This window comes from Robertmurraya korlensis NBRC 107688, from assembly GCF_001591645.1.
Taxonomy (GTDB): Bacteria; Bacillota; Bacilli; order Bacillales; family Cytobacillaceae; genus Robertmurraya_A.
The window spans coordinates 230,687-288,357 of record NZ_BCVH01000002.1 but is presented as its reverse complement, the minus strand read 5'-3'; the positions used below and the strand labels follow the sequence as shown (position 1 = coordinate 288,357).

Annotated in this window: 54 protein-coding genes and 3 other annotated features (1 of these 57 cut by a window edge); of the genes, 49 read left to right on the top strand and 5 right to left on the bottom strand. The window is 38.3% G+C overall.

Going from position 1 to position 57,671, the window contains the following annotated elements; genetic code table 11:
• Window positions 1–192: the 5' portion of a sporulation membrane protein YtrH gene (gene ytrH / locus BKO01S_RS06250; RefSeq protein ID WP_066050414.1), read on the bottom strand. It extends 141 nt beyond the left edge of the window; only the first 192 of its 333 coding nucleotides appear in the window; it begins with the start codon at window positions 190–192; the stop codon falls past the left edge of the window.
• Window positions 193–339: 147 nt separating this feature from the next.
• On the opposite strand from ytrH, the gene dnaE reads away from it, so the two are divergent.
• From dnaE to BKO01S_RS06210, 8 genes are all read left to right on the top strand, one after another.
• Window positions 340–3,699: a DNA polymerase III subunit alpha gene (gene dnaE, locus BKO01S_RS06245; protein ID WP_066050411.1), complete on the top strand. Its 3,360-nt coding sequence runs from the start codon at window positions 340–342 to the stop codon at window positions 3,697–3,699.
• Between the two features lie 107 nt (window positions 3,700–3,806).
• Window positions 3,807–5,045 (top strand): NADP-dependent malic enzyme, encoded by a 1,239-nt coding sequence (ystJ, locus tag BKO01S_RS06240; RefSeq protein WP_066050408.1) that lies wholly within the window; start codon window positions 3,807–3,809, stop codon window positions 5,043–5,045.
• Window positions 5,046–5,118: 73 nt separating this feature from the next.
• The gene (locus BKO01S_RS06235) at window positions 5,119–5,682 is read left to right on the top strand and encodes a FadR/GntR family transcriptional regulator (RefSeq protein ID WP_066050599.1); all 564 of its coding nucleotides are present in this window, start codon (window positions 5,119–5,121) and stop codon (window positions 5,680–5,682) included.
• A gap of 144 nt (window positions 5,683–5,826) precedes the next feature.
• Window positions 5,827–6,708: an acetyl-CoA carboxylase, carboxyltransferase subunit beta gene (gene accD, locus BKO01S_RS06230; protein ID WP_084361978.1), complete on the top strand. Its 882-nt coding sequence runs from the start codon at window positions 5,827–5,829 to the stop codon at window positions 6,706–6,708.
• Window positions 6,693–7,673 (top strand): acetyl-CoA carboxylase carboxyl transferase subunit alpha, encoded by a 981-nt coding sequence (gene accA, locus BKO01S_RS06225; RefSeq protein WP_066050405.1) that lies wholly within the window; start codon window positions 6,693–6,695, stop codon window positions 7,671–7,673. Before accD ends, accA begins: the two co-directional genes overlap by 16 nt.
• A gap of 293 nt (window positions 7,674–7,966) precedes the next feature.
• Entirely contained in the window at window positions 7,967–8,926 is a 960-nt protein-coding gene (gene pfkA / locus BKO01S_RS06220; protein WP_066050402.1) for a 6-phosphofructokinase, read from the top strand.
• 31 nt (window positions 8,927–8,957) lie between these two features.
• A complete protein-coding gene (gene pyk / locus BKO01S_RS06215) occupies window positions 8,958–10,715 on the top strand; it encodes a pyruvate kinase (protein ID WP_066050400.1) in 1,758 nt (585 codons plus the stop codon).
• Between the two features lie 92 nt (window positions 10,716–10,807).
• Window positions 10,808–11,194: an FxsA family protein gene (locus tag BKO01S_RS06210; RefSeq protein ID WP_066050397.1), complete on the top strand. Its 387-nt coding sequence runs from the start codon at window positions 10,808–10,810 to the stop codon at window positions 11,192–11,194.
• A 28-nt stretch (window positions 11,195–11,222) separates the two neighbouring features.
• On the opposite strand, the gene ytvI is transcribed toward BKO01S_RS06210, so the two are convergent.
• Window positions 11,223–12,302 carry a sporulation integral membrane protein YtvI gene (ytvI, locus tag BKO01S_RS06205; RefSeq protein ID WP_439951030.1) on the bottom strand — a complete coding sequence of 360 codons (1,080 nt, stop codon included), beginning with the start codon at window positions 12,300–12,302 and terminating at the stop codon, window positions 11,223–11,225.
• A gap of 245 nt (window positions 12,303–12,547) precedes the next feature.
• Between ytvI and BKO01S_RS06200 the strand changes: the two genes are divergently transcribed.
• The 26 genes from BKO01S_RS06200 to BKO01S_RS06075 all read left to right on the top strand — a co-directional run bounded on the left by BKO01S_RS06200 (window position 12,548) and on the right by BKO01S_RS06075 (window position 38,239).
• The gene (locus BKO01S_RS06200) at window positions 12,548–13,006 is read left to right on the top strand and encodes a DUF441 domain-containing protein (RefSeq protein WP_066050390.1); all 459 of its coding nucleotides are present in this window, start codon (window positions 12,548–12,550) and stop codon (window positions 13,004–13,006) included.
• Between the two features lie 242 nt (window positions 13,007–13,248).
• On the top strand, window positions 13,249–14,367 hold the full coding sequence (gene citZ, locus BKO01S_RS06195; RefSeq protein WP_066050384.1) for a citrate synthase: 1,119 nt from the start codon (window positions 13,249–13,251) through the stop codon (window positions 14,365–14,367).
• 186 nt (window positions 14,368–14,553) lie between these two features.
• Window positions 14,554–15,822 carry an NADP-dependent isocitrate dehydrogenase gene (gene icd / locus BKO01S_RS06190; RefSeq protein ID WP_066050381.1) on the top strand — a complete coding sequence of 423 codons (1,269 nt, stop codon included), beginning with the start codon at window positions 14,554–14,556 and terminating at the stop codon, window positions 15,820–15,822.
• Between the two features lie 110 nt (window positions 15,823–15,932).
• The gene (mdh, locus tag BKO01S_RS06185) at window positions 15,933–16,871 is read left to right on the top strand and encodes a malate dehydrogenase (RefSeq protein ID WP_066050378.1); all 939 of its coding nucleotides are present in this window, start codon (window positions 15,933–15,935) and stop codon (window positions 16,869–16,871) included.
• A gap of 117 nt (window positions 16,872–16,988) precedes the next feature.
• Window positions 16,989–17,465: a MaoC/PaaZ C-terminal domain-containing protein gene (locus BKO01S_RS06180; RefSeq protein WP_066050374.1), complete on the top strand. Its 477-nt coding sequence runs from the start codon at window positions 16,989–16,991 to the stop codon at window positions 17,463–17,465.
• Window positions 17,466–17,589: 124 nt separating this feature from the next.
• A complete protein-coding gene (locus tag BKO01S_RS06175; protein ID WP_066050371.1) occupies window positions 17,590–18,306 on the top strand; it encodes a response regulator transcription factor in 717 nt (238 codons plus the stop codon).
• A complete protein-coding gene (gene pnpS / locus BKO01S_RS06170) occupies window positions 18,303–20,072 on the top strand; it encodes a two-component system histidine kinase PnpS (RefSeq protein ID WP_066050368.1) in 1,770 nt (589 codons plus the stop codon). The genes BKO01S_RS06175 and pnpS overlap by 4 nt, the downstream gene beginning before the upstream one ends.
• A 222-nt stretch (window positions 20,073–20,294) precedes the next feature.
• Complete coding sequence (gene hflK / locus BKO01S_RS06165; protein WP_066050366.1) at window positions 20,295–21,260, top strand: FtsH protease activity modulator HflK; 966 nt, start codon at window positions 20,295–20,297, stop codon at window positions 21,258–21,260.
• Window positions 21,253–22,188 carry a protease modulator HflC gene (hflC, locus tag BKO01S_RS06160; protein ID WP_066050362.1) on the top strand — a complete coding sequence of 312 codons (936 nt, stop codon included), beginning with the start codon at window positions 21,253–21,255 and terminating at the stop codon, window positions 22,186–22,188. Before hflK ends, hflC begins: the two co-directional genes overlap by 8 nt.
• Before the next feature lie 113 nt (window positions 22,189–22,301).
• Window positions 22,302–24,935, top strand: coding sequence for a DNA polymerase I (polA, locus tag BKO01S_RS06155; RefSeq protein WP_066050360.1), 2,634 nt, complete (start codon window positions 22,302–22,304; stop codon window positions 24,933–24,935).
• Window positions 24,936–24,956: 21 nt separating this feature from the next.
• Window positions 24,957–25,784 (top strand): DNA-formamidopyrimidine glycosylase, encoded by an 828-nt coding sequence (gene mutM / locus BKO01S_RS06150; RefSeq protein WP_066050357.1) that lies wholly within the window; start codon window positions 24,957–24,959, stop codon window positions 25,782–25,784.
• Between the two features lie 65 nt (window positions 25,785–25,849).
• The gene (gene ytaF / locus BKO01S_RS06145) at window positions 25,850–26,488 is read left to right on the top strand and encodes a sporulation membrane protein YtaF (protein ID WP_066050355.1); all 639 of its coding nucleotides are present in this window, start codon (window positions 25,850–25,852) and stop codon (window positions 26,486–26,488) included.
• A 53-nt stretch (window positions 26,489–26,541) separates the two neighbouring features.
• Window positions 26,542–27,147 carry a dephospho-CoA kinase gene (gene coaE / locus BKO01S_RS06140; protein ID WP_066050594.1) on the top strand — a complete coding sequence of 202 codons (606 nt, stop codon included), beginning with the start codon at window positions 26,542–26,544 and terminating at the stop codon, window positions 27,145–27,147.
• A gap of 116 nt (window positions 27,148–27,263) precedes the next feature.
• A complete protein-coding gene (locus tag BKO01S_RS06135) occupies window positions 27,264–28,307 on the top strand; it encodes a glyceraldehyde-3-phosphate dehydrogenase (RefSeq protein WP_066050352.1) in 1,044 nt (347 codons plus the stop codon).
• Window positions 28,308–28,592: 285 nt separating this feature from the next.
• Window positions 28,593–28,973: an adenosylmethionine decarboxylase gene (gene speD / locus BKO01S_RS06130; RefSeq protein WP_066050350.1), complete on the top strand. Its 381-nt coding sequence runs from the start codon at window positions 28,593–28,595 to the stop codon at window positions 28,971–28,973.
• 147 nt (window positions 28,974–29,120) lie between these two features.
• Window positions 29,121–29,525: a hypothetical protein gene (locus tag BKO01S_RS06125; RefSeq protein ID WP_066050346.1), complete on the top strand. Its 405-nt coding sequence runs from the start codon at window positions 29,121–29,123 to the stop codon at window positions 29,523–29,525.
• Between the two features lie 79 nt (window positions 29,526–29,604).
• Window positions 29,605–30,060 carry a transcriptional regulator NrdR gene (nrdR, locus tag BKO01S_RS06120; RefSeq protein WP_066050343.1) on the top strand — a complete coding sequence of 152 codons (456 nt, stop codon included), beginning with the start codon at window positions 29,605–29,607 and terminating at the stop codon, window positions 30,058–30,060.
• A 37-nt stretch (window positions 30,061–30,097) separates the two neighbouring features.
• Window positions 30,098–31,501: a replication initiation and membrane attachment family protein gene (locus BKO01S_RS06115; RefSeq protein WP_066050340.1), complete on the top strand. Its 1,404-nt coding sequence runs from the start codon at window positions 30,098–30,100 to the stop codon at window positions 31,499–31,501.
• A gap of 11 nt (window positions 31,502–31,512) precedes the next feature.
• The gene (dnaI, locus tag BKO01S_RS06110; protein ID WP_066050336.1) at window positions 31,513–32,451 is read left to right on the top strand and encodes a primosomal protein DnaI; all 939 of its coding nucleotides are present in this window, start codon (window positions 31,513–31,515) and stop codon (window positions 32,449–32,451) included.
• 147 nt (window positions 32,452–32,598) lie between these two features.
• Window positions 32,599–33,462, top strand: coding sequence for a sporulation protein YtxC (gene ytxC / locus BKO01S_RS06105; RefSeq protein ID WP_066050333.1), 864 nt, complete (start codon window positions 32,599–32,601; stop codon window positions 33,460–33,462).
• Window positions 33,463–33,528: 66 nt separating this feature from the next.
• Window positions 33,529–33,768: a binding site (T-box leader), on the top strand.
• A 49-nt stretch (window positions 33,769–33,817) separates the two neighbouring features.
• Window positions 33,818–35,749, top strand: a complete 1,932-nt coding sequence (thrS, locus tag BKO01S_RS06100) for a threonine--tRNA ligase (RefSeq protein ID WP_066050330.1) — start codon at window positions 33,818–33,820, stop codon at window positions 35,747–35,749.
• Window positions 35,750–35,922: 173 nt separating this feature from the next.
• Window positions 35,923–36,051 (top strand) — a sequence feature (ribosomal protein L20 leader region).
• 80 nt (window positions 36,052–36,131) lie between these two features.
• Window positions 36,132–36,635 (top strand): translation initiation factor IF-3, encoded by a 504-nt coding sequence (gene infC, locus BKO01S_RS06095; RefSeq protein WP_066050327.1) that lies wholly within the window; start codon window positions 36,132–36,134, stop codon window positions 36,633–36,635.
• A 16-nt stretch (window positions 36,636–36,651) separates the two neighbouring features.
• Window positions 36,652–36,852, top strand: coding sequence for a 50S ribosomal protein L35 (rpmI, locus tag BKO01S_RS06090; protein WP_066050326.1), 201 nt, complete (start codon window positions 36,652–36,654; stop codon window positions 36,850–36,852).
• A gap of 23 nt (window positions 36,853–36,875) precedes the next feature.
• A complete protein-coding gene (rplT, locus tag BKO01S_RS06085) occupies window positions 36,876–37,235 on the top strand; it encodes a 50S ribosomal protein L20 (protein ID WP_066050323.1) in 360 nt (119 codons plus the stop codon).
• 71 nt (window positions 37,236–37,306) lie between these two features.
• Window positions 37,307–37,573 carry a DUF1294 domain-containing protein gene (locus BKO01S_RS06080; RefSeq protein ID WP_066050322.1) on the top strand — a complete coding sequence of 89 codons (267 nt, stop codon included), beginning with the start codon at window positions 37,307–37,309 and terminating at the stop codon, window positions 37,571–37,573.
• 78 nt (window positions 37,574–37,651) lie between these two features.
• The gene (locus BKO01S_RS06075; RefSeq protein WP_066050318.1) at window positions 37,652–38,239 is read left to right on the top strand and encodes a TVP38/TMEM64 family protein; all 588 of its coding nucleotides are present in this window, start codon (window positions 37,652–37,654) and stop codon (window positions 38,237–38,239) included.
• A 34-nt stretch (window positions 38,240–38,273) separates the two neighbouring features.
• On the opposite strand, the gene BKO01S_RS06070 is transcribed toward BKO01S_RS06075, so the two are convergent.
• Window positions 38,274–38,654, bottom strand: coding sequence for a sigma-w pathway protein ysdB (locus BKO01S_RS06070; RefSeq protein ID WP_066050314.1), 381 nt, complete (start codon window positions 38,652–38,654; stop codon window positions 38,274–38,276).
• A 137-nt stretch (window positions 38,655–38,791) separates the two neighbouring features.
• Here BKO01S_RS06070 and BKO01S_RS06065 point away from each other — a divergent pair, with 137 nt between their 5' ends.
• Complete coding sequence (locus tag BKO01S_RS06065; protein ID WP_066050311.1) at window positions 38,792–39,283, top strand: dUTP diphosphatase; 492 nt, start codon at window positions 38,792–38,794, stop codon at window positions 39,281–39,283.
• Window positions 39,284–39,354: 71 nt separating this feature from the next.
• Window positions 39,355–40,440: a M42 family metallopeptidase gene (locus tag BKO01S_RS06060; protein ID WP_066050308.1), complete on the top strand. Its 1,086-nt coding sequence runs from the start codon at window positions 39,355–39,357 to the stop codon at window positions 40,438–40,440.
• Between the two features lie 123 nt (window positions 40,441–40,563).
• Here BKO01S_RS06060 and sspI read toward each other — a convergent pair whose 3' ends face one another.
• On the bottom strand, window positions 40,564–40,770 hold the full coding sequence (sspI, locus tag BKO01S_RS06055; protein ID WP_066050306.1) for a small acid-soluble spore protein SspI: 207 nt from the start codon (window positions 40,768–40,770) through the stop codon (window positions 40,564–40,566).
• A 116-nt stretch (window positions 40,771–40,886) separates the two neighbouring features.
• Between sspI and BKO01S_RS06050 the strand changes: the two genes are divergently transcribed.
• From BKO01S_RS06050 to pheT, 3 genes are all read left to right on the top strand, one after another.
• The gene (locus tag BKO01S_RS06050; RefSeq protein ID WP_066050303.1) at window positions 40,887–41,636 is read left to right on the top strand and encodes a TrmH family RNA methyltransferase; all 750 of its coding nucleotides are present in this window, start codon (window positions 40,887–40,889) and stop codon (window positions 41,634–41,636) included.
• Window positions 41,637–41,713: 77 nt separating this feature from the next.
• Window positions 41,714–41,962: a binding site (T-box leader), on the top strand.
• 48 nt (window positions 41,963–42,010) lie between these two features.
• Window positions 42,011–43,048: a phenylalanine--tRNA ligase subunit alpha gene (gene pheS / locus BKO01S_RS06045; protein WP_066050300.1), complete on the top strand. Its 1,038-nt coding sequence runs from the start codon at window positions 42,011–42,013 to the stop codon at window positions 43,046–43,048.
• Window positions 43,049–43,062: 14 nt separating this feature from the next.
• Window positions 43,063–45,477 (top strand): phenylalanine--tRNA ligase subunit beta, encoded by a 2,415-nt coding sequence (gene pheT / locus BKO01S_RS06040; protein ID WP_066050297.1) that lies wholly within the window; start codon window positions 43,063–43,065, stop codon window positions 45,475–45,477.
• 42 nt (window positions 45,478–45,519) lie between these two features.
• Here the strand turns inward: pheT and rnhC are convergent, their stop codons facing one another.
• Window positions 45,520–46,446 carry a ribonuclease HIII gene (rnhC, locus tag BKO01S_RS06035; protein ID WP_066050294.1) on the bottom strand — a complete coding sequence of 309 codons (927 nt, stop codon included), beginning with the start codon at window positions 46,444–46,446 and terminating at the stop codon, window positions 45,520–45,522.
• 107 nt (window positions 46,447–46,553) lie between these two features.
• Between rnhC and zapA the strand changes: the two genes are divergently transcribed.
• The 10 genes from zapA (at window position 46,554) to BKO01S_RS05985 (ending at window position 57,515) form a co-directional block, all read left to right on the top strand.
• Window positions 46,554–46,823: a cell division protein ZapA gene (gene zapA / locus BKO01S_RS06030; protein ID WP_439951029.1), complete on the top strand. Its 270-nt coding sequence runs from the start codon at window positions 46,554–46,556 to the stop codon at window positions 46,821–46,823.
• 13 nt (window positions 46,824–46,836) lie between these two features.
• Window positions 46,837–47,358, top strand: coding sequence for a CvpA family protein (locus BKO01S_RS06025; protein ID WP_066050590.1), 522 nt, complete (start codon window positions 46,837–46,839; stop codon window positions 47,356–47,358).
• Window positions 47,359–47,551: 193 nt separating this feature from the next.
• Complete coding sequence (gene polX / locus BKO01S_RS06020; protein WP_066050285.1) at window positions 47,552–49,282, top strand: DNA polymerase/3'-5' exonuclease PolX; 1,731 nt, start codon at window positions 47,552–47,554, stop codon at window positions 49,280–49,282.
• Window positions 49,283–49,306: 24 nt separating this feature from the next.
• On the top strand, window positions 49,307–51,661 hold the full coding sequence (locus BKO01S_RS06015) for an endonuclease MutS2 (RefSeq protein ID WP_066050282.1): 2,355 nt from the start codon (window positions 49,307–49,309) through the stop codon (window positions 51,659–51,661).
• 17 nt (window positions 51,662–51,678) lie between these two features.
• The gene (locus BKO01S_RS06010; protein ID WP_066050279.1) at window positions 51,679–52,086 is read left to right on the top strand and encodes a DUF350 domain-containing protein; all 408 of its coding nucleotides are present in this window, start codon (window positions 51,679–51,681) and stop codon (window positions 52,084–52,086) included.
• Window positions 52,087–52,335: 249 nt separating this feature from the next.
• Window positions 52,336–54,039: a long-chain-fatty-acid--CoA ligase gene (locus tag BKO01S_RS06005; RefSeq protein WP_066050278.1), complete on the top strand. Its 1,704-nt coding sequence runs from the start codon at window positions 52,336–52,338 to the stop codon at window positions 54,037–54,039.
• A 190-nt stretch (window positions 54,040–54,229) separates the two neighbouring features.
• Window positions 54,230–54,814 (top strand): fatty acid metabolism transcriptional regulator FadR, encoded by a 585-nt coding sequence (gene fadR / locus BKO01S_RS06000; RefSeq protein ID WP_066050275.1) that lies wholly within the window; start codon window positions 54,230–54,232, stop codon window positions 54,812–54,814.
• Between the two features lie 29 nt (window positions 54,815–54,843).
• Entirely contained in the window at window positions 54,844–55,617 is a 774-nt protein-coding gene (locus BKO01S_RS05995) for an enoyl-CoA hydratase (RefSeq protein WP_066050272.1), read from the top strand.
• A gap of 103 nt (window positions 55,618–55,720) precedes the next feature.
• Window positions 55,721–56,494 carry an electron transfer flavoprotein subunit beta/FixA family protein gene (locus tag BKO01S_RS05990; RefSeq protein ID WP_066050268.1) on the top strand — a complete coding sequence of 258 codons (774 nt, stop codon included), beginning with the start codon at window positions 55,721–55,723 and terminating at the stop codon, window positions 56,492–56,494.
• 43 nt (window positions 56,495–56,537) lie between these two features.
• On the top strand, window positions 56,538–57,515 hold the full coding sequence (locus BKO01S_RS05985; protein WP_066050265.1) for an electron transfer flavoprotein subunit alpha/FixB family protein: 978 nt from the start codon (window positions 56,538–56,540) through the stop codon (window positions 57,513–57,515).
• Window positions 57,516–57,671: the final 156 nt, after the last annotated feature.

Sequence of the window (57,671 nt, the reverse complement as noted above, 5' to 3'; positions counted from 1 at the left end):
ATCAAAAGTTCCACCTATTGCAGCAATAATTGCCCAAATTCGTATGGAAGTCGATATTCGGTAAATTTCTGTTAGCATTGGTTTTCCGGTCAAAAATGCAGAGAGCCCACCAATGAGCGCCCCGCCTAATAAAACACCAAGTGCAATAAAATAGGCATCTATTAAAATGGATATATACGGTTGCTCGCTCATATTAATCCTCCTCACCTCAATAGAGTATTGATACATCATATGGACAAACTCAAAAATTTATGAGCTAACATGAAGCGAACATATTTTCTTTTTTTCGTTTATGCCCATATAATATAAGAAGAATGAAGCAGTTAGGGTGTGATGTATATGTCTTTTGTTCACCTTCAAGTGCAAAGTGCGTTTAGTTTATTATCAAGCACAGCTTCCGTTGAACAATTGGTAAAGGAAGCAAAAGAAAAGGGTTTTACGATGTTGGCATTAACTGATTACAATGTCATGCATGGTGCGGTGACCTTCTATAAACAATGCTTAAAGCATGAGATAAAACCAATCATTGGACTTACAGTAGATGTTCAAAGTGAGATTACTTCTAATAAGGCGTACCCATTAGTTCTTTTAGCAAAAAATCAAGCTGGTTTCCAAAACTTGATGAAAATTTCCAGTGTGGTTCAAACAAAGTCAAAGGATGGTATTCCATTAAAATGGCTTAGACATTACGCGACAGGTTTATTTGGTATTTCTCCTGGGCGTGAGGGAGAAATTGAATCGTATTTAATTGATAATGAGGAAGAAAAAGCAGCACAAGGTGTGAAGCTATTTAAACATATTTTTGGAGAAGATAGCTTTTATCTGTCCTTACAAAATCATGCCATCCCTGTTGAAGTAAGCCTTTTAAACAAAGTGGTTTCTTTAGCTAACTCTTATTCGGTTCAAACCGTCGTCACAAATGATGTTCGTTATCTACAACAATCTGATTCATTTGCCCATGAGTGTTTGTTAGCTATAAAAAATGGGGAAAAGTTACAGGATGATGAGAGAGAACGTTTGGAAACAGACCAATATTATTTAAAGACGAGTTCAGAGATCATCGAACTTTTTTCAGACTTTCCAGAAGCGTTAGAAAATGCTTGGCGAATTGCTGAAGAATGTAATGTAATGGTTGAACTGCATAAGCAAAAGCTACCAAAGTATCCAACACTAGAGGGAGAAACGGCAGAAGGATTATTAGAAAAGCTTTGTAGCAAAGGTCTTACAGAAAGGTACGGTCATGTAACCGAAGAACACAAAAATCGATTACGTTACGAATTAAGTGTAATTAAGAAAATGAAATTTGCTGATTACTTTTTAATTGTTTGGGATTTTATGAGGTTTTCACGTGATCAGCATATATTAACAGGTCCTGGTAGAGGATCTGCAGCAGGATCATTGGTGTCATATGTATTGTATATTACCGATGTAGACCCATTACAATATGATTTGTTATTTGAACGGTTTTTAAATCCAGAACGAATAACGATGCCAGATATCGATATCGATTTCCCGGATCATCGCCGCGATGAGGTGATAGAGTATGTTGCTAACAAGTATGGCGAGGCCCATGTGGCTCAAATTGTTACTTTTGGTACATTGGCTGCTAAAGCTGCCCTTCGTGACGTTGGAAGAGCCTTTGGATTAAATACAAAGGAGCTAGAGGGCTTGTCAAGAACGGTGCCGTCGCAGTTGGGAATTTCTTTAAAGGACGCTTATGCTCAATCGGAAAGGCTTCGTGCTTTTGTCAATGAGTCTGCTTCAAACCAACGGCTGTTTGAAACAGCCGTAAAGTTAGAGGGGCTTCCTAGGCACACCTCTACCCATGCAGCTGGGGTGGTCATCTCCGAGGAACCACTAGTAAATACAGTTCCAATTAGTGAAGGAAGTCAATCTGTTTATGTTACTCAGTTTGCCATGGATGATTTAGAAGAAGTCGGACTATTAAAAATGGATTTCCTTGGTTTAAGGAATTTAACACTTATTGAATCTATTATTGATTTGATAAAGAAGAGAGCAAGAATTGATTTAAATATAAAGGCAATTCCTTTAGATGATAAAGAGACGTTTTCCATGTTAAGCCTTGGGGAAACGACAGGTGTGTTTCAGTTAGAATCAGAAGGAATGAGAAATGTTTTAAAACGGTTAAAGCCGAGTAGTTTTGAAGATATTGTTGCCGTAAACGCTTTATACCGTCCAGGACCTATGGAACATATTCCGATGTTTATCAATAGAAAGCATGGGAAAGAAACGATTTTGTATTTACATGAAGATTTGAAGCCGATTCTAGAGAAAACGTATGGAATCATTGTGTATCAAGAACAAATTATGCAAATTGCCTCAACGATGGCTGGATTTAGCTTAGGGGAAGCTGATTTATTAAGGAGAGCGGTTGGTAAAAAGAAAAAAGAAATTTTAGATAAAGAAAGGCAGCATTTCGTTGAAGGCGCAATGAATAAAGGCTATGAGAAAACGATTGCCAATGAGGTATACGATCTTATCGTAAAATTTGCAAACTATGGATTTAATAGGAGCCATGCAGTTGCCTACAGTGTTATTTCCTATCAACTTGCCTATTTGAAAGCGAAGTATCCTGTTTATTTTATGGCTGCCTTATTATCCTCAAGTATAGGGAATGAAGGAAAAATCGCTCAATATATAAAAGAATGTAGAGAAATGGGTATTCAGATTCTACCACCGTCAATTAACAAAAGTGGCTATACCTTCTTAGTGGAAAATCAGTCCATTCGATACAGCTTAACTGCGATAAAAGGAATTGGGATGACTGCCTTAAAGGGATTGTTCTCCTCAAGAAAAACTAAGAAATTTACGGATCTTTTTGATTTTTGTATACGAGTATCACCAAAATCGATTAACCGGAAAACATTAGAGTCGCTCATTCATTCTGGCAGCTTCGATGAATTTGGTGAAGACCGAGCAGTGCTACTGGCGAGTCTTGATGTTGCTTTAGATCATGCGCAACTGGTAAATCCGGAGAATGCCCTTCAAGGTGATTTATTTTCAGATGATGAATTCTTTCTAAAACCTAAGTATGTAGAAGTTGATCCGATACGAGCAGAGGATAAGCTTATGCAGGAAAAAGAGGTATTGGGTTTATATCTTTCGGATCATCCAGTTTCCTTATATGAGAGAGAAGCCAAATTTGAACAAGCCATTGCCATTTCATCCATTTCTAACGTAGGAAAAAATGTAAGAGTTCTGGTTTATGTTACTGAGTTGAAGAAAATCCGTACAAAAAAGGGAGAAACGATGGCGTTTTTGACTGTATCAGATCAAAGTGGTGATTTGGAGGCTGTTGTGTTTCCTAATGTCCTTAAAAGATATTCAATTCTCTTTCAACAAGGAAATATATTAATTTTTGACGGGAAGATAGAAGAACGAAATGGAGTAAAGCAGCTAATTATATCCGCAGCCAAGGAAGTAGTTAAACACGATGAAATGGTTGAAGGTAAAAACGTACTGTATTTAAAAATACAAAAACATCAAGAGCAAGGTGAATTCTTGCACGCATTAAAGAAACTATTGAATATGCATAGTGGTGAAACACCTGTTATTCTTTACTACGAAGAAGCTAGAAGGAGTATAAGACTTGGCAAAGAGGATTATATTCAACCTACACCAGTACTATTAAAGGAAATCAAGTCGTTGCTAGGTTCAGATAATGTCATTTTGAAGTAATTCAGCCTTTACATCCTTTTGTATTATGTTATATTGTTGTAAGTATACGTGGTCTGACCACTTATGGGGATGGAAAATAAAGTATTATCTAAGGGGTGGAATGCATTTTGACTTTACGTGAAGAAGCATTACATATGCACAGACTGAACAAAGGAAAGCTCGAGTCAAAATCAAAAGTTCAAGTAAGGAATGCAAATGATTTAAGCCTTGCCTATTCGCCAGGAGTGGCCGAGCCTTGTAAAGAAATTTATGATAAGCCCGAAACGGTCTATGATTATACGATGAAGGGTAATATGGTTGCTGTTGTGTCTGATGGGACAGCTGTCCTTGGACTAGGAAATATTGGTCCAGAAGCTGCACTTCCAGTAATGGAAGGGAAGGCAGTTTTGTTTAAAAGCTTCGCAGGAGTTGATGCATTTCCAATCTGCCTGGGTACAACTGACGTCGAAAAAATTATTGAGACCGTAAAGCTGTTAGAGCCAACATTCGGTGGAATAAACCTTGAAGACATTGCTGCTCCGAACTGCTTTGTTATTGAGGAGAGGCTAAAAAAAGAAACCAATATACCTGTGTTTCATGATGATCAGCATGGTACAGCGATCGTTACTGTTGCTGGTTTAGTAAATGCGCTTAAGCTAGTTGGCAAGTCGATGAATGAGATCAAGGTAGTTGCTAACGGAGCGGGTGCCGCAGGGATAGCCATTATGAAACTTTTATATACCTATGGGGTACGTGATATTATCATGTGTGACACTAAAGGGGCTATATATGAAGGCCGACCGTTTGGAATGAACGATATAAAAAATGAAATAGCTAAATATACGAACCGCAATCAAGAAACAGGTAGTCTTGCAGATGCACTAAAAGGTGCGGATGTGTTTATAGGGGTTTCCGTTGCAGGAGCCTTAACTGGAGAAATGATTCAAACAATGAATGATGATCCAATTATTTTTGCAATGGCTAATCCAACACCGGAAATCATGCCAGAGGAAGCGAAAAAAGCTGGAGCTAAGGTCATTGGGACAGGTCGTTCTGACTTCCCGAACCAAGTAAATAATGTACTAGCATTCCCAGGGATTTTTAGAGGTGCTTTAGATGTGAGAGCCACTCATATTAATGAAAAAATGAAGGTAGCAGCGGTTGAAGCGATTGCTAGTCTTGTTTCTGGAGATGAGCTGAGCGCCGATTATGTGATTCCTGCACCATTTGATCCACGAGTAGCTCCTGAGGTAGCAGCAGCAGTGGCAAAGGCAGCGATGGAAACAGGTGTAGCCAGATTGAAGGTTGATCCTTCGGAGATTAAGGCTAGAACAATAGAGCTTTCCGTAATTGGAAAGAGCGAGTGATTAACAAGTGGGAATAGAACCAGTGGAACGAGGCTCAAAGGTTTATTTAGAAATTGTTAAACAGCTTCGCATCATGATTGAGCAGGATGGCCTAAAACCCGGTGATAAAATTCCATCAGAGCGAGAACTTTGTGAGCGTCTTAATGTAGGACGCTCCTCTGTTCGTGAGGCTTTAAGAGCTCTAGAGCTCTTAGGACTTATTGAGACCCGGCGAGGAGAAGGCACATTTATACGGGATTTTCGTAGCAACCAGCTTGTACAGCTTCTTGGTACCTTTGTACTTCAAGATACAAAAGCAAAACAAGATGTGATTGAAACGAAATATTTAATTGAATTAGATTGTTTAAGACTCATTCTCCGAAGAAATAATGAAGAGCAACTAGAAAATTTAAAAGAATGGATTGAATGTGCCGAGTTTACAGATGATCAGTTTTTTATAAAAATTGTTGAATTAGCGGATAATCATCTTTTCTATCGTATTTGGTCCATATTAAATGATTATTATGATGCATTAAAACTTCCGAGAATTGAAAGGAAGAATCCGTATTATTCAGCAATTGTTCATGCCTTACTAGGTGGGAAAGAGGCGGAGGTTCTCCGTTCTTATTATTCCTTACGAAAACTGTCGAATGATTAACGACAAATATCTGCAGAATTTGTTGTGGCATTATACTAACATGATAAAAAGAACTAGACGAGCCTTCATGTAATAAGGCATTATTTTTCATAATAGTGGTCTGACCACAGAGATTATACTAGAAACATATGGGGAGGTTTCAGCTTGCCAATTAAAGACCTATTTACAAAATCAAAGAAGAAAAAATATGCTACTATTCCAACCGAAGCAGCCAAGCAAGATGTCCCAGAAGGGATAATGACCAAGTGTCCAAACTGTAAGAAAATCATGTATTCCAAAGAGCTAATGAAGAATCTGAAGGTTTGTATACATTGTGGACACCATCACCCGATGAATTCAAAGGAGAGGCTTAGTAGCTTCGTCGACGAAGGGAGCTTCGTTGAACTTGATCGTTATATGATCTCTGAGAACCCGCTTGGATTCCCCGATTATATAGAAAAGCTTGAAAAAGATCGAGAGAAAACCAATTTAAACGAAGCCGTGGTGACCGGTGTTTGTAAAATAGAAGGGTATGACGCAGTAGTCGCAATTATGGATTCTACCTTTAGAATGGGAAGCATGGGCTCTGTAGTTGGCGAAAAAATTACGAGAGCAATCGAAAAAGCAGGTGAGCAATCCATCCCGTTTATCATTTTTACTGCTTCTGGTGGAGCAAGGATGCAAGAGGGAGTATTAAGCTTAATGCAAATGGCGAAGACTAGTGTGGCTCTTAAAAAGTTTAGCGACGAAGGTAATTTGTTCATATCAATCATGACACACCCAACCACTGGTGGAGTTTCTGCTAGTTTTGCTTCTCTAGGTGACTATAATTTTGCTGAACCAGGTGCATTAATTGGATTTGCCGGTAGAAGAATTATTGAACAAACCATTAGAGAAGACCTTCCTGAGGATTTTCAAACAGCAGAGTTCCTTTTAAAGCATGGTCAACTGGATGCTGTTATACCTAGAAATGACTTAAGGGACAAAATTTCAACATTGCTTGACATTCATAAGCCAGGAGGTGAAATAGAATGGTTGGAGAGCTAGAATTCGAAAAACCTGTTGTTGAGCTGAAAAAGAAAATTGCAGAGCTAAAGGAATTTACTGCGAATGCAGAAGTAGATTTATCAGCTGAAATTGAAAAGCTTGAGGCAAGGCTTCAAAAGTTAGAAAAAGATATTTATGACAATATGAAGCCATGGGACAGAGTGCAAATAGCGAGACACCCTGCTCGTCCAACTACTCTTGACTATCTATCCATTATCTTTTCTGATTTTATTGAATGTCATGGGGATCGTTTTTTTGGCGATGACGAAGCAATTGTAGCTGGAGTAGCGAAATTCCAAGGTTTACCTGTTACTATTATTGGTCATCAGCGAGGAAAAGATACGAAGGAAAATATTCGTAGAAATTTTGGGATGCCACACCCTGAAGGGTACCGTAAAGCATTGAGACTGATGAAACAAGCGGAAAAATTTAACCGTCCTATCATTTGTTTTATTGATACAAAGGGTGCTTATCCTGGGAAAGCTGCCGAAGAAAGAGGGCAGAGTGAAGCTATTGCGAAAAACCTTTTTGAAATGGCAAGCTTAACGGTACCTATTGTTTGTATCGTCATTGGTGAAGGTGGAAGTGGTGGAGCACTAGCTCTTGGAGTTGGCGATCATATTCATATGCTTGAAAACTCAACGTATTCGGTTATTTCTCCTGAAGGGGCTGCAGCTATTTTATGGAAAGATGCATCTCTTGCAAAACAAGCAGCAGAAACCATGAAAATTACCGCTCCAGATTTAAAAGAACTTGGAATTATTGATGAAATAATTTCTGAGGTACGAGGTGGAGCCCATAAAGACGTAAAAGCTCAAGCCGAAAGTATTAAGGAAACCATCCAACAATCATTAAAGCAGTTACTTCAACTAACAGATAATGAACTGCTGGAATTAAGGTATGAAAAATACAAAAGTATGGGTAAATATACATTTTTGCATGAATATATAGGTGTAAATGGATGAGTGTGTTTCGGCACACTCTTTTTCTTTTTTTTAGAGAAATCCCAATTAAATTACAATGAAAATAGAATTATGAACATTTTTAGAAAAAAACGATGGTATTAAGCGCTTTCAATAAAAAAACTATTTCGTCTATTAATTTTATGTTTATGATAGAGTTGAGAACATTGTTTCTTCATGGTATTTTAGAAATATTCCCGGGTATTCTGTAAATAATAGTAGTGCATCACGTGTCGTATTATTCATCTTCTCACTATACATAATACTTCAACAATCCAATACAGAGGTGATTTGCATTGAAAAGAATCGGTGTGTTAACAAGTGGTGGAGATTCACCAGGTATGAACGCTGCTGTGCGTGCAGTCGTTCGTAAAGCAATTTTTCATGATATGGAAGTCTATGGAGTGTATAATGGTTACTCAGGCTTAATTAGCGGAAATATCAAAAAATTAGAACTAGGTTCCGTGGGTGATATTATTCACCGTGGGGGAACCATGCTTTATTCTGCTCGTTGTGAGGAGTTTAAAACAAAAGAAGGTCAGCAAAAAGGAATTGAGCAGTTAAAGAAATTTGGGATTGAAGGCTTAGTTGTTGTTGGTGGCGATGGATCTTATAGAGGTGCAAAGGCATTAACAGAGCAAGGCTTTCCTTGTATAGGAGTTCCAGGTACAATTGATAATGATATCCCAGGTACTGATTATACAATCGGATTCGATACTGCTTTAAATACAGTTATCGATGCAGTAGACAAAATCCGCGATACAGCAACTTCTCATGACAGAGCTTTTATCATTGAAGTAATGGGAAGAGATGCAGGAGATATTGCTCTTTGGGCAGGACTTGCAGGAGGAGCTGAAACAATCATTATCCCTGAAGTTGGATATGACATGGATGAGATTGCTGCTCGCTTGAAAAGTGGCCATGAACGTGGTAAGAAACACAGTATCATCATTGTTGCCGAAGGTGTTTGTAGTGGTGTTGAATTCAGTAAGAAAATCAAGGATGCAACCGACCTTGACACGCGTGTTTCTGTATTAGGTCACATTCAACGTGGTGGATCACCTACTGCAGCAGATAGAGTGCTTGCTAGTCGTCTAGGTGCATTTGCAGTTGAATTATTGTTACAAGGTAAAGGCGGAAGAGCGGTAGGAATTGAAAAAAATGAGCTCATTGACCATGATATCATCGAGATCTTAACTAGAAAACATACAGTGAATCAAAGTATGTACAACTTGTCAAAAGAGCTATCCATTTAACGTTTTTATAATAATAGGAGGTCCACAATTAATGCGTAAAACGAAAATTGTTTGTACTATTGGTCCAGCAAGTGAAAGTGTAGAAAAATTAACACAGTTAATCGAAGCTGGAATGAATGTTGCTCGTTTAAATTTCTCTCATGGTGATCATGAAGAGCACGGTGCTCGTATTAGAAATATTCGTGAAGCTGCAAAACAAACTGGAAAAACAGTTGCTATATTATTGGATACAAAAGGTCCAGAAATCCGTACAAATAATATGGTAGATGGTGCAATTGAGTTAGTGGCAGGAAACGATGTAATTGTTTCAATGACAGAAGTTGAAGGCACGGTTGATAAATTCTCGATTACATATCCTGGATTAATTGATGATGTACACGAAGGTTCAAAGATTTTATTAGATGATGGCTTAATCGGTTTAGAAGTAACAAAGATCGACCGTGCAGCTAGTGAAATTCATACTAAAATCTTAAATACTGGAACGCTTAAAAATAAAAAAGGTGTAAACGTTCCTGGTGTTTCTGTAAATCTTCCAGGAATTACGGAGAAGGATGCTAACGATATTAAGTTCGGGATTGAGCAAGATATCGACTTTATTGCAGCTTCATTCGTACGCCGTGCATCTGATGTTCTTGAAATTCGTCGTTTGTTAGAAGAGCATAATGCGACTCATATCCACATTATTCCTAAGATTGAAAATCAAGAGGGTGTTGATAAAATCGACGAAATTCTTGAAATTTCTGATGGATTAATGGTTGCACGTGGTGACCTAGGAGTAGAAATTCCAGCAGAAGAGGTTCCTCTAGTTCAAAAGAGCTTAATTAAAAAGTGTAACGCACAAGGGAAGCCGGTAATTACGGCAACTCAAATGCTAGATTCTATGCAACGTAACCCACGTCCAACAAGAGCGGAAGCAAGTGACGTGGCAAATGCGATTTTTGATGGAACAGACGCAATTATGCTTTCTGGAGAAACTGCAGCTGGTGTGTATCCAGTAGAAGCGGTTCAAACTATGCATAACATCGCATCTCGTGCGGAATCAGCATTGGATCATAAAGAAATTTTATCTAACCGTAGTAAGGACAATGAACATAATATTACGGATGCAATTGGACAATCTGTTGCACATACGGCATTAAATCTTGATGCGAACGCAATTATTGCTCCAACCGAAAGTGGTCATACAGCTAGAATGATCTCTAAATACCGTCCGAAAGCTCCTATAGTGGCAGTTACATCTGATGATGGTGTTTCACGTCGTTTATCACTTGCTTGGGGTGTATATCCTCAAATCGGTACTAAATCTACTACTACTGACGAAATGCTTGATACAGCAGTAGAGGAGAGCTTAAACAGTGGAATCGTTTCACGTGGTGACTTAGTGGTTATTACTGCAGGAGCAGTAAATGTTAAAGGTACAACAAACCTAATGAAAATCCATGTTGTTGGCGATGTTTTATTAAAAGCTCAAGGAATTGGTAGAAAAACAGCTTTTGGTAAGGTAGTTATTGCTAACTCAGCAAAAGAAGCGTTAGAAAAAGTAACAGAAGGTTCTATCCTTGTTACCATTGGCTCTGATGCAGATATGGTTCCAGCTATTGAGAAGTGTAGTGCGTTAGTTACTGAAGAAGGTGGTTTAACTAGCCATGCTGCAGTAGTAGGGCTTAGCCTTGGTATTCCAGTTATCGTAGGAGCAGAAGGAGCAACTACTAGCTTAAAGGATGGTCAAGAGGTTACAATTGATGCTTCACATGGTGTCATTTATAACGGCCACGCAAGCGTTCTATAAAATGAAAGAAGAAGTAGCCTAAATGGCTGCTTCTTTTTTGCTGTTTTTTATAAATAACCCTATAATATAAGGACAACTAGGAGGCGATTTTTTTGCGTTATATCGTTTTATTATTAATTATCGTACCTGCAGCAGAAATCGGTCTTTTGTTATTATCAGGTAAGACTATTGGTATCTGGACGACCATAGCCCTTATCATTCTTACAGGCTTGCTAGGTGCCTACTTAGCAAAGCAACAAGGGTTAGACACGATAAGAAAGGCTCAACATCTCCTTCAGTCAGGACAAATGCCAGGTGATGTTCTGTTGGATGGCATTTGTATCATTATCGGGGGGACACTTCTTCTAACACCCGGATTTATAACGGATGCAACCGGTTTCCTATTACTAGCACCTCCAACAAGAAAATTCTTTAAAACCATACTCAGCAAGGCATTTAACAATTGGATGAACAAAGGAAGAATTAAGATTATAAAATGATAAAAGTCCATTCCCAACGAATGGACTTTTATGCTTCTTTACCCATTATGTATGACCAAACATCTTTAAATACATGAGCTCTATGTAGGGTTGTGATAATAACCAGAGTAACTGGTCCAGCGATTAATCCTAAAAAGCCAATTAACTTGAATCCAACAAATAGAGCAATTAAAGTTGCAAGAGGATCTAGTCCTATGTTTGAAGATAATACTTTTGGCTCCATTACTTGTCGTTGAACAAGAACAACAAGATACAAAACACCTAAGCCAATAGCTAAACTCATCTCCCCTGCGATCGCCTCGTAAATGATCCACGGAACAAATACAGCACCTGTTCCTAAATAAGGAATAATATCAACCAATCCCGTTACAAGAGCAATGGTGATTGCATAGTCTACACGTAGTACCAGAAGCCCAATAAGGATAATTACAGTCGTTATAGAGATTAATGTGAGTTGAGCTTTAATAAATCCGAAAAGTGCTTTTTTTAGGTCCTCAAGTACCCTCTTTGTACTACTCTTGGCTCGACTTGGAATGATCTTATTACTAAACCGTGACAGACGATACCAATCTTTACTGATGAAAAAAGTTGCCAACAAGGAAAAAATGACTACAGTTGCAGCATTCGGAAACCAAGATAGTATATTAGGAATATTTCCAAAGAAACTTTGTATAAAATTGCCTATTGTTGAACCAATGGTTCTCCCGACATTTTGTATATTTGTTAGTATCGTATCCTGCTGACCGGTATCTAATGAATTAAATAGACTTGTTAATTGATTATAAAGAGGAATAATTTGTGCAGCAAAAAAGTCCTCGATAAAGTTAATCAGAGTATCTAAATGTCTTGGAACCACATCAGCTAAATAGTCTGCGCCAGATACAATTTCCGCGATTAAAAGAGTAATAAATCCTGCAAATAAAGCGAAAATAATGATAATCCCAATCAATACAGCGAGCGTTCTAGGTAACCGACCTTTACTTTCTAAAAAATTTACAAATGGATTCAGCATAAAAGCAATTAAAAGGCCGATGATAAAAGGATATGTAACCTTTGAAATTTGAATTAGGATAAAAACGGACAAGACGACACTAACAATTACGATCATGAAGCGCATAGTTCTAAATAAGTAGGTGAGATTCAGATTAATCGTCCTCCTAATAATGATTGAATGGGAAACTTGTTTTATCTTTATTTTACCTACGTATCAAGAATATGGAAAGTTTTGTTTAAGAGGAATAATATTTTCCTGATTTTCGACAAATTTAGCGGATAGTCAAAAACAAAAATCAGATTGTTTTTGGCTGAGTTTTCCTATGTTAGAATAATGTCTATACGAAGGGGGCCTTGAAATTGCAAACACAAGCTAGCTTATTCTTGCTCATACTATTAATAATTGGTTTTATCGCAAAAAACCAATCACTAATTCTTGCAGTTGGGGTACTTTTAATACTTAAAATAATAGGTGTCGATTCAAAGATATTTTCCTATATCCAATCAAAAGGGATTAATTGGGGAGTAACGGTTATTACTTTCGCGGTGTTAGCTCCTATTGCAAGTGGGGAAATTGGTTTCAAAGAGCTAACATCTGCATTCAAATCGCCATACGCATGGATTGCTTTAGTATCTGGAATGGCAGTGGCACTAATAGCAAAAGGAGGAATCACACTTCTAGCGAAGGACCCCCACATTACTACCGCTCTTGTTTTAGGAACAATCTTGGCTGTTTCTCTTTTTAAGGGTGTTGCTGTAGGACCTTTAATCGGTGCGGGCATTGCCTATTTGGCAATGAAGTTTTTTGAACTCTTCTAAAAGGTGATAAGTTTTATGAATTACTAGGCTTAAGTTTTTCTAATAAAATATTAATTTTTTCACATTTTAAGCTGTTTTCGTTCACAAATGTCAGATAATTGTTTATAATAGGACTTGTAAGCGCATCCTTTTTATGGATGTGAAAAATTTATAGTCTTATAGTTATCTATAATGTTAATATTTTTAATAACTCAGAGAATTTAGAAGGGTTAGCGAATCACTTTGTAAAGGAGAGGGACAATATGACAGCAACACGCGGTCTTGAAGGGGTAGTAGCTACGACTTCCTCTGTAAGTTCAATCATTGATGATACACTAACATACGTAGGGTACGATATTGATGATTTAGCAGAGAATGCCAGCTTTGAAGAAGTAATCTATCTTCTTTGGCATAGAAGACTTCCTACGCAGCAAGAACTTGCAGAGTTAAAAAGCCAGTTGGCGGTAAATGCAGAGCTACCAAAACAAGTTCTTGATCATTTTAAGTTATTCCCAATTAATGAAGTACATCCAATGGCTGCGCTTCGAACAGCTGTATCGTTATTAGGTTTATACGATGAAGAAAGCGATGTAATGGAAGAAGAAGCGAACTACAGAAAGGCAATCCGTCTTCAAGCGAAAATGCCTGCAATTGTGACAGCTTTTGCACGTATCAGAAAAGGGTTGGAGCCAATTCCACCAAGAACTGATTTAAGCTTCGCAGCCAATTTCCTTTATATGTTATCAGGAAAAGAGCCTGAACCGATTGCAATTGAAGCATTCAATAAAGCACTTGTCCTTCATGCGGACCATGAATTAAATGCATCTACATTCACAGCACGTGTATGTGTAGCAACTTTATCGGATGTATACTCTGGAGTAACATCGGCTATAGGAGCATTAAAAGGTCCTTTGCACGGTGGAGCGAATGAAGCTGTAATGAAGATGCTAACTGAGATTGGAACATTAGAAAATGTGGATACTTATGTTCGTGGCAAATTAGCGAACAAGGAAAAAATTATGGGCTTTGGGCACCGTGTTTACCGAAAAGGAGACCCACGTGCAAAGCACCTAAAGCTTATGGCAGAGAAACTCACCAACTTAACAGGCGAACCACATTGGTTTGAAATGTCCACAAGTATTGAGAACATTGTTACGGGTGAAAAGAATCTTCCACCAAATGTAGACTTCTATTCTGCTTCTGTATATCATAGCTTAGGAATTGACCACGATTTATTTACCCCAATCTTTGCAGTAAGCCGCGTATCTGGATGGTTAGCTCATATTCTAGAACAATATGAAAATAATCGATTAATTCGTCCAAGAGCAGACTACACTGGTCCTGGAATGCAAAAATATGTGGCGATTGAGCAAAGAGGATAAAATTAAATAGGATACAGCATTTTACTTTTAGTTAAAATATTGCTGTAATAGAGAGAGGGAGGTTAGAGGCATTTGGCTCTAACCTTTGATTCTAATGTTGCCCACTATGGAAAAATATCTATATACATAATGATGGACCTTTAGTGAGCATATCTTTGTTAGACAAAATGGAGGGAGAACTATAATATGCAAGGTGAAAAAATTACAGTAACTAATGGAGTTTTAAATGTACCAAATCATCCAGTAGTACCATTTATTGAAGGAGACGGCACTGGGCCTGATATTTGGGCTGCTGCTTCTAAGGTGCTAGATGCTGCTGTTGAAAAAGCTTATAACGGTGAAAAGAAGATTGTATGGAAAGAAGTACTTGCAGGAGAAAAGGCATTCAATCAAACAGGAGAATGGCTTCCAAACGAAACGTTGGAATTGATCAACGAATATTTGATTGCTATTAAAGGACCTTTAACAACTCCAATTGGTGGCGGAATTCGTTCATTGAATGTTGCTCTTCGCCAAGAACTTGATTTATATGTATGCTTACGTCCAGTTCGCTGGTTTGAAGGAGTTCCTTCGCCAGTTAAACGTCCACAAGATACGGATATGGTAATCTTCCGTGAAAATACAGAAGACATTTACGCTGGCATTGAGTATGCCAAAGGTTCGGATGAAGTGAAAAAGCTTATCTCTTTCCTTCAAAATGAAATGGGCGTAAATAAGATCCGCTTCCCAGAAACATCAGGACTTGGTATCAAGCCAGTTTCTGAAGAAGGAACTGCTCGTCTAGTTCGTGCTGCAATTGAGTATGCTATTAAAGAGGGACGTAAATCTCTAACTCTTGTTCATAAAGGGAATATCATGAAATTTACTGAAGGTGCGTTTAAGAACTGGGGTTATGAGCTTGTTGAGAGAGAATACGGTGATAAAGTGTTTACATGGGCACAGTATGATCGTATTAAAGATGAAAAGGGCACTGAAGCGGCTAACCAAGCTCAAGCTGATGCGGAAGCTCAAGGGAAAATCATTGTGAAGGATGCCATTGCAGATATCTTCCTTCAACAGATTCTAACTCGTCCACGTGAGTTTGATGTAGTTGCAACGATGAATCTTAACGGAGACTATATTTCGGATGCGCTTGCTGCACAAGTGGGTGGGATTGGAATTGCTCCTGGAGCAAACATCAACTACGTAACAGGCCATGCTATCTTTGAGGCTACACATGGTACAGCACCAAAGTACGCAGGATTAGATAAAGTAAATCCTTCATCCGTCATTCTTTCTGGTGTGTTAATGCTTGAACATCTTGGCTGGAATGAAGCAGCGAAACTGATCATTGATTCTATGGAGAAGTCAATTGCGTCTAAAGTGGTTACTTACGACTTTGCTCGTTTAATGGACGGAGCAACAGAAGTAAAGTGCTCTGAATTTGGAGATGTACTTATTAAGAACATGGATTAATTTTTTATAAAGGCTGTTCTATTTTAGAACAGCCTTTAATTAAGATACTTAGTTGTTATTTTAAGATGACGAAAAGGGCAATAACTTTTAAAATGTAGGGGGAAAAGGTTATGTCAATGAAACGTAAGAAGATTTCTGTAATTGGTGGGGGCTTTACTGGAGCTACAACAGCTTTTTTACTTGCTCAGAAGGAACTTGGAGATGTTGTTTTGCTAGATATTCCGCAAATGGAGAATCCAACAAAGGGAAAGGCTTTGGATATGCTTGAAGCAAGTCCTGTTCTAGGGTTTGATGCAAATATTACTGGTACTGCGAATTATGCAGATACGAAGGATTCTGATATTGTTGTAATTACAGCTGGCATTGCCAGAAAGCCAGGAATGAGTCGGGATGATCTTGTTCAAACAAACCAAAAGGTTATGAAATCAGTTGCGTCTGAAATAGCTAAGTATTCACCGAATTGTACGATTATCGTTCTAACAAACCCAGTAGATGCGATGACTTACACAGTTTTTAAAGAAACTGGCTTCCCCAAAAATCGCGTCATTGGCCAATCAGGTGTATTAGATACGGCACGATTCCGTACATTTGTAGCGCAAGAGTTAAACTTGTCAGTTAAAGATATCACTGGCTTTGTACTAGGTGGACATGGTGATGATATGGTTCCGCTTGTTCGTTACTCTTACGCTGGTGGAATTCCACTGGAGACTTTAATTCCAAAGGACCGATTAGAGGCAATTGTTGAGCGTACAAGAAAAGGTGGAGGAGAGATTGTGAACCTGCTGGGAAATGGAAGTGCTTACTATGCACCTGCAGCATCTCTAGTAGAAATGTGTGAGGCAATCTTAAAAGATCAGCGTCGCGTCCTTCCATCCATTGCCTATCTTGAGGGAGAGTACGGATACAAAGGGATCTACTTGGGAGTACCAACCATCCTAGGAGCTAATGGAATAGAACAAGTAATTGAGCTAGAGCTAACAGATGAGGAAAAGAATGATTTAGATAAATCAGCAGCTGCTGTAAGAAATGTAATGGATGTTTTAGTTTAATAAAAAATGAAATTCGGGGTTCTTTTCCCCGAATTTTTTGTACCTCTATACTTTTGTTATAATAGATGCATTAGATTCGATCTGAGAACGATTTCGTTTATTGGAGGTATCGTCACCATGTTGTTAGGTAAAAAGAGAAAATTGGGTCGGAGAATTAATGAAATTTCTAAAGGAGAAAAACTTTCCCTGACAGAAAAGATTGAGGATAAGGACTTACTACTGTATCTTGGACTAACGAATGATGCGAATCCGTTGTATATTCAGCATGACTATGCTTCGCAAACTCCCTTTAAGAAGCCACTGGTGCCAAGTATTATGTTAACTGGAATTGTTACTTCTGCAGTATCTAAATATTTGCCTGGACCAGGGAGTCATATCCTAAAGCAGGAGATTGAATATAGCAAACCAATATATCACTATGAAATGATTGAATTCATGTTTGAAGTGTCCGAAGTAAGCATGAGCAATCATACAATTGAAATTACAGTTGAAGGCAAAAATGAAGAGGGAGAACAAGTTTTAAAGGGGCTGCTTTTAGTTTGTCCTCCTCATCAATTAGAGGCATTAGATGGTAATGCTTTGGAAAACTTTTAACTAATAATGGACGTGCTTTTAAGGAGTGCGTCTCTTTTTTATGAATTTTTTGTTATCTTTATTAAATGAATATGTATTATAATGGATGTGGATGATGGGGTAATAAGTGAATGTGGAGGCTTTTATGGAAAAAAGAGTGCTTGTAGTCGATGATGAGCAGTCAATTGTAACGCTCCTGCAGTACAATTTACAACAGGCTGGATATGAGGTTTTAACTGCCTCGGATGGGGAAGAAGGACGAAATATAGCTATGGAACAGGAGCTAGATTTGATCATTTTGGATTTGATGCTTCCGAAGCTTGATGGGATTGAGGTTTGTAAGCAGCTTCGTCAACAAAAAGTCTTAACTCCTATTCTTATGTTGACTGCAAAAGACGATGAGTTTGATAAAGTCCTTGGGCTTGAACTGGGTGCGGATGATTATATGACAAAGCCGTTTAGTCCAAGAGAAGTCGTAGCTAGAGTCAAAGCAATTCTTAGAAGAACCCAAGTGCAACCAGAAGCAGTAGCAGTCCAAGAAGAGGATAAAGATTTGCTTCAGGTGGCTGAACTGAAAATTTACCCTGAGCAGTATGAGGCGTATTCCGGAGAGGTACTACTTGAACTTACTCCAAAGGAATTCGAATTATTACTCTATTTAGCGAAACATAAAGGAAGAGTTCTTACAAGAGATCAGCTACTTAGTGCGGTATGGAACTATGATTTTGCAGGAGACACGCGAATCGTTGATGTTCACATTAGTCATTTAAGAGAGAAGATTGAACATAATACGAAAAAACCGGTCTATATAAAAACGATTCGAGGCTTGGGCTATAAGATGGAGGAGCCTAAGGGAGAATGATCAAATTTCGAACGAGACTTTTGTTTGCCCTAATTATGCTTATTTTCATTGTTCTTATTGGATTAGGCCTTTTGTTAGGACAATTATTTAAAGGATATTATATTGATTCCTTTGATGGAAGAATGAAGCAGGAAACAAAACTAGTCTCTACTTATATTGAAGATACTAACGGCATAGGTCATATCTCTACAGATAAGATTAGCAATTTTACTGATATGCTAAGCTCGCGAATTACAATACTAGATAAAACGGGGAATGTCGTTTATGATAGTGGCGCACTTGAGAATACGAGTAATAAAAGGCATGAAAGTGTACTCAAGTCTATCTTCGATAATTATTTAGAAAAAGACGATGAAACTATTGAAGTAGGTGGAGGGTATAATCTCCACTACTATTGGGATCGTATAGAGGTTAATGGTGAAGTTGAAGGCATCATTGTATTAAGTACGAAATTAACCGAGATTAAAAAGGCCTATGAACAGATATGGTGGATATTAACGGTTTCACTTGGGATCGCTCTATTTGTCATTATTTTATTGGGTTATAAAATCACGACCATGTATACAAAGCCGATAGAATCTGCTACAAATGTGGCTATCGAGCTTGCTAAAGGGAATTATCGTGCAAGAACGTATGAGGATCATGCTGATGAAACAGGGATGCTAAGTAGCTCAATTAATGTTTTGGCCAGAAACTTACAGGAGCTTATGAAGTCAAAGGAAATTCAACAGGATCGCTTAGGAACGTTGATTGAGAATATGGGAAGTGGACTTATTTTAATTGACAGCCGAGGCTATATTAATTTGGTCAATCGTACGTATAAAGAAATTTTTAAAGTTGAATCAAATGAGTATTTAGATAAGCTATACTACGAAGTGATTGATCAAAAAGATATCTGTGATCTGATAGAAGAAATTTTTATGACTGAGCAGAAAATTAGAAAACAACTGATTGTACCTGTCGGAATTGAAAGAAGACACTTTGAAGTCTATGGGGTCCCAATCATTGGGCTGAATGATGTTTGGAAAGGGATATTATTAGTATTCCATGATATTACCGAGATTAAGAAGCTGGAACAAATGCGTAAGGATTTCGTTGCAAATGTATCGCATGAGCTAAAGACACCTATTACTTCAATTAAGGGGTTTTCAGAGACTCTGCTGGATGGTGCGATGGAGGACAAGCAAACGTTAGAGGCATTTCTAAATATAATCCTGAAGGAAAGCGATCGTCTTCAAACATTAATACAAGATTTATTAGATCTGTCTAAAATGGAAAAGCAAGGTTTTCAGCTCTCTATTCAAAAAATAAATATTGTTGATGTGCTAAATGAGGTACTCCCAATATTAGCAGGTAAGGCTAGTGAAAAGAATATTGACCTTCAGTTTGAAGCCGAAGATGATGGAATCTATATCGAAGGTGACGTATACAGATTAAAACAGGTGTTCATTAATTTAATAACAAATGCGATTTCTTACACTCCAGAGGGTGGTTTGGTAAGGGTGGAAGTTCGTGAGAGGACCAGCAAGATAAGAATCAACGTGGTAGACACGGGTATTGGAATCGAGCGAAAGGAAATTCCGCGAATATTTGAACGCTTTTATCGGGTGGATCGTGCGAGAAGTAGAAACTCTGGTGGAACGGGTCTTGGTTTAGCTATTGTAAAGCATTTGATTGAGGCACATAAAGGGAACATCCGAGTAGAAAGTAAAGTTGGAAGAGGTACAACGTTTATCATTGAATTATTAAAAGAAATTCCTAAGTAACTAATGGGTACCTGGATACAAGTTTTACAGTACATTTACATTTGCTACATTTTTCCTTAATAAATGTTCTGTAATATCATAAGGGAAAACCCCTTCATCCAAGGACCTAAAGAAAAGGTGAAAGCTAACCCCGCTTTCACCTTTTCTTTTTTATTGAAACTTTTTTCATGTACATTCGTATATCAATTGACGGTTCTTATTAAAAAGAAAGAGGTGAAGGTGTTGCTTAGTTTAAAAAGAATTTATTCACTAGTAGGTCTAATACTTTTAATTATAGTATTAAGTTTTGTTGTATTTACGACTTGGTATACAGTAGATGAATCAGAGCAGGCTGTCATATTAACATTTGGGAAGGTAGAAGAGGGAATAACAGAACCTGGTTTGCATTTTAAAATGCCGTGGCCGATTCAAAGTGTAGAAAAGCTTTCAAAGGAAACGTTTAGCTTACAGTTTGGATATAAAGAAAAAGATGGAGAAATTGTTGAGTTCGACAATGAAACAAAAATGATTACCGGAGATGAAAACATCGTTCTAGCAGACCTTGTTGTTCAATGGAAGATTACGACTCCATCAAAATACTTATATAATGCGGATAGTCCAGAAGAAATTCTTCGTGATGCAACTTCAGCATCTCTTCGTAGTATTATAGGAAGCTCCAAAATTGATGATGCCCTTACTTCTGGTAAGGCAGAAATAGAAGCAAGTGTCAGAGACCTGCTGTCATCGTTAATGGATAAATATGATATTGGAATTACTATCATGGCAGTAAAGCTACAGGATGTGGAGCTACCAAATGAGGAAGTACGAAAGGCATTTACCAATGTAACGGATGCTCGTGAAACGATGAATACAAAAATTAACGAGGCAAAGAAGTACCAAAATCAGAAAATCAATGAAGCAGAAGGGGAAAAGGCGGCCCTTATTTCTAGAGCCCAGGGGGACCAATCAGCAAGAATTGAGATTGCTAGAGGGGATGTAGCAGTATTCAACAAGTTGTATGATGAATACAAAAATAATCCTGAAGTAACAAGACAAAGACTAGTGTTAGAGACCCTAGAGGAAGTGTTACCTGGATCAGAAATTTATATCATGAATGATAATGGAGACACATTAAAGTATTTCCCTATTAGACCTCTTGAGAAAGAAGAAACGAAGACCGTGAAAGAGGGGAGTGGAACGAATGAATGATGGAAATGTAATAGATATGAAGGAACGTTCTGGAGATGGTTTTAAATGGCGAAATTATACAAAGTTCGGATTGATTGTTCTGTTAATCATCCTTTTAATTGGGATAGCTCTAACCAATTTATTTATCGTCAAGGAAGGCGAGTTCCGTGTTGTTCGGCAATTTGGAGAAGTTGTTCGAATTGAGAGTTCACCAGGGCTAAGCTATAAAGTTCCGTTCGTTCAAAGTGTGTCAACTCTACCAAAATATCAAATGACCTATGATGTAAATGAAGCTGAAATCAATACAAAGGATAAGAAGCGTATGTTAATTGATAACTATGCTGTTTGGAAGATTGAAGATCCTAAAAAAATGATTTCAAATGCGAGAACAGTTGAAAATGCTGAAGGTAGAATGGAGGAGTTTATTTACTCGGTCGTTCGATCAGAGCTAGGAAAGTTAAACTACGATGAAATTATTAATGATGAGGCATCTACTAGAGGCTCTTTAAATGATAAGATCACAGAAAAGGTTAACGAACTTCTTTCAAAAGATAATTATGGAATTGTTGTAACAGATGTTCGAATGAAAAGAACAGATTTACCAAAGGAAAACGAACAGTCGGTGTTCACTCGGATGATCTCAGAACGTGAATCAAAGGCACAGGAGTATTTATCCAAGGGCGATGCGGAGAAAAATATTATCGTAGCAGATACTGATCGCCAGGTAAAAGAAACACTAGCGAAGGCGCAAGCGGATGCTGAAACGATTCGTGCAGAGGGAGAAGCTCAAGCCGCAAAGGTGTATAATGAAGCTTTCTCTAAAGACCCAAGCTTCTATCAATTATTTAGAACATTAGAATCGTATAAAAAGACCATTAACGGTGAGACAGTTATCGTTCTACCATCTGATTCACCATATGCCCGTTTGCTTATGGGATATACGGAGTAAATATGAGGCCGGTGTTTTCCTTTACTATCATCATCATGGTAGAATAAAGAAGGAAAACACGGCTTTTTTACATATTACATAAGACAAGCTTTAGTTAGAAAGGGAGGTTTCCTTTGAAAAAGAAACTCGTATTAATTGATGGAAATAGTATTGCCTACCGGGCGTTTTTTGCTTTGCCATTGCTAAACAATGATAAAGGTGTTCATACGAATGCCGTTTATGGATTTACCATGATGCTCTTGCGGATACTAGAGGATGAGAAGCCGACACATATTATGGTTGCGTTTGATGCGGGGAAAACAACCTTCCGTCATAAGACATTTAGTGAGTATAAGGGAGGACGTCAAAAGACGCCATCTGAGTTATCCGAACAATTTCCATTTATTCGAGAAGTTTTGGACGCCTACCGAATCAAAAGGTATGAGCTGGAAAACTATGAAGCGGATGATATTATAGGTACCTTGTCGAAGAAAGCGGAAGAAGATGGGTATGAAGTAAAGGTCATTTCTGGAGATAAGGATTTAACTCAATTAAGCTCTGAAAAAACAACGGTTGCCATCACGAAAAAAGGGATTACTGAAATTGAGGAATATACCCCAGAGCATATCAAAGAAAAATATGGTTTAAGACCAGAGCAAATCATCGATATGAAAGGGTTGATGGGAGACACTTCTGATAATATTCCTGGCGTTCCAGGAGTTGGAGAGAAAACAGCCATCAAGCTACTTGCAGAGTTTGAAACGCTTGAAAAACTGCTTGAGTCGATTGATCAAGTGAGTGGGAAAAAACTGAAAGAGAAGCTTGAGGAATTCAAGGACCAAGCAATCATGAGTAAAGAGCTTGCGACAATTACAAGAGAAGCCCCAGTAACGGTACAGCTTGATGAATTCGAATATGACGAGTTTGACCGTGAGAAGGTTGTCCAGTTATTTAAAGAGTTAGGTTTTAACTCACTGCTAGATAAATTAGGCGATAACGAAGGGGATTCTGTAGAAGAACCTTTGGAAAGTGTAGAATACACGACTGTTAATGAAGTAACGGAAGAACTTTTTACAACGGAGAATGCTTTATATGTTGAAGTGTTAGATGACAATTATCATTACGCTGACATTGTAGGTATTTCTTTAGTGAATGAAAACGGGAACTTCTATATTCCAACCGATGTAGCAAAGGAATCATCTGTATTTAAAGCTTGGGCTGAAAATGAAGCATATAAGAAAATTGTTTACGACGCAAAGAGAACAGAGGTATCACTGCGCCATCTTAACATCCATCTAAAGGGGATTGAATTTGACTTACTATTAGCATCTTATATAATGAACCCCGCTGAGTCAGTGGACGATATCTCAACGACTGCAAAGCGCTATGGTTTTACAAGTATTAGTTCGGATGAGGCCTTTTACGGTAAAGGGGCTAAGAGAAAGGTTCCTGAACCGGAACAGCTTGGAGAACATCTTGTTCGAAAAGGGCTTGTGTTACAGGATTTACGAGACAAGCTTGAACAGGAATTAAAAGCAAATGAACAATTTGAGCTTTATTATGATTTAGAGCTTCCTTTATCATTAATATTAGCTGATATGGAATCGTGTGGCGTTAAGATTGACCTTGACCGGCTTCATGCCATGGGGGAGTCCATTACCAATAAATTAAGGACGATTGAAACTCGTATTTATGAGCTAGCAGGAGAGAGCTTTAATATAAATTCACCAAAGCAGTTAGGTGTGATTCTTTTTGAAAAACTACAGCTGCCAGTTGCAAAAAAAACAAAAACAGGTTATTCAACTTCTGCAGATATTTTGGAGAAGCTTGAAGATGAGCATGAAATTATTAGAGAAATTCTAAATTACCGTCAACTTGGAAAGCTTCAGTCCACATATATTGAAGGATTACTTAAAGTGATTAATCCTGCGACGAATAAAGTGCATACAAGGTTTAATCAGGCTTTAACACAAACAGGAAGACTAAGCTCAACAGATCCTAACTTGCAAAACATTCCTATTCGATTAGAAGAGGGAAGGAAAATTCGTCAAGCTTTTATTCCATCTGAGAAAGGTTGGATCATCTTTGCAGCCGATTATTCACAAATTGAATTACGTGTATTGGCACATATAGCAAATGATGAAAAGTTAATTGATGCATTTAAAGAAGGACTTGATATTCATACAAAAACAGCGATGGATGTTTTTCATGTATCTAAGGAAGAAGTTACTTCAAATATGAGACGCCATGCAAAAGCAGTGAATTTTGGAATTGTATATGGTATTAGTGATTATGGTTTGTCTCAAAGTTTAAATATTTCTAGAAAAGAAGCAGGCAGCTTTATTGAGAGGTACTTAGAAAGCTATCCTGGTGTTAAGGAGTATATGGATGACATTGTAAAAGATGCAAAACAAAAGGGATACGTTTCAACCCTTCTTCATCGCAGAAGATATATTCCAGAAATAACAAGCAGGAACTTCAACCTTCGTAGCTTTGCGGAACGAACGGCGATGAATACGCCTATACAAGGAAGTGCAGCAGATATTATTAAAAAAGCGATGATTGATATGGCAGAAAGACTTGAAAAGGAAAAGCTAAAAACAAGATTGCTGCTATCTGTACACGATGAACTAATATTTGAAGCACCTGAAGAAGAAATCGAGCGACTGAAGGAAATTGTACCTGACGTAATGGAACATACAGTGGAGCTGAAGGTACCACTTAAGGTCGACTATTCCTACGGTCCGACTTGGTTTGATGCAAAATAAGGGCAGTAGGGAGGTATAATATTGCCAGAACTTCCAGAAGTCGAGACAGTTCGACGAACACTAGAAATGCTCATTTTAGATAAAGAAATAAAAGAAGTAACCGTTCTTTGGCCAAAAATGATTAAACATCCTGATGTAGATCAGTTTGGTGACGCCTTAATTGGCGAAAGATTTATTCAGTTGGGTCGAAGAGGGAAATTTCTTATCTTATATACCGAAAAATATGCTTTAATATCTCATTTGCGAATGGAAGGTAGGTATGCTCATTTTGAGGTGGAGGAACCAGTAGCTCTTCATACTCATGTGATTTTTACATTTACCGACGGGACAGAGCTACGCTACAAAGATGTACGTAAATTTGGGACGATGCATTTATTTGAAAAAGGGAAAGAGTTTAACCAGCCTCCATTATCAACTCTCGGACCTGAACCATTTGATTCGGATTTTACGGCATTGTATTTACAAAATAGGTTATCAAAAACCCAAAGGTCTATAAAAACAGCCTTGCTTGATCAAACGGTTGTCGTTGGCCTTGGCAATATTTATGTAGATGAAGCCCTCTTCCGATCAAGAATACATCCTGAGAGAATTGCAAGTTCACTGAAGAAAAAAGAGTGGAGCATCCTTTATGAACAAATAAAGGAAACGTTAAGAGAAGCAGTCGATAAGGGTGGAAGTACGGTCCGATCTTATGTGAATTCCCAAGGACAAATGGGGATGTTTCAACTAGAACTATTTGTTTACGGCAGGAAAGGTGAAGACTGCAAGGTGTGTGGAACTCCTTTAGAAAAGATTGTTGTAGGTGGAAGAGGAACAGTATTTTGTCCAACATGTCAAAAGAAGAAGTAGATTGAACCTTGGATAGGCTCCTATCATATACTATCCTAGCTTTTTGTTAGGAAGGAGTCTTTCCAATGGTACTATCTGTTCCATTATTACTACTCGCATTAGCAGTTAGCATTGACAGTTTTAGTGTAGGTTTCACATACGGTCTTAGGAAAATGCGAATTCCTTTTAAGTCAATCGCGGTCATTTCTTTGTGTTCTGCAGGAACACTCACTGTAGGGATGATTATCGGTCATTTCATTGAGTCAATCTTATCACCTGATATTGCTGAGAGTATTGGGGGAGTCATACTCATTTTATTAGGGGCTTGGGTGCTGGCTCAGTTTTTTCGATCAGAGAAATCCTCTTCCAATATGCTTCCCTACCCAAAAACAATCATTGATTTTGAGATAAAGTCTCTTGGGATTGTCATTCAAATATTACGAAAGCCGATGTCAGCAGACTTTGATCAATCGGGTACGATTAATGGTATTGAAGCATATATGCTTGGATTAGCGTTATCTTTAGACGCTTTTGGAGCTGGGATTGGAGCTGCGATGTTAGACTTTTCTCCAACTTTATTGGGGACCGCAGTCGCAGTTATGTGTTTTCTCTTTATTTATGTCGGGTTGCAGCTTGGGAAACATTTTTCAGAAAATAGCTGGCTTCAGCGGTTTGCTTTTTTACCAGGGGTATTGTTAATTATTATTGGAATATGGAAAATATGAAAAAACCAAAGCCTCCTCTAATGGAGGCTTTTACACTAAACGGAGGGGTGAATATGACCTTAGTTATTGGATTAACGGGTGGAATTGCTAGTGGGAAAAGTACAGTGGCAGATATGTTTAAGGAAATGGGAATAGAGGTCATTGACGCAGACATAGAGGCAAGGAAGGCGGTAGAGGTAGGTGAAGTAGCATACAATCAAATTGTTACATACTTTGGTGAAGGTATACTGAATGATGATCGAACCATTAACCGCTCTAAGTTAGGTGAAATTATTTTTCATGACAGTAAGAAAAGACAAATATTAAATGAGATTGTTCATCCAGACGTACGGAGAAGGATGAATGATAAGAAAGAATCAGCTATTTTACGGAGAGAAAGGATAGTTGTGTTGGACATTCCGCTTCTTTTTGAAAGCGGATTAAAGCAAATGGTTGATGTAGTCCTTCTTGTATATGTAGAGAATGATGTTCAACTCCAGCGCTTGATAAATAGAAATCAGTTAACGAAGAAGGAAGCTCTTGCCCGAATACAATCCCAAATGCCAATTTCTGAAAAACGGAAGCTTGCGGATATAGTGATTAATAATAATGGAACGATTGAGGAAACGAAAAAGCAACTTAATGAGCTTATTACTGAATGGAAAACCATCACAAAATAACGTGATGGTTTTTTTGATGAAATTAGGTTTTTTTATCACCACAATTCATGGTTAATATGTTATACTATTGTTAAATTACCGAAATAAAGTATAACACTTTTGAAGGGAGCCGTAACATGAAGGCGAGAGTAGCGATTAATGGGTTTGGAAGAATAGGAAGAATGGTTTTTAGAAAGGCAATTTGTGATGATTCACTTGAAATAGTAGCCATTAATGCTAGTTATCCTGCGGAAACATTAGCCCATTTAATAAAGTATGACACAAATCATGGGAAGTTTGATGGTGACGTTGTGCCTGACCATGATTCCTTATTGGTGAATGGAAAAAGGGTGAAACTAATTAATCATCGTAACCCCGAAGAGCTTCCATGGAATTCACTTAAGATTGATATTGTTATTGAGGCAACTGGTAAATTCAACGCAAGAGAGAAGGCAAGTCTTCACTTAAAAGCGGGTGCAAAGAAGGTTATCCTAACAGCGCCAGGTAAAGGGGAAGATATAACAATCGTAATGGGTGTAAATGAGGACCAATTAAATATATATGAGCATGATATTATTTCAAATGCTTCTTGTACAACCAATTGTTTAGCTCCTGTTGTAAGGGTCCTTGAAGATAAGTTTGGTATTATCAATGGTTTAATGACTACCGTACACGCGTACACAAACGATCAAAAAAACATTGATAATCCGCATAAGGACCTTAGAAGGGCTAGAGCTTGTGGGCAATCAATTATTCCGACAAGCACCGGTGCAGCTAAGGCTCTTTCACTAGTCATTCCCAAAATGAAAGGGAAGCTACATGGAATGTCATTAAGAGTTCCAACAACCAATGTTTCATTAGTCGACTTGGTTGTAGATTTAAAACGTGAAGTAACCATAGATGAAGTAAATGATGTTTTTGACGCAGCCTCTAAAGAAGAATTAAAGGGGATACTCGCCATTACAGAAGAGCCACTAGTATCGGTTGACTTTAATACGAATGAGCACTCTGCTATTATTGATGGGTTGTCAACAATGGTTATAGGTGCAAACAAGGTAAAGGTTCTTGCATGGTACGATAATGAGTGGGGTTATTCTTGTCGTGTCGTTGATCTAACGAAACATGTGGCTGAGCAGCTTTCTTTAGTATCAGAAAATATTAAACAAGTAAGCTCCATGTAAGTAATCAGTCTTCTGAGAAATCCTCAGAAGACTGATTTTTTGTTTGAAATTTATGAAGAGATTTTACTTTTCTCTAATTTGTTTCATCTTTTTTTAAATACATTATTGCAAAAAAAAAACAAACAAAGTATACTAGTCATCGTGAACTTCTTGAAATTTGGAATCTATATCTACTTAAAGGGTTAGGACCTCTTTGGACTAACTTTCCCCCGTGGTAGTTATAATCCAAAAAATTAGGGAAATTCAGTTACTGTAGTAAAAATGGTTAAAGGGGGAAATTTGAATATGGAAACTATGGGTCGTCACGTTATTTCTGAGTTATGGGGTTGTGATTTTGAAAAATTAAATGATTTGGAGCAAATTGAGCAAATTTTTGCTGATGCAGCATTAAAGTCTGGTGCTGAAATTCGCGAGGTTGCTTTTCATAAATTTGCACCACAAGGTGTGAGTGGAGTTGTTATTATCTCTGAATCACATTTAACTATTCACAGCTTTCCTGAACATGGCTATGCTAGTATTGATGTGTATACTTGTGGAGACATGGATCCTAATATCGCTGCAGACTATATCGCTGAAGCATTAGGTGCTCAAACTCGTGAGAACATCGAAATTCCTCGTGGAATGGGTCCTGTTCAAGTTAAACAAGCAAAAGCGAAAGTACTATAATCGTAGCTTACTAAACTTAATGAAATTCGAGAGGTGTATATCATACACCTCTTTTTAATTTCTCTTTTAAAAATGAAACATTAACATAGGTAGTCCTTTTAGGTGTAAAATAAATGTACATACATCTTTCTGTTTGGAGGAATAAATATGTCATTTGTAAAAAATATCATTAGACAATTTAATAGGCAATGTGAAACAAAAGAAAATCATGTGGATGAAGAGCTTAAAACAAGATATTACCGTGTGAATCTTCAATCTTTGTTTCAATCCGTCAAGGAAATCATTGAAAATGATCAGCATGCAAAATTGGTAAGTGAATCAATTGATCACGGAGAGATTGCAGTTGAAATAAATCGTGGAAAAAAAATGTTCGCTATTATTACAATTATAACTGTTAAGCCTTATGAAACTGCTGTAGATATAAATGTTTCAACCGAACAAACAGTGCTGATGGGAGCCTTCCCAAGTTTAAAAGCTGAAATTATTCGTATCTACCAAGAGCTTGATAAGAAGCATACGTATATAGGTGTTGGAAAACACGCTGGAGAATAGAATTACTTGTACTACAAATAAAGTTTTAATAAGATAGTGTTAGATTCAGAAGAATCCATACTGTTTCGGAGTTGATGTTATGAAATGTCCTGCATGTCAAAATAATCATACTCGTGTTCTCGATTCAAGACCTGTCGATGAAAATAGATCCATTCGCAGAAGAAGAGAGTGTGAGAAATGTTCCTTTCGTTTTACAACCTTTGAAAAGGTAGAGGAAATTCCTTTGATTGTCGTAAAAAAGGAAGGGACAAGAGAAGAGTTTAGTCGTGATAAGATTCTACGTGGTCTTATTAAAGCTTGTGAAAAAAGACCTGTTGCTTTGTCTGAATTAGAAAAAATAACTTCTGATATTGAAAAAGAGCTTCGCAGTCATGGAGTTTCAGAAATAAAAAGTGAAGCAGTTGGAGAAATGGTCATGGATCGTTTAGCAAAATTAGACGAGGTTGCGTACGTACGATTTGCCTCCGTATATAGACAATTTAAAGATATTAATGTATTTATCGAAGAACTGAAGGAACTAATAAAAAAGGAATAGCAGGAAAGCTTGTTTTTAAAGAGAGGAAATGAAGCCTATGGCTCAGCATTGGCAGGAAATGCTACCAGTGGATCGCTATGAGGTGACCTCAAATGGTTTGTTATATGAGTATGATCGGAAGGTGTTGACTCTTTTATATCAGCCATTGATTGGACCAATAGCGTATAGTCTCTATATGACCCTTTGGGCACAAATAGATGAGAATCGCTTAATGGCGGATGGTAGTTCACATCATGCGCTTATGAATGTAATGGATAGTAATTTAAAACAAATTTACGACGCCCGTCTAAAATTAGAAGGAATTGGCCTTCTCTCGACGTATGTGCGGACGGAGGAAGGGCTTCGATCATTTGTCTATGAAATAAAGCCGCCTATTACACCTAGTCAATTTTTTCTAGATGGAATGCTAAATGTATATTTGTATCGAAAAGTAGGAAAAAATCAATTCTTGAAATTAAAGAGATTTTTTAGTGATGAACATTTCTTGGATAAAGAAAAAGGGTATGAGAATGTAACCAGATCTTTTCAAGAAGTATTTGATTCTGCTGTTCCAGGTAGCCCTTCATCGCATATGGTAGAAGACCTTAGACTTGAAGAACAACGTGTTTACCTTGATCGAGCAACTTCGGAGACCATAAAGGTTGATGAAGAACATTTTGATTTTGACTTGCTTCTTGCAGGTCTATCAGAAGTGCTAGTTCCTAAGCGTGCTATCAACAAAAAGGTGCGAGAAGCAATAGCAAAACTTTCCTTCCTCTATGGGATTGATCCAATCCAAATGAAAAATATTGTGATTAGTGCGGTGGATGAATCAAATGAAATCCAAATTGATGATCTTAGAAAATCCGCTAGAGATTGGTATCAGCTCAACTATTCTGACCAACTCCCATTATTAATAGATAAAATACAACCACTTCCACATGTGACAAAGGTGGAGGAACCCAAAACTCAAGAAGAAAAATTAGTTCACTACCTTGAAAAAACATCCCCTCGACAATTATTAATTGATATATCTGGTGGGGGAGAACCTGCGAAAAGTGATTTGCAAATTGTTGAAGATGTTATGTTTCAACAAAAGCTTCTCCCAGGCGTTGTGAACGTCCTCATTCAGTACGTATTGTTAAAAACAGATATGAAGTTAACGAAGGCTTATGTTGATAAAATTGCTTCTCATTGGGCCCGCAAAAAGGTTCAAACGGTATCCGAAGCAATGGATCTTGCCAAAAAAGAACATCGACAATACTTAGACTGGGCAGAAGGGAAGCAAACGAATACCCAAACAGGAAAGCCTAATGCCAGAAAAAAGGCAATCCGAACAGAAAGCCTACCGGAATGGTTTGATAAAAATGAGGAGCATACGAATCAGAAGTCCTCAGACAATAAAGAGATGGAAGAGAAAAAACGTGCTTTACAGGAGAAATTAAAAAGGTTTAAAAGCTAGGAGGTGAGTGTTTGGAACCCATCAACGAAACATTAAAAAAACTTGCAGCTAGCCCAAGCTTTCAGGAGCGGTACGAACGACAAAAAAGACAAGTGATGCAACATCCGGATATCCGAGAATTTATTGCGAAGCACAGTGACATCCTTACGAGCCAAATGATTGAGCGAAATTTGGCCAAGCTCTATGAGTACTCAACACAATGTACGGAATGTACGGAGTGTCCAAGTCTTGAGAGTTGTAAAAATATTATGCAAGGCTATCAGCCGGAATTAGTTCTTGTACGTGGAAGCATAGAGATTCATTATGACCGTTGTCCAAGAAAGGTTATGGCGGATGAAAGAAGGAAAAGTGAAAAACTCATTCAAAGTATGTATATGCCAAAAGAAATTTTGAAGGCTAGTTTTTCCGACATAGACACTGAGGGGGATTATGCAGGAAGGTTAGAAGCAATTGATCTAGCTGCTGATTTCATCCTTAATTATCATCCCGATACAATGCAAAAGGGACTATATTTGTATGGGAAATTCGGTGTCGGAAAATCTTATTTACTTGGAGCGATTGCAAATGATCTTGCAAAGAAAAAAGTCTCTTCTATGATTGTCTATTTTCCAGAACTGATCAGAGAATTAAAGAGCTCCATCGGTAATTCTACACTGAATGAAAAAATTGAAAAAGTGAAGAGAGTACCGGTTTTAATGATTGATGATATAGGTGCAGAGACGATGTCAAGCTGGGCAAGGGATGAAGTGTTGGGAACGATTCTCCAATTCCGTATGCTTGAAAACCTCCCTACTTTCTTTACCTCTAATTTTGACTTTGACGGGTTAGAAGTACATTTAACCTATAGTCAACGTGGAGAAGAAGAGAAGATGAAGGCAAGAAGGCTTCTAGAGAGGATAAGATATCTAGCGACCCCGGTCCAAGTGGATGGACCAAATAGAAGAAAATAAGTGAAAATAAGAGCCTGTGGAAAAAGTCCACGGGCTCTTATTCTATTTTGACCAAGTTCCCCATATACATGAAAGCAGAGACTGTGGAAAGTCACATGCATGCATGGACCTTTCGGAGCGTTGATTTCATAAAAAGGGGGGATTTGGTTGATTGAGATCATTTTCCAAAATAAAGAGGATGCGAAAAGATTTCACCAATTGCTAAGGAAACACGCACAGTCCTCACTCCATTTGAATCATGATACTCTTCTTATCGAAGATAAACATATAGTAAAATGCGATGCAAAACTTGAAGATGTGGTTGTGAAAAAAGCATTTGGACAGTTTATTCAGGAAATCAAATTCATAGATTGGTCTCGAGAAATTTTAAAGAAGCATTTTTGTTATGAGGACGAACATGAACAGGAGCAAATATTAGATATTATTACTTCGATTGTAGACGGAAACAGGAGGGAGCTACTATCGTTTGTTGACGTGAATGAGCTAAACAACCTGGTGGAGTCAGCTATCAATGAATTGCTCTCCCAGCGTTTGTCTTTCTCGTTTGACTCTTTTCTTCGTTTTCGACTGCGGTCCATTACCTCTCTCATAGAGAGGGTAGTAGAGGTTGCGATTGATGAGTATAAGCTTGAACAAGATTATCAAATCTTTGTCCATACACTCAGAGATTTTTTAGCTGGAAGGAGCACAATCAAAAAGGTGATCCATTTAATTGTCTCTGATTCCATTACATTTTTTGATGAGGAATTCTATGAGTTAAGGAGAAAGGAAATCCTCCAGCTTATTGATCGAAAACTTCTTTCTAATCACCCAGTCTACATTGATAGTGTAACGATTGCTCCATTACTTTCAATTGCCCCCAAAAAGATATATTTATACACTGATGAGCCGGAACAGCCATTGGTTCGAACCATCTGTAATCTTTTTGAGGAAAGAGTCGTTGTATCAGCAATGAACTTATTTCATGATCGTAAAAGGAATTTTGCCCTCGCCGCTGATGAGAATTTCTAGATAGATACTTGCTTTTCTCTAATGAACAAACTATAATACGTACATAATAAGGTACAACTATATGATATAAATGTTATGATGAGGATATGAGCGTTTTGTATACGGTTATCAGAGAGGGAAGGCTTGGCTGGAAACTTCCTAACACGATTGAATAGCTTACCACCTCTAAACATCAGCCTTGAACAATTTATTTAAGTATGGGCTGACGGGAAAAGTCCGTTATCTATTTATCTAAAGTCATTTTGATGATTCGTCAAAGTGAAAATTAGGGTGGAACCACGTGTTGTTAATAAACTCGTCCCTTTCCGAGGGATGAGTTTTTTTATTTAATTTTACATTTTAGGAGGAAATAGTTATGTCAAATGTTGTAAATCTAACGTTCCCTGACGGAGCAGTAAAGGAGTTTCCGTTTGGAGCAACAACAGAAGATGTTGCTGCCTCCATTAGCCCAGGGCTTAAAAAGAAGGCATTGGCTGGAAAAGTAGATGGCCAATTGTATGATCTTAAACGTCCGATTGAGCAAGATGGAGCAATTGAAATTGTCACTCAGGATAGCGCAGAAGCACTTGAAATCCTTAGACATAGTAGTGCCCACTTAATGGCACAAGCGATTAAGCGCCTTTACAAAAATGTTAAGCTTGGCGTTGGTCCAGTAATTGAAGGTGGATTCTACTACGATGTAGACATTGAGGAATCATTAACACCAGAGGATCTCCCGCTAATTGAAAAAGAAATGAAAAAAATTATTAATGAAAACATCGAAATCGTTCGTAAGGAGGTAAGTCGTGAAGAGGCGATTGAACTTTACAAAGAGATTGGCGATGAATACAAGCTCGAGTTGATTGAAGCTATTCCTGCTGGAGAAACAGTCACTCTCTATGAACAAGGTGACTTCTTTGACTTATGTCGCGGGGTACATGTTCCATCAACAGGAAAATTAAAGGAAGTTAAGCTTCTTAGTATTGCTGGTGCTTACTGGAGAGGTGATAGCGATAACAAGATGCTTCAGCGTATTTACGGAACGGCTTTCTTTAAGAAAGAAGACTTGGCAGAGCATTTGCGTCTTCTTGAAGAAGCAAAAGAGCGTGACCATAGGAAGATTGGTAAAGAATTAAACTTATTTATGAACTCTCAAAAAGTAGGACAAGGTCTTCCGATGTGGTTACCAAAGGGTGCTACAATACGTCGTATTATCGAGAGATACATCGTTGATAAAGAGTCGCGCCTTGGTTATGACCATGTGTACACTCCGGTGATGGGAAGTGTTGATTTATATAAAACATCAGGACATTGGGATCACTATCAAGAAGACATGTTCCCGGTTATGGAGATGGACAATGAGCAGCTGGTTCTTCGTCCGATGAATTGTCCGCACCATATGATGATTTATAAGCACGGTATTCATAGTTATCGTGAGCTTCCTATTCGTATTGCCGAGCTTGGAACTATGCACCGCTACGAGATGTCTGGGGCATTATCTGGCCTTCAACGTGTGCGTGGGATGACGTTAAACGATGCACATATCTTCGTTCGTCCAGATCAAATTAAGGATGAGTTTAAACGAGTGGTAGGTTTGGTGCTCGAAGTATACAAGGATTTTAACATCAATGACTACTCGTTCCGCCTATCTTACCGAGATCCTGAAGATAAAGAAAAGTATTTTGATGATGATCAAATGTGGGAAAAGGCTCAAAGCATGTTAAAAGAAGCAATGGATGACCTAGGGTTAAATTATTTTGAAGCAGAGGGTGAAGCGGCTTTTTATGGTCCGAAACTCGATGTTCAGGTGAAGACAGCTCTTGGAAAGGAAGAAACCCTTTCTACTGTCCAATTAGACTTCTTATTACCAGAACGCTTTGATTTAAGCTACGTGGGCGAGGATGGAAAACAGCACCGTCCTGTAGTTATTCACCGTGGAGTCGTTTCAACGATGGAGCGTTTTGTTGCGTTTTTAATCGAAGAATACAAAGGAGCTTTTCCTACTTGGTTAGCACCTGTACAGGTTCAAGTGATTCCTGTTTCTCCTGATGTACACTTTGACTACGCGAAGCAAGTTCAAGAGCTTCTTCAGGCAGAAGGAATTCGTGTCGAAATCGATGATCGTAATGAGAAGATTGGTTACAAGATTCGTGAAGCACAAATGCAAAAGACTCCTTACATGCTAGTTGTTGGTGACAATGAAGTGGCAGAGAAGGCAGTGAATGTACGAAAATATGGAGAGCAGAAATCAGAGGTTGTTTCCTTTGAAACGTTCATTGAAGCTTTGAAAAATGAAGTGAAACGCTAAATATTTTCGCGTGGGAGGATGAGTAATCATCCTCTTTATGTTTATTTTTTTGAAAAGGTATTGCCACAAACGTATATTTTTGATACAATTCATTTCGTTGTGATAAAACAGTGTTTCGTTGACATGACTATTTTAATGTGATATAGTTGCTTAGGTAAATTGAATACGAGTTTGAGATAAAGAAGAAGCACCCGCTTCTCACCTGATTGACGCCTAGGGCAGTTGGCAGGTTTTACGAAAAGGCTTATTACCGTATGGGTATCGTAAAGTGTGGGTGTGTTCATCCGCACTTTTTTTATTTTTCTTATTGAAAATGAATTCTTCTTAACCCAAACGTTGTATTCGCATTAAACCTTGGAGGTGTCCAGCTATTAGCAAAGACATGTTGTTGAACGAGGGTATTCGTGCCCGCGAAGTACGTCTAATTGATCAAAATGGCGAACAACTAGGCATTAAAACAAAAATCGAAGCACTTGAGATTGCTACACGTGTAAATCTTGACGTTGTTCTTGTTGCTCCAAACGCTAAACCACCAGTAGCTCGTATTATGGACTATGGTAAGTTTAAGTTTGAACAGCAGAAAAAGGATAAAGAAGCACGTAAAAATCAAAAAATTATTACTACTAAAGAAGTTCGACTTAGCCCAACCATTGATGAGCATGACTTTAATACAAAGTTACGTAATGCGATTAAATTCTTGGAAAAAGGCGATAAAGTAAAAGCATCGATTCGATTTAAAGGTCGTGCAATTACACATAAAGAGATCGGACAACGTGTTTTAGTCCGCTTTGCAGAAGCTTGTAAAGAAGTAGCAACAGTGGAATCTCATCCGAAAATGGATGGCAGAAGCATGTTCATGACATTAGCACCTAAAAACGACAAGTAATGAGGAGGAATCCCTAATGCCAAAAATGAAAACTCACCGCGGCGCAGCAAAGCGTTTCAAGAGAACAGGATCTGGTAAACTGAAGCGTTCACATGCTTACAGAAGCCATTTATTCGCTAACAAATCTACAAAGCAAAAGCGTAAGCTTCGTAAAGGAACTCTAGTTTCTTCAGGCGATTACAAGCGCATCCGTAACTTACTAGTAAATCTTAAGTAATTGCAAATTAGGAGGGAAAACATATGCCACGTGTTAAAGGCGGTACAGTAACTCGCAGACGTCGTAAAAAAGTTATTAAATTAGCAAAAGGTTATTATGGTTCAAAACATACATTATATAAAGTAGCTAACCAACAGGTTATGAAATCTCTAATGTATGCATTCCGCGATCGTCGCCAAAAGAAGCGCGACTTCCGTAAATTATGGATCACTCGTATCAATGCAGCAGCTCGCATGAACGGTCTTTCTTACAGCCGTTTAATGCACGGTTTAAGCGTTGCAGGTATCGAAGTAAACCGTAAAATGCTTGCTGAACTTGCAGTAAGCGATGAAAAAGCATTTGCTCAATTAGCTGATGCAGCTAAGCAAAGCCTTGCAAAATAATTGACTTATAAGTCTATAAAAGCCATTCTCTAAGTAGAGAGTGGCTTTTTTAATGTTTCGAGGAGGTACATATGCTTACTTATATTTCTATTTATTTATTAGTAATAAATATGGTCAGTTGTCTGGTGATGTATGCTGATAAGCAGAAGGCTAAAAAGAATGAATATCGAATTAGAGAATCGACACTCTGGCAATTCGCTTTTATTGGCGGAGCATTAGGCGCTTTGATAGGAATGAAGTGTTTCCGTCATAAAACAAAGCATCAAAGCTTTAAGTGGGGATTGCCGTTTTTGACCGTTCTTCAAATCGGTCTATTGGTTTTCTTTGTATGGAATTAAGGGAATAGTTGTCATAGAAATGGACCCTCCTCGATAAGCTGTAATAGACATCTAGAAACTGCTTAAGAGGGTGATCATTTGAATGAGGATTTAGCATTACTTCTTGTCATGTTTCAGGCTGGTGGAGTTTTCACCCCGATTATTTTTGTTATTTTCCATACATTACGACAGTTTTTATTTATTCCTGTAGTTATCATTTGTATTGCTGGTGGAGTTCTTTTTGGGACGGTGGCGGGTACTATATACTCGCTCATTGGATTAATGATTAGCAGTGTACTCTTTTTTGTTCTCGTTTCAAGATTTCCGCGGACACAGGAGAAACTGTCTTCGATTCGGAAAAAGTGGTTTGGTGAGTATCGGAATTTAACGGTTAGTCAGATATCAATTTTACGCCTTGTTCCTTTTGTTCATTATCAGCTATTAAATTTTTGTTTAATGGAAAGACACCGAGGCTTCAAGGAGTATTTTAAGGCTACGTTTATTACAAATCTCCCATTGGCTTTCTTCTACACTGTCTTTGGGCAATTTATTAGTCAATTTACACCAACGATGATCGTAATTATTCTGTTTTCTTTATCCATTCTTGTTTATTTGTTAAGGGAGAAAATGACCATCATTAAGTGGGGAGACTTTTTTAAGGAAACAAAATTAGAGAAGCAGGGATAGTAAAAACGTTCAGGGGGTTTTCGCCCTTGAACGTTTATTTTTTCATAAATTCATGAATGGGACTTTTCCAGTCAATTTTTGCATTTGGATAAAATACAGCTACTTCCATTTCGATGTAACGGAAATCTTCTTTTGACAAACCATTTAATGCAGCAGTACTATGGGGCCAAATGAAAATGGAAACAACCTCAAAGGTATTTTCGGTTGTACCTAAGTATTTTTCGCCTTCGAACAGAACTCCTTTATAAGTTAAGAGGAAATTCTTTCGAACATTTTTTATATCATCAAGTAAAAAGAATTGTTTTTGCTCGTGAGCTAGCTCCAATTTTCGTTTTGGATTTAACACAAATTTGAAGGCACTGTATATTAAAAATAAGATAAATGCAATTAGGAGCATACGTAGAAGCCACATCATACTTAAGCCCTCCACTTTAAATTTTACCTTATATACGTGTTTCATTCGAAAAAGGTTTCATAAATTATTGCTTTTAAGTGAATTTTTTTCTTACTTTCATTATGATTAAAGTAATATACATAGAAATGAGTGAAATGATGGATTTACGAGAGTTGTTTGAGATGCAAAAAGGTTTGGATGAACATATAGCAAAAACCCACCAATTACAAACAGATAGTCTAATTAGTCGAAAGGTTCTAGCGCTGTTAGTTGAATTAGGGGAACTAGCAAATGAGACACGTTGCTTTAAGTTTTGGAGTGTAAAAGGAGCTTCCCCTAAAGAAGTCATTCTTGAGGAATTTGTAGATGGGGTTCATTTCATTTTATCATTAGGCCTTGATTGTGCATTTGACCACAATGTACATATAGAAGATCTTGTGTTAGTTGAGGAAAATGTCACTAATCAATTTTTAACCATGTATGAAACCGTTCATCGCTTTTCTGGAGAAAGGACCTTAGATGCGTATCGTCATATGTTAGAAAGTTATTTTGTTTTAGGTAAAATGCTTGGTTTTTCGTCCGAAGAGATAAAAGAAGCATATATCTCTAAAAATGAAGTAAATTATAAAAGGCAGAAGGAAGGGTACTGACTTATACTTTGTGCAATTAACATGTAGCTAGTATACTATTAATAGAATACATATTAAGGGAGTCGAAATAAATGACGAAGCTTGATGAGACTTTAGCAATGCTCAAGGAACTAACAGATGCAAAAGGGATTCCGGGAAATGAGCGTGAGCCAAGAGAAGTTATGAATAAGCATATCGCTCCTTATGCGGATGAAGTAACAACTGATGGACTTGGAAGCTTAATAGCTAAAAAAGTGGGAGACGCGAACGGTCCAAAGGTAATGGTCGCTGGACATTTGGATGAAGTAGGTTTCATGATCACACAAATTGATGATAAAGGGTTTCTACGCTTCCAAACGGTTGGTGGCTGGTGGTCACAGGTTATGTTAGCACAGCGAGTGACGATTGTGACAAGAAAGGGCGATCTAACGGGAGTGATTGGCTCAAAGCCACCACATATCTTGTCTCCTGAAGCTAGGAAAAAGCCTGTAGAAATTAAAGAAATGTTTATTGATATTGGTGCATCAAGTCGTGACGAAGCAACAGAGTGGGGAGTACGCCCTGGTGACATGGTTGTTCCATACTTTGAGTTTACCGTTATGAACAATGAAAAACTTTTATTAGCAAAAGCTTGGGATAATCGTATTGGCTGTGCCATTGCGATAGATGTTTTGAAGCAATTAAAGAATGAAGAGCATCCAAATATTGTGTACGGGGTTGGAAGTGTTCAAGAAGAGGTGGGCTTACGTGGTGCCCGTACTTCGGCTGCAACAATCGAGCCTGATATTGGCTTCGGAGTAGATGTTGGGATCGCAGGGGACACTCCTGGTGTATCTGAAAAGGAAGCACAAAGTAAAATGGGCAAAGGCCCACAGATTATTTTATATGATGCAAGCATGGTGTCTCATAAGGGACTAAGAGATTTAGTTACTGACACTGCAGACGAACTTGGAATTCCATATCAATTTGATGCCATTGCGGGCGGTGGAACAGATGCTGGTTCCATTCATATTTCTCATAAAGGCGCTCCGTCCTTGGCAATTACGATTGCTACACGCTACATCCATTCACATGCAGCGATGCTGCACCGTGACGACTACGAGAATGCCGTCAAGCTAATCGTTGAAGTCATCAAGCGTCTAGACCGAGAAACAGTCGACCGCATTACACTTGAATAGAAAACAAAGAAAGACAGCATGCTAGCCATGCTGTCTTTCTTTGTTAAACAAGGAGGACTGTCCACCTCAGGCGTACAAAATCACTCCAATTGTCCACGAGGGGTGACAGACACCGTAATTGGTTTATTTTAGGCCGTTTTCTAATGTTTGGAGCATTTCGCTTTTTTCTTGGTCGGATGCATTTTTCCAGATCACTTCAAAGAGCACTCCAAGTCCTGGAAGCATCTTTTCTTCACCGTTTTGGATTGCGTCTACAATCGTGTCTCTTAGTTCATCTTGTGAATTTCCAGATACATTATGAATAACAGCATTTCTTAAATTAAGATTCATTTTTACCCACTCCTTCTTCATTTTCTTTAATATGTTTTCTAATTTTGTTATTATTATGTACTTAAGTTACGCTATAATAAGAAAACCCGAGAAAAAAGGAAAGAAGGGGTTTTGTATTGAAGTATATTCAATCGAGTAGTAACCCAAAGGTTAAGCAATGGAAGAAACTCTTAACGAAAAAAGAACGTGATAAAACAGGTTTGTTTATAGTCGAAGGGTTCCATTTAGTGGAGGAAGCGCTTAAAGCTGGACGCATTGAAGAAATCATTGTACAGGAAAACATTGATCTTCCTTCAAGCTTTGATTACGGATCAACACCTGTTTCATCTGTCCCAGTTGATATCATTAAGTTATTGGCTGAAACAGATACACCACAGGGAATTTTCGCTATTTGTCATCAAGAACAGCAGCCATCCAATACAGAGGGAGTATCCTATCTATTAATTGATGCTGTACAGGACCCAGGAAATTTAGGAACGATGATTCGTACGGCTGATGCTGCTGGAGTGGATGTTGTTGTAGTTGGCAACGGGAGCGTTGATATGTACAATTCTAAAGTCCTTAGATCAGCGCAAGGAAGTCATTTTCACCTTCCCGTCATTAAAGGTGATATTTCTGCTTGGACAAATAATCTACTAGACCAAGGGATCCCTGTCTATGGAACAGCCTTAGAGAATGCGGAACCGTTCCACCAAATACAATCAACAGGTTCATACGCTTTAATCGTAGGAAATGAAGGTAATGGTGTAAGTAAAGAGCTACTAAGTAAAACAACAGCCAATCTTTATATTCCGATTCATGGAAAAAGTGAGTCATTAAATGTTGCTGTAGCAACAGGAATTTTGTTATATTACTTACGTGCGTAATAAAGGCTTATCCCCTAATAAATTGGGTTTGTAATAAGCAGAAAAGTATAATATAATTAACAGCAAAAATTACATACAAAAAAACGATGACGGAGAAAAGTAGTTACTACCATCTATCTTAGGGAAAAAATGCCTTAGACTGAAAGCATTTTTATAGAAAAAGTAAACGAAGTTCACCTCCCGAGTTGGCATCGGGACCACTTCATTAGAAGAAGTGTAAAGATGCACCGGTTTAAAGCCGTTATCAGCAATGAAGTGAATGTAGGAAGAATGATGTCCTGCATTAATTAAGGGTGGTACCGCGACTATTAAACCTCGTCCCTTTCTAGGGATGGGGTTTTTATTGTGTCTAAAAATCAAAAGGAGGAAACAACATGGAGCAACGCTTGGTAGAGCTTCAGCAAGAAGCGCTTGAAGGAATAAAGAAAGCGACTGATTTAAAGGAACTAAATGACATTCGTGTATCGTATCTAGGGAAAAAAGGCCCGATCACCGAAGTCCTAAAAGGAATGGGAAAACTTTCGGCTGAAGAACGTCCTAAAATGGGAGCTTTAGCAAACGAAGTAAGAGATGTGATTGCACAGGCAATTGAAGAGAAGCAATCTATCTTAGAAGAAGAAGCGGTAGCAAAAAAGCTTGCTTCTGAAACAATTGATGTCACACTCCCTGGACGCCAAGTAAAAACGGGGAATCATCATCCATTAACTAGAATTATTGAGGAAATTGAAGACCTATTTATTGGAATGGGATACACCATTGCTGAAGGGCCAGAAGTTGAAAGTGACTACTATAATTTTGAGGCCTTAAATTTACCGAAGGGTCATCCAGCACGAGATATGCAGGACTCTTTTTACATTACAGAGGAGCTTCTACTTCGCACTCATACTTCTCCAATGCAGGCTAGAACGATGGAAAAACAAAATGGAAAAGGACCTGTAAAAATTATATGTCCGGGTAAAGTGTACCGTCGTGATAATGATGATGCGACTCACTCACATCAGTTCATGCAAATTGAAGGGCTTGTTGTTGACGAAAATATTCAAATGAGTGACCTTAAGGGTACATTAGATGTATTTGCAAAGAAGATGTTTGGAGAAGATCGAGAGATCCGCTTACGTCCTAGCTTCTTCCCGTTTACAGAACCCTCTGTAGAGATGGATATTTCTTGTAAGATTTGTAGTGGGAAAGGATGTAACGTATGTAAGGGAACCGGTTGGATTGAAGTCCTAGGTGCTGGTATGGTTCATCCGAATGTACTTGAAATGGCTGGTTACGATTCGAAGAAATATACAGGATTTGCGTTTGGAATTGGCTCTGAACGAATCGCAATGCTTAAATACGGCATCGATGATATTCGTCATTACTATACAAATGATGTTCGTTTCTTAAAGCAATTTTCGATACACGAATAGGAGGATAACAAGAGATGTTTGTTTCTTATAAATGGCTTCAAGAGTACGTGGACCTATCAGGTGTCACTGCTACTGAACTAGCGGATAAAATCACAAAAAGCGGGATTGAAGTGGAAGGCGTTGAAATCCTTAATGAAGGCATGAAGGGTCTTGTAGTTGGTCATGTGTTAGAACGTGAGCAGCATCCAAATGCCGATAAGTTAAATAAATGTCTAGTAGATGTTGGGGAAGAAGAGCCAGTTCAAATTATCTGTGGTGCGCCCAATGTCGACAAAGGTCAACATGTAATCGTTGCTAAGGTTGGAGCAGTTCTTCCAGGGAACTTTAAAATTAAGAAAGCAAAACTACGTGGTGAAGAGTCTCACGGAATGATTTGTTCTTTACAGGAGCTAGGAGTGGAAAGCAAGTTTGTTGCCAAGGAATTCTCTGAAGGGATCTTCGTATTCCCAAATGAGGTAACTGTTGGGGACGACGCGCTGGAGTTATTAAATCGTGACGATCAAATATTAGAACTAGGTTTAACGCCAAATCGAGCGGATTGCTTAAGTATGCTAGGTGTGGCATACGAGGTTGCGGCGATTCTGGGCAGAGAAGTAAAGCTTCCAAAGCCAGAGGTTACATCAACTAGTGAAAAGGCTAGCGATTATATTTCTGTTACGGTGGATGCTGCTGAAGACAATCCATTATACGTTGCAAAGGTAATTAAAAACGTAAAGGTTGGTCCTTCTCCATTATGGATGCAAACACGCCTTATGGCAGCGGGTGTTCGTCCTCACAATAATGTAGTTGATATTACAAATTATATTTTAATGGAATATGGTCAACCGCTTCATGCCTTTGACTATGATCGTTTTGGTTCAAAAGAGATCCTCGTGCGTCGTGCTCATCAAGGTGAAAGCATGACAACGCTTGATGATACAAAACGTACATTAACTACAGACCATCTCGTAATTACAAACGGAAAAGAACCAGTTGCATTAGCAGGAGTAATGGGTGGAGCGAATTCTGAGGTAGAAACAGGTACGACAACCGTATTACTGGAGTCTGCATACTTTGTTGGAGCATCTATTCGTAAAGCTTCAAAGGATCACGGCTTGCGCAGTGAAGCGAGTGCTCGTTATGAAAAAGGTGTGGATCCAAATCGTGTTAGAGCTGCAGCAGAAAGAGCAGCTGAGCTATTAGCACTGTATGCGAACGGAGAAGTATTAGAAGGATCAGTTGAGGCGGATACTCTAAAAGTAGAACCGGCCGTTATTTCCATTACGTTAGAAAAAATCAATGGTGTACTTGGTACCGATATTTCTATGGATGCGGTTAAGGACATCTTTGCTCGTCTTCAATTTACGACATCCGTTGAAGGGAACGAAATTACTGTAACCGTACCTACTCGACGTGGTGATATTACTATTGAGGAAGACTTGGTTGAAGAAGTTGGAAGAATTTACGGTTATGACAATATCCCTAAAACTCTTCCGAAGGGTGCTTCTACTCCAGGGAAATTAAGTGATTATCAAAAGAAGCGTAGAATTGTTCGCCGTTACTTAGAAAGTGCTGGACTATACCAAGCGGTCACTTATTCCCTCACAAATGAGGCAAAAGCAACTCAATTTGCTCTAGATAACCGTGAACCTGTTAAGCTTGCGATGCCGATGAGTGAAGATCGAAGTGTACTACGTCTAAGTATTTTGCCACAGCTCTTAGAGGTCGTAAAATACAATTCAGCTCGCCAAAATGATAGTATTGCATTATATGAAACAGGTGCCGTGTTCCTTTCGACAGAACAAGATAAGCTTCCAGAAGAGAAGGAACATCTGGCGGCAGCAATTACTGGCTTATGGCATCAGCAACCATGGCAGGGAGAGAAGAAGGTCGTTGATTATTATGTTCTTAAAGGAGTTCTTGAGGGGCTACTCGCTCGTTTAGGCCTAACAGGAAGAGTGGAATTCTGTCAAGCGACGGTAGAAGGGATGCATCCAGGAAGAACAGCTGATCTTCTTTTAGATAATAAGAAAATTGGTTTTGTCGGACAAATTCATCCAAACGTTCAAAAAGAATTAGATTTGAAAGAAACGTATGTATTTGAACTCTCTTTGAAAGCCTTACTTGAGGCTGAGATAGCTCCATTACGATACGAATCCATTCCTCGTTATCCATCAATCACACGCGATATCGCATTGGTTGTCGACAAGAAAGTGGTTGCAGGAAAGATTTCCGACATTATTACAGAAGCTGGTGGCAACCTACTGAAGGATGTGTCTGTGTTTGATCTCTATGAAGGAGATCGCTTAGAAGAAGGAAAGAAATCAATTGCCTTCTCGCTAAAATACTTCGATCCTGAAAAAACTCTAACAGATGAAGAAGTAACTAAGGCACATGATAAGGTTTTACAAGCAGTGAAGGAAGAAGCTGGAGCTGTATTAAGAGGATAAAATGATGGAGGAGCATCCCCATAATTGGGAATGCTCCTTTGTTTATTTTCTTGCTACAAGATTCCAGGCTTTATCTGTGTTCGCAAAATGGAGCTTAACAAAGTGAGGGAGACAATCCTTTCCTTTGGTTTTAATTAATTTTGCGGCAGCAGCATCTACTTGTGTGCCAGCGCCCTTTGGAATGGTAAACCCAGCTTCCTTTGAAAGTTTAGCAAAATGTTGAACAAAAGCATATCTAGCAAGTATTGATGCGGCAGCTACAGCCAGATGTACGCTTTCTCCTTTCGTGGAAAAATAGACATTTTCGCGTTGAATCACTTTTTGTCCCTTTAGATATTGGTAGTAAACATCTTCTTTGGCAAATTGATCAATCAAGATAGCTTCTGGTTTTTCTGGTGCGATTTTTTTTAATACATGACCAATTGCTTGATTATGTAAAAGAGCTTTCAGTTTCCCCTGTGACATGCCTGACTGCTGGAGCTGATTATATTTTTCATTATGCAAAGTTAACAAGCTGTATGGAATAACATCTTTTATTGCTTTTGCAATGGCAGCGATTTGTTCATCTTTCAAGCCTTTTGAATCCTTTACCCCTAGTTCTTTTAAAAGCGGGATATGCTCCTTTTTCACATAAGCGGCTACAACAGTCATTGGCCCAAAATAATCACCGGTACCAACCTCATCTGACCCCACTACCGAAAGTGACTCAAAATCGTCTGGGAGGTGACTTCTTTTCGGTGTACTTCCTTCAGTGCTAGCTTGCTCACTAACACCCCATTTCCTTGCTTCTGTCTCACATGTAGGCCCTTGAAATAGAACTTTCCCTGAATTATAAGCTGTGATGGAGCAACCCGACACCTTTGCTGAGAAAACCCCACCAGGGGGTGCTTTTGGCAAAAGGCATTTTTGATAATACTGTTCCATCTTTTTTATTTGTTCACCTGACAGTTTTAATACAATTTGACTCATTTTACACTCTCCAGTAAAATACATATTTTTCCTTCATTCGTCTGATTTTGACATTCTTAACTTCCCACTCAAATAATATTCATGGTATGATATAGTGTAGGATTCTTATGAATGGGGGCAATGCTGTGTCTGAAGCAGAAAAAAAGCGCACAACGGTTGAGATATACGGGCAACAGTATGTAATTGTTGGCAATGAAAGTGTTGAACATGTTCGATTGGTTGCCTCTTTGGTCAATAATAAAATGCGCGAAATTGGTCAGAAGAATCCCTCACTAGATAGTACCAAACTAGCAGTCCTTACAGCTGTGAATGCTGTAAATGATTATCTGAAAATAAAGGATCAACTTGAGCGCTTAGAAACTGAATTAAAGAGGTAAAGGATTGAATAATATGCTAAATCTTGCTATTGTCATTATATTATTATTAGGATTACTTGTTGGGCTTCGTAGAGGGTTTATCCTTCAATTTATTCATCTAACTGGATTTATTATTGCATTTATTGTTGCAAAGGTCTATTATTCGGAACTAGCACCAAAATTAACCCTTTGGATTCCATATCCAAGCTTTGGTAATGCATCCGAACTACAAATTATCTTCTCAGAAGGCAATATTGAGGATGCTTATTATCGTGGAATTGCCTTTGTTGGGATTTTCTTTGCGGTTAAGATTGTATTACAAATAATTGGAAGTATGCTAGATTTTGTTTCCAATCTACCAATTTTAAAGACCTTTAATCGTTGGGCCGGAGGAATACTTGGATTTTTAGAGGTGTATTTGCTCTTATTTATTATTTTATACATAGCAGTACTTTTACCAATTGAAATGGTCCAATCACCAATAGCTAGCTCTTCTTTAGCAAAGGGTATAGTTGAAAATACTCCTTACTTATCTAATCTTGTAAAAGAACTATGAGGATAACTTAAATGAGACCTTAATAGACTACTTCTCTTTTTCATAAGAGAAGTTTTATTTTGTTTCTATTTCAAAACTTTTTCGTTTACCGTACGTACATAAATACATACTAGGGTTTACGAAACGTATTAAATTATTGGTGAAATAGAAGCGAATCATTCATAATGGGATATAGCGAAAGTAGGTGGATAGTGTGGCAATACAAAAAAAAGAAGTGATTCGTTTACTTGAAACGATTGCAACTTATATGGAGTTAAAAGGTGAAAATACATTCAAAGTATCTGCTTTTAGGAAGGCAGCAAATAGCCTTGAAATAAATGAGCAAGACCTATCACAAATCAATGATTTTACCACCATTTCTGGTATCGGCAAGGGGACAGCCTCTGTCATTACAGAATTTATAAAAGAGGGTCAATCTACTGTGCTAAAGGAGCTTCAGGAAGAGGTGCCAAAGGGATTAATTCCACTACTGCAGTTACCTGGCCTAGGTGGGAAAAAGATTGCCAAGCTATACAAAGAGCTGTTGATAACGAATGTACATGAGTTAAAGCAGGCATGTCTAGACAAAAAGGTGAGAGAGCTTGCGGGATTTGGTGGGAAAACAGAGGAGAAAATTCTGCAATCAATTCACTCATTCGGTACCCAACCAGACCGACTACCGCTTGCCTACATGTTACCGGTTGCACGAAAAATAGAGTTGGCTCTATCCGAGATGAATGGAATCATTCGCTTTTCTAGAGCGGGTAGTATCAGAAGAATGAAGGAAACGATAAAGGACTTAGATTTCATCATCTCAACGTCAAATCCGCAATTGGTAAAAGAACAACTGCTCTCAATAAATCAAATAAAAGAGGTTGTTTCAAAAGGAGATACAAAGGTTTCAATCATCCTGGAATTGGAATTTGACGTTTCCATTGATTTTCGCCTTGTGACGGATGAAGAATTTATCACTACTTTACACCATTTCACTGGCTCAAAGGACCATAATGTAAGGATGCGTCAGTTAGCGAAGGAACGTGGAGAAAAAATAAGTGAATATGGTGTTGAAAATACCGAGACTGGGGAAATAGTAACTTTTGCTAGTGAAGAGGAGTTTTTTGCTCACTTTGGTTTGCCTTTTATTCCACCGGAAATGCGTGAGGATGGAACAGAAGTGGAACAGTATAAAGAGGAGCTTGAAATCATTGCTCTTAACCATATAAAAGGTGATCTCCACATGCATTCTACTTGGAGTGATGGCACACATTCAATCGAGCAAATGGTAGAAGCTTGTCGGGCAAAAGGGTATGAATATATGGCCATTACCGATCACTCGCAATATTTAAAGGTGGCGAATGGACTTACGGTCGAACGTTTGCTGAAACAACGAAAAGAAATTGATGAACTGAATCGTAAATATGATGATATTACCATTTTAGCTGGTATAGAAATGGATATTTTACCTGATGGCTCTCTTGATTATGAGGATGATGTTCTCGAACAAATGGACTTCGTGATTGCTTCTATTCATTCCTCTTTTTCACAATCGCAGGAAAAGATTATGGATCGTCTGACAACGGCTTTGAAAAACAAACATGTTCATATGATTGCACATCCGACAGGCAGAAAGATTGGGAAGAGGGACGGATATTCAGTAGATATTAAGCAATTAATTGAACTCGCAAAAGAAACAAATACATGGTTGGAATTAAATGCGAATCCAAATCGACTTGACCTTTCCTCAGAACATGTTCGTATGGCCCAAGAAGCAGGAGTAAAACTTGTCATTAATACGGATGCTCATATGGTTGAAACCTTAGCTCATATGGATACAGGAATATCTGCAGCGAAAAAAGGATGGATTCAAAAACATTCTGTTATCAATTCGTTGCCCAAGGAAGAATTACTAGAACTCATAAGAAGGCAAAAAGAAGATAGAAGATAGAATTTTGGATAGGAGGTACACTCCATGCAAGAAAGAGTTTTAAAGGTATTGGAATTTACAAAAGTAAAAGAGCAGCTAATTGAGCATGCTTCTTCAACCTTAGGAAAAGACAAAGTGAAGACGTTAGTCCCTTCTACAGATTTTGACGAGGTGCTGCGCAGTCAGGAAGAAACAGATGAAGCTGCAAAGGTTCTTCGATTAAAAGGGAATGTTCCTCTTGCAGGAATTTACGATATAAGAATGCAAATAAGACGTTCCGCTATTGGTGGGGTGTTAAGTCCACTTGAACTTGTACAAATTGCGAGTACGATACATGCGAGCCGGATGATGCGCCGATTTATAGAAGATATGGTTGAACAAGGAATAGAAATTCCTGTTTTAAATGAATATGCAGGTAATATCATTGTCCTTGCCGAGCTGGAAGAGCCAATCCGCATGGCGGTCGATGAAGGTGGAGAGGTTCTTGATACAGCGAGTGAAACATTACGCTCTCTTAGAAGTCAGCTTCGTACAAAGGAAGCCAGGGTACGTGAACGACTTGAATCAATGATTCGCTCTTCTAATGCGGCTAAAATGCTTTCAGATGCCATTATAACCATTCGAAATGATCGGTTTGTTATACCAGTAAAGCAAGAATATCGTGGGCATTACGGTGGGATTATTCACGATCAAAGTTCTTCAGGCCAAACATTGTTTATTGAACCACAAACAATCGTACAATTAAACAACGATGTGCAAGCAATTCGTGTCAAGGAGAAGCAAGAAATCGAGCGTATTTTGGTTGAGCTATCAGGAAAAGTGGGACAGTTTGAGAGTGAGTTAAATGTAATTGTAGGGATTTTAACAGACCTCGACTTTATGTTTGCAAAAGCAAGATATAGTAAAAGAATAAAGGGCTCAAAACCAAAAATGAATAATGATGGACACATTTCCTTGTTTAAAGCTAGACACCCTTTAATTGCTATGGATGAGGTAGTCCCGAATGATATTATACTCGGTAAGGATTATTCCACGATTGTCATAACTGGACCCAATACGGGTGGAAAGACAGTTACACTAAAAACGGTTGGTTTATGTACGTTAATGGCTCAGGCTGGATTACAAATACCCGCCCTTGATGGATCAGAATTGGCTGTGTTTGGCGAGGTTTTTGCCGATATTGGAGATGAACAATCCATTGAACAAAGCCTAAGTACTTTCTCCTCTCATATGGTGAATATTGTAGATATATTAAATGATGTGAGCTTTGATAGTCTTGTTCTTTTTGATGAGCTTGGTGCAGGTACAGACCCGCAGGAAGGGGCTGCACTAGCGATTTCTATTTTAGACACTGTCTACAAAACAGGAGCTAGGGTGGTTGCAACGACCCATTATCCTGAATTGAAGGCATATGGATATAACCGTGAAGGGGTTATAAATGCAAGTGTTGAATTTGATATTGAAACATTAAGTCCTACGTATAAGCTCTTAATAGGAGTTCCAGGTCGAAGCAATGCGTTTGAAATTTCAAAGCGTCTTGGGTTAAAGGAAAAAGTAATTCACATGGCAAGGTCGCATGTTAGCTCTGAAAGTAACGAAGTGGACCAAATGATAGCTGCCCTTGAGACAAGTAAAAAACAAGCAGAAAATGAATTAGAAGAGGCACATGACACATTAAGGCAAGCTGAAAAGCTTCATAAAGATCTTCAAGAGGAAATTGTATCCTATTATAAAGAAAAAGATTTGTTACGGGAAAAAGCCGAGCGTGAAGCACAAGAAATAATAGAAAAAGCAAAACAAGAAGCCGAAGAAGTGATCCGAGACCTGCGTCGAATGAGGATAGAGAAGAAAGCTGATGTGAAAGAACATGAGCTAATTGATGCTAAGAAAAGATTGAATGAAGCGGTCCCTGTTTCAGAAAAAACAGTGAACAATGAGGGAAGAAAACAGCGACATACATTCCATGTAGGTGACGAGGTAAAGGTATTAACTTTTGACCAAAAGGGACATTTGGTTGAGAAGGTGTCTGATAATGAGTGGCAGGTTCAAATAGGGATACTTAAAATGAAGGTCAAAGAAAAGGATTTAGAATTTATTCAATCGGAAACACCAAAAGTCCAAAAGCATGTCACAACGATTCAGGGAAGAGATTCGACTGTTTCTATAGAGCTAGATCTTAGAGGCGAACGTTATGATAATGCTCTCTTGAGAGTGGAAAAATACATCGACGATGCCTTATTATCTAATTATCCAAGAGTTTCAATTATTCATGGAAAAGGGACTGGGGCACTAAGGCAGGGTGTACAAGAGTACTTGAAAAATCATCGGTCTGTAAAAAAGATTCGCTTTGGTGAGGCCGGAGAAGGCGGTTCTGGTGTAACGATCGTTGAATTCAAGTAGGTAGGAGGAAGAGGAAGTTGAACGGTTTTTGGGAGAATGAATTTGTTCATATAGCCGCATATTGTAGTGTCGTTATTTTATGTATGATCGTGTTTCTCGCTATTTTTGAACTTGTTACGACATATCGGAACTGGGAAGAAATTCAAAATGGGAATGTTGCGGTTGCTATGGCAACCGGTGGGAAAATCTTTGGGATTGCCAATATTTTCAGGCATTCGATTGAGCAGCATGACTCACTAATAACCATGATTGGCTGGGGAGTATTTGGCTTTTTTTTACTATTGGTGGCTTACTTTATTTATGAGTTTTTAACACCAAAATTTAAAATTGATGAAGAAATAAAGAATGATAACCGAGCAGTAGGATTAATTTCAATGATTATTTCAGTAGGATTATCATATGTAATTGGGGCAGGTATATCTTAAAGGAGTACGTTAATGGAAAAGCTAGCAAAAATCCTTCTAATCTTTTGTGGAATATTTGTGTTAATAGGAGTTTTTTATTTGGTTTTCTAAGATCGCCTTTTATAGGCGATTTTTTTGTTGTAGGACAACTTTTACCTCCCATAGAAATAGAATAGGAGGAATTTAAATTGTCATGAATTATTCACTATATTATAATCAAGATGAGTAATCAGAAATTTCTATACAATTTCTATGTAGGAGGGATGGAGAATGAGTGAACAACGGCCATGGTTAGTTAATTACCCTGAGGAGATACCGGCTACCTTAACGTATAAGTCAGAACCCGTTCAAACATATTTGACGAACGCCGCAAGGGAGTTTCCGAATAAGTCGGCCATTCATTTTATGGGTAAAGAATTGAGCTATGAAACAGTCCATGAACATGCTTGTAAACTAGCTAGCTATTTACAAGGACTTGGTTTAGAAAAAGGTGACCGGGTCGCAATGATGCTTCCAAATTGTCCCCAGGCTGTTATCACGTACTACGGAATCTTACTAGCTGGAGGAGTTGTTGTTCCAACAAACCCGTTGTACACAGAAAGAGAAATAGAATATCAAATGAAGGATTCGGGTGCAAAAGCCATTGTCACATTAGATATTTTATTTCCACGTGTAAGCAAAGTATTCACCCAAACCAACTTGGAACACATAATTGTAACCGCTATCAAAGATTATCTACCCTTCCCGAAAAATCTCATCTATCCATTTATCCAAAAGAAACAATACGGAATTACCGTGTCTGTTAAGCACGAGGGCTGTCATCACCTACTTACAGAAATTATTAAGCATTCAACTAAAGAGATAAAAAGCTTTACAGTCGATTTTGAAGAGGATCTTGCCATAATTCAATATACGGGTGGAACAACTGGGGCTCCCAAGGGGGTCATGTTAACCCACAAGAATCTTGTTTCAAATACAGCGATGAGTAACGCTTGGTTATATAAATGCAAACGAGGGGAAGAAATCATATTAGCGATTATCCCATTTTTCCACGTGTATGGAATGACAGCTGTTATGATTCTTTCGGTAATGCAAGGGCAAAAAATGGTCTTGCTTCCGAAGTTTGATCCAGAACAAACCTTAAAAACGATAGAAAAACAACGTCCAACTTTATTCCCAGGAGCACCAACCATCTATATTGGATTGTTAAATCACCCTGACCTTTCCAAATACGATCTTTCATCCATTGATTCATGTATCTCAGGCTCCGCTCCACTCCCAGTCGAGGTACAGGAGAAATTCGAAGAAATTACGGGTGGGAAGCTAGTTGAAGGCTATGGACTGACAGAATCATCTCCAGTGACTCATTCCAATTTTTTATGGGACCGCCCTAGAATAAAGGGGAGTATTGGGGTACCTTGGCCAGATACGGATGCGGTTGTATTATCCTTAGAAACGGGAGAACCATTACCACCTGGAGAGATTGGTGAAATTGTCGTAAAGGGTCCTCAAGTCATGAAGGGCTATTGGAACAAGCCTGAAGAGACCGATCAGGTATTGAGAAACGGTTGGCTTCTTACTGGTGACTTGGGGTATATGAATGAAGAAGGTTATTTCTTTGTGGTCGACCGAAAAAAGGATATGATTATCGCTGGAGGATTTAATATTTATCCGCGAGAAATTGAAGAAATAATATATGAGCATCCTAGTGTTCAAGAGGTTGTTGTTGCTGGCGTTCCAGACCCTTATAGGGGGGAGACGGTAAAAGCATATATTGTGTTAAAGGAGGGGTCTTCAACAAACGAGGAAGAGTTGAATTCCTTTGCAAGAAAACATCTTGCAGCCTATAAAGTTCCTAGGGTGTATGAGTTTCGTTCAGAGCTTCCAAAAACAGCTGTAGGGAAAATTCTAAGAAGAGCTTTAGTCGAGGAGGAAAAAATGAAAAAAGAGGACAATGAACAGAAACAGGCTTAAGTTGCTATAGCCGACTCGTCGGCTGTTTATTTTTGTGAAACCAGGCTTGTACACTCGATTTTGTTATGGCATGATAGTAATGCAAATAATACGTGAAATCCTTGACAGAAAGTCGGTTTCCATCTATTATGAATTTATGAATGATGATTCATTCATAAGTGCAAACCTTCTTGAAAGGAGGGGTATGATTTTGAAAAAAGACAAACCAAAATATAGACAGATTATTGACGCCGCTGTTATTGTGATAGCAGAAAATGGATACCATCAAGCTCAAGTATCTAAAATTGCAAAACAAGCGGGAGTTGCTGATGGTACCATCTATTTATATTTTAAAAATAAAGAGGATATCCTCATTTCTCTTTTCCAAGAAAAAATGGGGGCTTTTATAGAAAAAATAGAAGAGAAGATAGAGGGAAAGCAATCCGCAGCAGAAAAATTATTACTTATGATTGAAATGCATTTTAATATGCTTTCAGTGGATCGTCATTTAGCCATTGTTACGCAGCTAGAGTTGCGACAATCAAATAAAGACCTTCGTTTAAAAATAAATGAAGTGTTAAAAGGTTATTTAGAGGTTGTCGACAATATACTTATTGAAGGAAGAGATTCTGGCGAATTTTCACAGGAGCTTGATATACGTCTTGCTAGGCAGATGATCTTTGGAACAATGGATGAGACGGTTACTACTTGGGTAATGAATGAGCAAAAGTATGACTTAACAGCACTGGCAAAACCGGTTCATAAACTTTTAATCAATGGGTGTGGCAAGAGATAATCATTTTTTAAGAATGAGGGGGAAGACTTATGGCTTTTTTGCATTGGTCTCACGAAGAGTTCATTGCAACAATTAAAATGGAACGTCCTCCAGCAAATGCGTTATCATCTCAGGTGTTAAAAGAATTATCGGGTATTCTTGATGAAATTGAGTTTCATCAGGATATCCGAGTCATCCTATTACGTGGTGAAGGAAGGTTCTTTTCGGCAGGGGCAGATATTAAAGAATTTACAACCATTTCAACAGGAGAGGATTTTGGTAGTCTTTCCACTCTTGGTCAAGATTTATTTGAACGGATGGAGCGATTCCCAAAACCAATTATCGCTGTCATTCATGGGGCAGCTTTAGGAGGGGGGCTTGAGCTAGCGATGGCCTGTCATTTCCGGTTAGTTACGGAGAATGCAAAGCTTGGGTTACCGGAGCTTCAACTAGGATTAGTACCTGGATTTGCGGGTTCGCAAAGATTGCCAAGATATGTAGGAACAGCTAAAGCAGCAGAAATGCTATTTACAAGTGATCCTATCACGGGAGTGGAAGCAGTTCAACACGGACTAGCTAATCACGCCTATCCTGAGGAAGAGTTGTTAGAAAAAGCCTATACAATGGCTAAAAAAATTGCCAAAAAGAGCCCTATTGCACTTAGTGCGGCGATTGAACTCCTTAATTATGGAAAAACTAATGAGTTTTATTCTGGGGTAAAAAGAGAAGTTGAGCTATTTGAGAAGGTATTCCTGTCTAAGGATGGGCAGGAAGGAATATTGGCCTTCCTCGAAAAAAGAGAGCCAAAGTTTACGGGAAGATGAAGTCAAAACTCACAGCAGAAGCTTGGTGGGTTTCCTTTATCAAATGAATTTTCCCAATCTTTAGAACCAATTAAATCTTTAGATATATATAGGAGGGGAACTTATGAATATCTATGTTTTGTTAAAGAGAACGTTTGATACTGAAGAAAAAATAACGATTGCTGGCGGCAAAATCAACGAGGACGGTGCTGAATTTATCATTAATCCGTATGATGAATATGCAGTGGAAGAAGCGATTCAAGTTCGTGATGCACATGGTGGGGAAGTAACCGTAATATCTGTTGGAAATGAAGAATCGGAAAAACAGCTTCGTACAGCTCTAGCGATGGGAGCTGATAAAGCCGTACTAGTAAATATTGAAGACGATGTAGAAGCATCTGATCAATATACAACAGCAAAAATAATCACTCAATACTTAAAAGATCAAGAAGTCGATTTAATCATTGCTGGAAATGTAGCTATTGACGGTGGATCAGGTCAGGTTGGCCCACGTGTGGCAGAATCACTTAAAATCCCTTATGTTACCACAATTACTAAGCTAGAGATTGAGGGGACGAAAGTAACTGTTATTCGTGATGTTGAAGGTGATTCTGAAGTAATTGAAACAACCCTTCCACTGTTAGTAACTGCGCAACAAGGATTAAATGAGCCAAGATACCCTTCTTTACCAGGCATCATGAAGGCAAAGAAAAAACCGCTTGAGGAATTAGAATTAGACGACCTTGACCTAGAAGAGGACGATGTAGAGGCTAAGACAAAGACGATTGAAATTTACCTGCCACCAAAAAAAGAAGCAGGTAAGCTTTTAACAGGTGACTTACATGATCAAGTGAAAGAACTTGTCACTCTACTTCATACAGAAGCAAAGGTTGTGTAAACATTCCAAACATACGGAAATAAATTTGCAGGAGGGAACTTGTATGGCGAGAAAAGTGTTGGTGTTAGGGGAAGTTAGAGATGGTACATTACGTAACGTGTCTTTTGAAGCGTTGTCTGCAGGCAAGACAATTGCTGAAGGTGGAGAAGTGGTCGGTGTTTTAGTTGGCGAAAGTGTAAGCGCTTTAGGACAAGAGCTAATCCAATATGGTGCAAACCGAGTCGTAGTTGTTGAACATGCCAAACTGGGTCAATATACATCTGATGGGTATTCACAAGCATTATGGGCTGTTATTGAGGAAGAAAAGCCAGAAGGAATTGTCTTTGGACACACGGCCCTTGGGAAAGATCTCTCACCTAGGATAGCTGGAAAATTGAATTCGGGCTTAATTTCAGATGCTACAGCAATTGAAGTAGCCGGTGGGAATGTTGTATTTACAAGACCCATCTACTCTGGTAAAGCTTTTGAGAAAAAGATCGTAACAGATGGAATTATTTTTGCAACGATCCGACCAAATAACATATCTGCTCTTCAGAAGGATGATTCACTATCTGGGGAAGTTCATTCATTAACAGTTGACATAAAGGATTTACGCGCCATTATTAAAGAGGTGGTACGTAAAGCGAGTGAGGGAGTAGATCTTTCAGAAGCAAAGGTTGTTATTGCAGGGGGCCGTGGTGTAAAGAGTGAAGAAGGCTTTGAACCTCTAAAAGAACTGGCTAACATACTTGGTGGAGCAGTAGGAGCATCAAGGGGCGCATGTGATGCTGAGTACTGTGATTACTCCCTACAAATAGGTCAAACAGGAAAAGTGGTAACACCAGACCTTTATATTGCTTGCGGCATTTCAGGAGCAATTCAGCATTTAGCTGGCATGTCCAATTCAAAGGTAATTGTTGCGATTAATAAAGATCCAGAGGCAAATATTTTTAAAGTGGCTGACTATGGAATTGTGGGAGATTTGTTTGAAGTTGTCCCACTATTAACAGAGGAATTTAAAAAATTAAAAATCAATGCTTAATGGCAATGAGCGGTTTAAGAGAGCCGCTCTTTCCTTTTTCACGAAGGCATACCTCGAATATCCTTTCACTAAATGGGCAAATTACATAAGAAAACAACTGCGAGACATATTATTAGCATCGTCTGAAAAACGATGATATACTGACGTTAGTATTTT

Coding starts and splice junctions, on each gene's coding strand:
- dnaE (WP_066050411.1), top strand. CDS start 340: ATGTCTTTTGTTCACCTTCAAGTGCAAAGTGCGTTTAGTTTATTATCA.
- BKO01S_RS06235 (WP_066050599.1), top strand. CDS start 5,119: ATGATTGAGCAGGATGGCCTAAAACCCGGTGATAAAATTCCATCAGAG.
- accA (WP_066050405.1), top strand. CDS start 6,693: ATGGTTGGAGAGCTAGAATTCGAAAAACCTGTTGTTGAGCTGAAAAAG.
- pyk (WP_066050400.1), top strand. CDS start 8,958: ATGCGTAAAACGAAAATTGTTTGTACTATTGGTCCAGCAAGTGAAAGT.
- ytvI (WP_439951030.1), bottom strand. CDS start 12,302: ATGATCGTAATTGTTAGTGTCGTCTTGTCCGTTTTTATCCTAATTCAA.
- citZ (WP_066050384.1), top strand. CDS start 13,249: ATGACAGCAACACGCGGTCTTGAAGGGGTAGTAGCTACGACTTCCTCT.
- icd (WP_066050381.1), top strand. CDS start 14,554: ATGCAAGGTGAAAAAATTACAGTAACTAATGGAGTTTTAAATGTACCA.
- mdh (WP_066050378.1), top strand. CDS start 15,933: ATGTCAATGAAACGTAAGAAGATTTCTGTAATTGGTGGGGGCTTTACT.
- BKO01S_RS06180 (WP_066050374.1), top strand. CDS start 16,989: ATGTTGTTAGGTAAAAAGAGAAAATTGGGTCGGAGAATTAATGAAATT.
- BKO01S_RS06175 (WP_066050371.1), top strand. CDS start 17,590: ATGGAAAAAAGAGTGCTTGTAGTCGATGATGAGCAGTCAATTGTAACG.
- pnpS (WP_066050368.1), top strand. CDS start 18,303: ATGATCAAATTTCGAACGAGACTTTTGTTTGCCCTAATTATGCTTATT.
- hflC (WP_066050362.1), top strand. CDS start 21,253: ATGAATGATGGAAATGTAATAGATATGAAGGAACGTTCTGGAGATGGT.
- ytaF (WP_066050355.1), top strand. CDS start 25,850: ATGGTACTATCTGTTCCATTATTACTACTCGCATTAGCAGTTAGCATT.
- coaE (WP_066050594.1), top strand. CDS start 26,542: ATGACCTTAGTTATTGGATTAACGGGTGGAATTGCTAGTGGGAAAAGT.
- BKO01S_RS06135 (WP_066050352.1), top strand. CDS start 27,264: ATGAAGGCGAGAGTAGCGATTAATGGGTTTGGAAGAATAGGAAGAATG.
- speD (WP_066050350.1), top strand. CDS start 28,593: ATGGAAACTATGGGTCGTCACGTTATTTCTGAGTTATGGGGTTGTGAT.
- BKO01S_RS06125 (WP_066050346.1), top strand. CDS start 29,121: ATGTCATTTGTAAAAAATATCATTAGACAATTTAATAGGCAATGTGAA.
- nrdR (WP_066050343.1), top strand. CDS start 29,605: ATGAAATGTCCTGCATGTCAAAATAATCATACTCGTGTTCTCGATTCA.
- BKO01S_RS06115 (WP_066050340.1), top strand. CDS start 30,098: ATGGCTCAGCATTGGCAGGAAATGCTACCAGTGGATCGCTATGAGGTG.
- thrS (WP_066050330.1), top strand. CDS start 33,818: ATGTCAAATGTTGTAAATCTAACGTTCCCTGACGGAGCAGTAAAGGAG.
- infC (WP_066050327.1), top strand. CDS start 36,132: ATGTTGTTGAACGAGGGTATTCGTGCCCGCGAAGTACGTCTAATTGAT.
- rpmI (WP_066050326.1), top strand. CDS start 36,652: ATGCCAAAAATGAAAACTCACCGCGGCGCAGCAAAGCGTTTCAAGAGA.
- rplT (WP_066050323.1), top strand. CDS start 36,876: ATGCCACGTGTTAAAGGCGGTACAGTAACTCGCAGACGTCGTAAAAAA.
- BKO01S_RS06080 (WP_066050322.1), top strand. CDS start 37,307: ATGCTTACTTATATTTCTATTTATTTATTAGTAATAAATATGGTCAGT.
- BKO01S_RS06070 (WP_066050314.1), bottom strand. CDS start 38,654: ATGATGTGGCTTCTACGTATGCTCCTAATTGCATTTATCTTATTTTTA.
- BKO01S_RS06065 (WP_066050311.1), top strand. CDS start 38,792: ATGGATTTACGAGAGTTGTTTGAGATGCAAAAAGGTTTGGATGAACAT.
- BKO01S_RS06060 (WP_066050308.1), top strand. CDS start 39,355: ATGACGAAGCTTGATGAGACTTTAGCAATGCTCAAGGAACTAACAGAT.
- sspI (WP_066050306.1), bottom strand. CDS start 40,770: ATGAATCTTAATTTAAGAAATGCTGTTATTCATAATGTATCTGGAAAT.
- pheS (WP_066050300.1), top strand. CDS start 42,011: ATGGAGCAACGCTTGGTAGAGCTTCAGCAAGAAGCGCTTGAAGGAATA.
- pheT (WP_066050297.1), top strand. CDS start 43,063: ATGTTTGTTTCTTATAAATGGCTTCAAGAGTACGTGGACCTATCAGGT.
- rnhC (WP_066050294.1), bottom strand. CDS start 46,446: ATGAGTCAAATTGTATTAAAACTGTCAGGTGAACAAATAAAAAAGATG.
- zapA (WP_439951029.1), top strand. CDS start 46,554: ATGAATGGGGGCAATGCTGTGTCTGAAGCAGAAAAAAAGCGCACAACG.
- BKO01S_RS06025 (WP_066050590.1), top strand. CDS start 46,837: ATGCTAAATCTTGCTATTGTCATTATATTATTATTAGGATTACTTGTT.
- BKO01S_RS06015 (WP_066050282.1), top strand. CDS start 49,307: ATGCAAGAAAGAGTTTTAAAGGTATTGGAATTTACAAAAGTAAAAGAG.
- BKO01S_RS06005 (WP_066050278.1), top strand. CDS start 52,336: ATGAGTGAACAACGGCCATGGTTAGTTAATTACCCTGAGGAGATACCG.
- BKO01S_RS05995 (WP_066050272.1), top strand. CDS start 54,844: ATGGCTTTTTTGCATTGGTCTCACGAAGAGTTCATTGCAACAATTAAA.
- BKO01S_RS05990 (WP_066050268.1), top strand. CDS start 55,721: ATGAATATCTATGTTTTGTTAAAGAGAACGTTTGATACTGAAGAAAAA.
- BKO01S_RS05985 (WP_066050265.1), top strand. CDS start 56,538: ATGGCGAGAAAAGTGTTGGTGTTAGGGGAAGTTAGAGATGGTACATTA.